The organism is Aquitalea pelogenes, from assembly GCF_001515305.1.
Lineage (GTDB): Bacteria > Pseudomonadota > Gammaproteobacteria > Burkholderiales > Chromobacteriaceae > Aquitalea > Aquitalea pelogenes.
This window is the reverse complement of sequence record NZ_LNQV01000001.1, coordinates 108,731-165,021: the sequence shown is the minus strand read 5'-3', so window position 1 is coordinate 165,021 and position 56,291 is coordinate 108,731. Positions and strand designations below refer to the sequence as shown.

Sequence of the window (56,291 nt, the reverse complement as noted above, 5' to 3'; positions counted from 1 at the left end):
GCCGAGCAAGGCATGATCTCCGTCCGCCAGGGGCATGATGCCGTGGAAACACAAACGTGCAGGCCCGCCAAAAACCAGTACATCGCCATGTTGTAGCAACAGTTTACGGTAGGGGTCTTGCCGTTGCAGGCCGCCCAGCATGAAGCGGGCGGGCAAGCCAAGTGACAAGGTAAGGATGGGATGCGCGAAGTCGCGTTCATCCCGGTCCTGATGCAAGGACATCTTGCTACCTGCCTGATAGCAGTTGATCAGACAGGCATTGCTGACAAAGTTGTCAAATCCGGCTGCGGCTGCCCAGATGCGGGCCAGTTCCTGCAATACCTCCGGCATGGCGGGCCATGGCTGGCCGCTTTGCGGGTCCAGCCTGCTGTAGCGATAACCATGGCGATCGCTGACCCAGCCCAACTCACCGCAATTACTCATCGCCACCGACATGGTGTGTCCACCCGGTGTTTGCATCTGCCGCAAGGGCGCTTGCCGTAAGACGTCTTCCACGGCCTGCCAGATGGCGGGCATCATGGAATTGGCCTGCCCGGAAAGCAGGCAGACGCCTTCTGCCAGCTGCTGTTGTGAGGGGAACAGGCTGGTATCGCCAAACAGATCAGTCTGCATTGTCCCTTCCTTCTGTGGCATCGCGTTCGCGCTGCAATAATGACTGCTTACGTTCCAGACCCCAACGATAGCCGGACAAGCTACCATCCTGGCGAATCACCCGGTGGCAGGGAATGGCCACAGCCAGCGTATTGGCCGCACAAGCCCGCGCCACGGCACGCACGGCGGATGGCTGGCCAATCCTGGCGGCCAGTTCGGCATAGCTCATGGTCTGGCCCGGGGGGATATCACGTAAGGCTTGCCACACGCGCTGCTGGAAAGCGGTACCGCGAATATCCAGCGGCAAGTCCAGGCCCAGCTGTGGTTGGTCGATCAGGCTGATCACGGCAGCCATCTGCTGTTCGAATGCCTGTTCGTCACCGCGCAAGTCGGCCTTGGGAAACTGATCCTGCAATTGCTTAAGCAAAAGCGCCGGATCATCCCCCAGCAAAATGGCACAAATACCCAGCTGGCTTTGCGCCAACAGAATGGCTCCCAGGCTGCACTGGGCAATGGCAAAGTGGATGATGCTACGCGGCGCACCCGCCCGGCGTTCGCTGGCGGTCATGCCCAGCCTTTGATTGGCCTGTGCATAAAAGCGGCTGCTGGACTGATAACCGGCATCAAGAATGGCATGAGTGATGGTGCGCGCATTTGGCAGCTGCTGTTGCAGGCGCTCATGTCGCAAGGCCATGGCGTAGGCATGGGGCGTCAGGCCGGTAATGCGCTTGAACAGGCGATGAAAGTGAAACGGACTGATGCCGGCTCTCTTTGCCAGCTGCTGCAGGGTGGGCGTTTCCTCTGCCTGTGCCAGGTAGTGGCAAGCGGAGGTAATGATGTCCGCCTGACGCTGGGACAGGCTGGTTTCATCCGGTGTGCAGCGCAGGCAGGCGCGGTAGCCTGCTGCTCTTGCATCCTCCCCGTTGGCAAAAAACAGCACGTTTTCCCGTTTGGGCAAGCGTGAAGGGCAAGTAGCCCGGCAGTAAATACCGGTTGTCCGCACGGCATAGACAAACTGCCCGTCAGCCTGCGGGTTGCGTGTCATCACATCTTGCCAACGCGCATCCGCCTGCTCATCCGGCAGCTCTGGTGAGGAAGAAGTGGAAGCCATGGTCTGTTACTCCGGGTGTGGAATGAGGGAACAATAAGCACAATCCATTGCGCTGACACCCGCTTACTTGCGCTCAAATTCTAGCAGACCAGGCCAACTGCAAAAAAATAAGCCTGCACGATGGCAGGCTTGAGAAGGATCAACTGACTTGCGAAGGGCTTAGAAACTCTTGGACAGACCGATCAGCTCGCCATTACGGGCGCTGCCACCGGCTTGCGGCTTGTCATGCGACAGCTCGATGTAAGCCATGGTGTGCTTGCTCAGGTTGTAATGCACCAGCAGGTTGACGTACTTCTCCGTGCCTTGCACCAGCGCCGGAGAATTGTCCTTGCGTACCCCGGTTTGCAGACCAGCTGGGTATTGCCGATGGTGTAATAGGCATACAGCGAGGTGGCGTTGATCACGCTGTCATCGGCCAGCTTGTTACGCTGATATTCCACTGCCAGTTCCAGCGCATCAATCGGCTTGTAGTTGGCGGTCAGGTGCAGCTGGCGATTGCTACCCAGCTGGCTGGTGTTGTTGGCGTTGCTGTTGGTGGTGTTGCTGGAGGCGCCATAGTTGGCAGAAACCGTCCAGTTGCTGCCGCTGAAACCGGCCAGCACGGAGTAGCGATTGGTGCCGCTATTGCTGGTGGTCTTGTTTTCATCGGTGGAGAACTGCACGCCACCATAGAAGCCGCCCAGATTGCCCGGCAGGTCGTAACGGACCATGTTGTTGCCGGTTACGCCGCCATACCAGCCCAGGTGGTTGTCCGGGCCAGCCCATACGCTGTAATCGAACTTGCCGTCTTCCACGTTGCCGGTACCCTTGCCGGCACGGATCATACCGAAGCTACCCTTCAGGCCAACAAAGCTGTCGTCGCTGGCAAAGGTGTTGGCTTGTTTGCCCATTTCATCGTAGCCGCTACCGGTCGGCGAGAAACGGTTGTTCACCTGGAAGATGGCGCTCAGGCCATTGCCGAGGTTTTCTTCACCATTGAAGTTGATCTGACCACGACCGGCCACATTGGTGGTGGAAACGGCAGCCGGGTTGGTGGTGTAACCCCAGGAACTGTTTGCTGCACCGTTGTATTGCAGAACGCCGGCACGGACAAAACCGGAAATGGTTACACCTTCATCAGCATGGGCATAACCGGCGCAGGCAGCCAGTACGGCCAGAGCAATGTATTTGTTTTGCATCTTGTCTATCTCCAATTGTCTCGCTTTGTTGTTTTGCTACTTAAGTTTGCGCTGGCAACCGGCGTTTCTTGCCCGACTTGTCCACCGCAAAAGCAGGGACATTGTTAATTTCTGTGATATTTACGGTCAAACGCATTTTATGTAGTGTTTTCACTACATATTGACACTGATGTATGTAGTAATTTAGCTACATTAAATTTGGGTTATTTCTGACGATTTGTACGTATTTATTACTAGGAAATTTCATAAATTTTATCAGTTAAGCACTTATTCACTGTCGTTGGTAATCTGCAACAAAGTGGCATGATGTGTCGCATTTATGGGCTTTATTGAATTTATGCTGCATCTGCACAAAATTGTTTGCAATTTAATATTATGCATTTGTGAATAATTTGTAGTCTTTGAAATGGGTTTTGCTTACTAATTGGCAGTTGTGGTGGACCCATTCACCGCAAGCGGGCTGATTTTTCACAGTTTTGATGCAGGAATATGGCAGTCATGCGGAACGGTTAGAAAATCTGCACGATATTAGTGCGATGCAGCAAAATTCAGACTGATGCTTCATTCTGGAAGGTCTGCGCAATAAAATTGCGCCTGAGGACAGGATTAGGTCATGGCTTGCAATGGCAGGAGAAAACCAATGCCGGGCACTTGCCAGCAGCGGACAGGGAGGGTTTGCCATCAGGAAGGCATCCACGGTACCGCAGGGGCAGGGTGATTTGGCTGTGAGCAGTCTGGCAGTCTTGGCAAGCTGAAGCGGGATGTGTCGCGAGGACGGCAGAAAACAAAAAAGCCCTTGATTGCTCAAGGGCTTAAATGTTGGTCTGGCGGAGAGGGAGGGATTCGAACCCTCGGTACGCTCGCACGTACGCCTGATTTCGAGTCAGGTACATTCGACCACTCTGCCACCTCTCCGACTCAGAGATGCGCAGTGTATTGGTGGAGGTGCTTCCTGTCAATAGCATCTGCATGAAAGCGCTGTTTTCGGGGCCGGAAGTGGGCCTGGCGAGAGTAGTCAGGCCTCTTGGTGGTGGGCTTGCAATGGGCTTGCTACACTCAGCGGCTTATCAGGCAGCTGCCGCATGCAGGCTGCAGCACAGGGGATTGCAGTGAAACTATCAAGCAGGATGGATGGCGTGGCACCGTTTCAGGTGATGGCCATTCTGGAGCGGGCGCGAGCCTTGCAGGCAGAGGGCCGTGATGTGATTCATCTGGAAGTGGGCGAGCCGGATTTTGCCACCCCACACGCCATTGTAGAGGCGGGACGGCAGGCGCTGGCGGATGGTCATACTTTCTATACTGCGGCGCAGGGCCTGCCGCAATTGCGCGAAGCCATCGCCGGTTTTTATCAGCAGCGTTATGGCGTGACGGTGGATGCGCGTCGCATCATCGTGACGCGGGTGCGTCGGGGGCCTTGCAGATTGCCTTGTCCTTGCTGGTCAATCAGGATGATCAGGTGCTGATGGCCGACCCTACCTATCCCTGCAACCGGCATTTTGTCAGCCTGCTGGGTGGTGAGCCGGTTTGCCTGCCGGTGGGGCCGGATACCCGTTATCAGTTGCTGGCTGATGGTGTGGATGCCGCCTGGGGCGAGAGAACGGTGGCGGCCATGGTGGCCAGCCCGGCCAACCCGACCGGGACATTGCTGACCGCAGACGAGCTGGCGGCACTGAGTGCCAGCTGTAAGCAGCATGGCGGCAGCCTGATTGTGGACGAAATCTATCATGGCCTGACTTATGGCTGTGATGCGGCAACTGCGCTGGCAGTGGATCCGGATGTATTTGTGATCAACAGCTTTTCCAAGTATTTCCAGATGACGGGCTGGCGGCTGGGCTGGCTGGTGGTGCCGGATGATTATGTCGAGCCGGCATTGCGCCTGGCACAGAACCTGTTCCTGTGCCCGCCGGCGATGGCGCAATATGCAGCGCTGGCGGCTTTCCAGCCGGGTGTGATTGCCGAACTGGAGCAACGTCGTGCCGAGTTTGGTCGGCGTCGGGATTTCCTGTTGCAGGCGCTGCCGCAACTGGGATGGCAGCTGCCTGTGCAGCCTGAAGGTGCGTTTTATCTGTACGCCGATGTCAGCGCGGTAACGGATGACAGCATTGCCTACTGCGCGCGTTTGCTGGAGGAGGTGAACGTGGCCATCACGCCCGGAGCGGACTTTGGCCAGTTTGGCGCGGCCCGCCATGTGCGCGTGGCTTACACCACTGGCATCGACCGGCTGGCTGAGGCGGTGGCGCGGATTGCCAGCCTGGGCTGATAGGGCCGGTGACGGGTGATCAACAAAAAGGCTGCCATCTGGCAGCCTTTTTTGCTGGAGTACGAGCGACAACGTTCAGTGGTGAATGTCCAGCGTCACATCGCCACGTTCTTCCGCCACCGATTGCAGGATTTCCAGCAGCGTGGCGTAGACATCTGCTCCCAGTTTGCTGCGGGATAGCTCGGTGTCGCGCCAGACAATTTCAAACGGGCCGCTGATATCGCCGCTCAGGCTGTCGTACAGGGCATCCAGATTGCGGCCGAAGTGGGATGGCAAGTGCAGCTGGCGGCTGATTTCATCGTAAAACTGTTCCAGTGATGTGATCTGTTGCAACTGGCAGATGGTTACTGACATGCAGGCACCTCGATAAAGCGCTGGTAGTGATCGACAGAAACAAAGCGCTGGCCGGCACGGGAAAATACCAGGCGATTGGCGCCACGCTTGCCACCTTTATAGTTCAAATCCGCTTCCTGCCATTGCCCCTTCGGCAGCTGCTTTTCGTAATTGCCGAACCGGTCGCCACCAATGGATTTGCCTTGCAGGGCGGGAACGCTCCACAGGCTGCGGCCCGGTTGCCAGCCCGCGGCTTGCGCCTGACGTTTGGGAATGAACTGATCCGGCAGACGGCCGGTTTGTTTCAGTGTCTGCAATACGTTGCCAAGTTCGGCTGTGTCCAGCCGGTTGCCGGTTTGCTGGTTCACCATGCCGGCAACATCGCTGCACCGGGGCAAGGCCCAGGCTGCGGGGGCGAGCAGGGTGGTGAGCAGCAGTGCTTGCAAGACGTGACGTAGCCGCATGTTTTACTCCAGATTCAGGGATTCGACAGCATGGCCGTGACCGATCAGCAATGGCAGCATGCTGGCCATGGGCTGGGTGTCCGGCGCGGTGGTGATGAAACGGTAGCAGCGATCGCCAATACTGTCGCTGCCATGTTGCTGCAGCAGCGAGTCCACGCGCCGGGCAATGGCCTCGGCCGGGTCGTACAGCGCAATCTGCTCGCCGGTCAGCTCGCGGATCAGCGGTGACAGGAAGGGGTAGTGCGTGCAACCCAGGGCGATGTGGTCGATGTTTTCCTGTAGCAGCGGCTGCACCACGGCGGCAACCCGGGCGCGGGTGAGGGCGCTGTCGAGCTCTCCCGCTTCCACCTGTTCCACCCAGCCCACACCGGGGCGACGCAGGACTTCCACCTCCCCGGCATGTTTGTCCAGCAGTGCCTGTACCCGTTCGCTGGCCAGCGTGGCCTGGGTGGCTAGCACGGCAATGCGGCCGGTCCGGCTGGCTGCCGCAGCCGGCTTGATGGCCGGCTCCACGCCGACGATGGGAATGGGCAGGTGCTGGCGCAGCGCGGCCACGGCGGCGGTGGTGGCGGTATTGCAGGCCACCACCAGCAAGCTGGCACCCTGGCTGTGCAGGTAGCGGCCGACTTTCAGGCTGCGCTCGATGATTTCGGCCTTGCTGCGTCCGCCATAGGGGCAGTAAGCCTGATCCGCCAGGTAGGTAATGGGCCAGTCAGGCAGGGTAGCCTGAACGGCACGCCAGATGGATAGCCCACCCAGCCCGGAATCGAACATCGCAATCATGCTGTGCGGCTTAGTTGTTCTGGATGACGATCTTGGGGAACTTGCCGGAGAAGTCCTGGGCCTTTTCGCCCACCTTCACCGCCAGTTTGCGGGCAATGTCCTTGTACAGGGCGGCCACGTTGCCATCTGGGTCGGCGGCGACGGTGGGTTTGCCCTGGTCTACCGCCAGGCGGATACCCATGTCCAGCGGCAGCGAGCCCAACACCTCCACGCCAAAGTCGGCAGCCATGCGCGCAGCACCGCCTTCGCCGAAAATGTGTTCGGCATGACCGCAGTTGCTGCAAATATGGATGGCCATGTTTTCCACCATGCCCAGAATGGGTACACCCACTTTCTGGAACATGGTGACACCCTTGCGGGCATCCAGCAGGGCAATGTCTTGCGGCGTGGTGACAATCAAGGCACCCGTCACCGGTACTTTCTGCGACAGGGTGAGCTGGATGTCACCGGTACCCGGCGGCATGTCGATGACCAGATAATCCAGATTGTCCCAGCGGGTGTCATTCAGCAGTTGTTGCAAGGCCTGGCTCACCATCGGGCCGCGCCACACCATGGCCTGGTCGGCATCTACCAGATAGCCGATGGACATGGTCTGGATGCCGTAATTGATGATGGGTTGCAGGCTCTTGCCATCCGGCGTTTCCGGGCGCTGGCCTTGCAGGCCCAGCATCAGCGGTTGCGAGGGGCCGTAGATGTCGGCATCCAGAATCCCTACGCGTGCCCCTTCGGCTTGCAAGGCAGCGCAAGGTTGACCGCCGTGGTGGATTTGCCCACACCGCCCTTGCCGGATGCCACGGCAATCACGTTTTTCACGCCAGGCAACAGGGGAACGCCGCGCTGGGCTGCGTGGCTGGTAATCTGGCTTCTCACGCTTACATTCAATGCACGGCCTGCCGCGACGGATTGCAAGGCAGTGCGGAATTCTTCGGCCACCCGTGCAAACTGGCTGGCGGCCGGATAGGCCAGTACCACGTCCAGCGACAGCTGATCAGCGCTGATCTTGATGTTCTTCACTGCCTTGGCGGCAACATAGGTTTTACCGGTATTGCTGTCGGTCAGGCCGGCAACGGCCTCCAGCACTTGGGCGTCGGTCAGGGTCATGGTATCGGCTGCGCTATCTGCGTCCGGCTTGTTGCCGAACAGCTTGGTCAGTTTGGAGAGCATGGGGGCGATGGAAGTGGGTGAATACCCGACAATTTTACTATGTTTTTGGGACAGCGGTGTTGTCCCTTCTGTAAGTGGGCATGTTACTCCCGCGCGCCTGTGCTGGCTATGGGTTTGGCCTTGGGCAAGTTGTGTCTGCAATTATTGCTTCATCTTGAATTAATTTGCCGCAAGCACTTGATCTGTGTAGAATTCCCGGCTTTTTTTCGTGCGCTGGCTGCTGTTTTCTGCCACGCCCGGGTTCGGCCCTGTCAGGCCGTGGCCATGATCTTTGTTGCCAAGAAAGGTTGTTGTCTTGCAGTCCAAACATGTTTCCCTCAGCGCGGCGAATCTGCTGTTTCCGCTGGCGCTGGTTTTGTTCGAATTTGCCGTTTATATCGCCAATGACATGGTGCAACCCGCCATGTTGCAGGTTACCCGCGAGTTTCTGGTGGGCAGCAGCTGGGTGCCCACTTCCATGACGGCTTTTCTGGTTGGCGGTGCCTTGTTGCCCTGGCTGACCGGCCCCCTGTCGGACCGTATCGGTCGTCGCCCGGTACTGTTGTTCGGCGTGGCCTTTTTCATGCTGTCCTGCCTTGCCACTTATCTGGTTCATTCCATCGAAGCTTTCATTGCGCTGCGCGTGGTGCAGGGCATGGGCTTGTGCTTTATCAATGCGGTGGGCTATGCCGCAGTACAAGAGGCATTTGAGGAAACCACGGCAGTCAAGGTAACCGCGCTGATGGCCAATGTGGCGCTGATTGCACCACTGGTCGGCCCGCTGGCTGGTGCCGCGCTGGTGGAAATCGCCCCCTGGCGCAGTTGCTTCCTGGTGATTGCCGCGCTGGCTGGTCTTGCCCTGCTGGGGCTGGTGTGGAAGATGCCGGAAACCGTGGTGCCGGGTCAGAACCGCCAGCCCTTGACGCAGATGGGGGCCGATTACCTGCGCTTGCTGAAACAGTCGCGCTTTGTGCTGTCTGCGCTGTGCATTCCACTGCTGGCCCTGCCGCTGATGGGCTGGATTGCCTTGTCGCCGGTACTGCTGGTGCGTGACCTTGGCATGAGTACTGTGGAATACGGCCTGATGCAGTTGCCGGTATTTGGCGGGCTGATTGCCGGCAACTTTGCGCTGGCCATGGTGGCGGATCGCTGGCCGCTCGGTCGTTCGGTCTTTGTCGGCATGGGCCCGATTGTTGGCGGCCTGCTCTTGATGCTGGCTGGTGTGCTGTTCACCGCCGAGCCGGTGTGGCTGATGGTGGCCGGCATGAGCCTGATGAGTTTTGGCGAAGGACTGAGCTTTGGTGTGTTGTACCGCTTTGCCCTGATGTCATCCCCGGTGGCCAAGGGCACGGTATCGGCCGCCATGAGCATGTTGTCGATGGCTGGCTATGCACTGGGTATCGAGCTGTTCCGTCTGGCTTATATGGCTGGTGGTATGGCCGGCTTTGCCGCTTGCTCGGTACTGACTGCCGTGTTGTTCGTTCTGCTGGCGCGCCGCACCGTGCCGCAGGCCATGGCCGAGCGCGCCGCACCGGCCGATTACCTGCCGCTGGAGCTGCAGGGCCAGAACAGCTGAACCACGATTTTCCCTGCACCAGGCACCCGGTATGATGGCTTTTATCGCCCATCCACCGGGTTTTTGCCGAACAGTGCCGTGACCGGTAAGGTGATACGGCTCTATAATCGACGGCTTGAGATCGCTTACCATCAGGAACACCCACAATGAGCAAACGCAAGATTCTGGTAACCAGTGCACTGCCTTACGCCAACGCGGGGCTGCATCTGGGCCACATGCTGGAACAGATCCAGACCGACGTCTGGGTGCGTTTCCAGAAAATGCGCGGGCACGAATGCTATTACGTGTGCGCGGACGACACCCACGGCGCCCCCATCATGCTGGCCGCCGAAAAGCAGGGCATCACCCCGACCCAGCTGGTGGATGCAGTACGCGAGCTGCATCTGGCTGATTCGCAGGGCTTCCTGATTGGCCACGACAACTACTACAGCACCAACAGTCCGGAAAACAAAGCATTCGCCGAGCAGGTGTACAAGGCCCTGCGTGCGGATGACAAGATTTCCAGCCGCACCATCGAGCAACTGTTCGACCCGGAAAAGCAGATGTTCCTGCCGGACCGCTTCGTCAAGGGCGAATGCCCCAAGTGCGCCGCCAAGGACCAGTACGGTGACAACTGTGAAGTGTGCGGTGCCACTTACAACCCGACCGAACTGAAGAACCCGTACTCGGCGGTGTCCGGTGCCAAGCCGGTACTGAAAACCTCCGAACACTACTTCTTCCGCCTGGGCGAGTGTGCCGACTTCCTCAAGGGCTGGACCAGCGGCAGCAGCACCCGTGCCGATGGCGTGAGCCAGCCGCACCTGCAGCCCGAGTCGCTCAACAAGATGAACGAGTGGATCGAAGGCGGCCTGCAGGACTGGGACATCAGCCGCGATGCACCGTATTTCGGTTTTGAGATTCCGGATGCACCGGGCAAGTACTTCTATGTGTGGCTGGATGCGCCGATCGGCTACATGGCCAGCTTCAAGAACCTGTGCGACAGCAAGGGCATCGATTTTGACGCCTGGTTCAAACCGGATTCGGACGCCGAGATGTATCACTTCATCGGCAAGGACATCCTGTACTTCCACGCACTGTTCTGGCCGGCCATGCTGCATTACTCCGGTCTGCGTGCGCCCACCGGCGTGTTTGCCCACGGCTTCCTCACCGTGGACGGGCAGAAGATGTCCAAGTCGCGCGGCACCTTCATCCAGGCCAAGAGCTATCTGGACTGCGGCCTGAACCCGGAGTGGATGCGCTACTACATGGCCGCCAAGCTCAACGGCCGTATCGAAGACATCGACCTCAACCTCAATGACTTCGTGGCCCGCGTGAATTCCGATCTGGTGGGCAAGTATGTCAACATCGCCAGCCGCTCCGCCGGTTTCATCAGCAAGCGCTTTGGTGGCAAGCTGGCCGACAGCGTGGCGGATACCGCCATCCTGCACAAGCTGCAAGCCGCTGCGCCGGAACTGGCAGCCGCGTTTGAAGCACGTGAGTACGCCAAGGCACTGCGCGACGTGATGGCACTGGCCGACGAGGTGAATGCCTACGTCGACGCCAACAAGCCGTGGGAACTGGCCAAGCAGGAAGGGCAGGACGCACGCCTGCAGGAAGTCTGCACCGTGCTGATCAACGCCTTCCGCCTGCTCACCATCTACCTGAAGCCGGTACTGCCCAAGCTGGCCGAAGGCGTGGAAGCCTTCCTTGGCGTGGCGCCGCTGGCCTGGTCCGATGCCGACAGCCTGCTGTTGGGCAATACCATCAATACTTATCAGCACCTGATGCAGCGCATCGACCCGGCGCTGATCGACAAACTGATCGAAGCAAACAAACAGAATATGCAAGCCACCAGCAATGCCCCGGCTGCCACTGCTTACGAGCCGCTGGCCGATACCATCAAGATCGACGACTTTGCCAAGGTAGACCTGCGCATCGGTAAAGTACTGGCCTGCAACTTTGTTGAAGGTTCGGACAAGCTGCTGCAGTTCACCGTGGACCTGGGCTTTGAACAGCGCAATATCTTCTCCGGCATCCGTTCTGCCTATCAGGAACCGGAAAAGCTGGTGGGCCGCAATGTGGTGGTGGTGGCCAATCTGGCCGAGCGCAAGATGCGCTTTGGCGTGTCGCAAGGCATGATCGTCTGCGCCTCCGGTGCTGACGACAATAGCGGCCTGTTCCTGCTGGACGTGGATCAGGGCGCGGCACCAGGCATGCGTATCGGTTAAGCGGACTGCGTTTCGCCCCCATACAGCCCTGCCCTTGATGCGGCAGGGCTTTTTCTTTGTTGTGCCAGAAAAACGTCATGAATGTGTCATTTGGGGCTGTTAGAGTCTTTCCTCATAAAGATGTGGAACTATATTGTTGGCTTATTTGTCAATAACGTGTTAAACCTTTAGATCAAACTAAAATTTTGTCGCAATGATAAAAAAAACAAGGAAATATAAAAATGCAAATCTCTCAATTGAAACCGGGTTACACCGTACTTGAGCATAAAGACAGTGGCGATATCGTCCACTACACCGTCGTCAGCATCCGCCAGGTAGGCAAGATGTTTGAAGTGACATTCCAGTCGGTACTTGGCCTCGCCAGTGCCTTTTACCCGGCCAACGGCTTCATCCACGCAGCCGCCTGAGCCCGCACACCGACCCGACGAACCCGGGTCGATATCAAGCAAAGCACCCCGCCGTTGGCGGGGTTTTTGTTTTCCGGTGCGCGTGACTTGGATTCTGCCGTATCATGACTGCCTGCGTGTTTCCCAGCCCTTTTCTCCATGACCCGCCTGTACCAACTGCTTCCCGAACTGCTTGCCAACTTTGTGTTGCCCTGGCTGTGTTATCGCTGGGCACAACCGCAATGGGGCGAAACTGCCGGGCTGATTACATCTTCCTTGCCGCCCATTGCCTGGAGCGTGGTCGAGTTGCTGCGCTTTCGCCGTATTGATGCGCTCAGCCTGCTGGTACTGGGCGGCATTGCCCTGTCCTTGCTGGCCATCTTGCTCGGTGGCAGTCCGCGGGTATTGCTGATGCGCGAATCCTTGCTGTCCGGTTTGATTGGCCTGGCATTCCTGCTCTCATTGTTGCTGCCCAAGCCGCTGCTGTTCTATCTGGCGCGTGCAACGGTGGCGCGGGAATCGGCTGAAGGGGAGTGGCGGTTTGATGTGCGCTGGCAGGAAGCAGCCTTTCGGCGCGGCATTCGCCAGCTCACCTTGCTGTGGGGCGGGGGATTGTGTGCTGAAACGCTGTTGCGTGCCTTGCTGATCTGGCAGTTGCCAGTGGAGCGTTTCCTGATTGTGTCGCCCTTTGTCAGCTACGGCATCATGGGCTTGCTGCTGGCCGGTACCTGGCTGGGCCGGCGCCGTTTGCGGGCCAGCAGCCACCTGTCGGTTTCCTGAGGGCAAAAAAAGAGGCCGCCCGGGGAGGCGGCCTTGAATTTCCGTGATGAACACTTAGGAGAATACGTGCTGCACACCTGAGGGGTGGCGCAGAACGATTCGAACTGCACTGGCTACCTGTCTGTCGCACGTTCACCGCAAGAACGGTGACGGGATGTGCGGCGGGCTGCCAAGCACTCTTGGGGCAGAAGTGATTGGCGGTAACGCAGGTATAACTTTAGGCCAGCAATGTTGAGAAGATGTGTCATGCAAAGCGGCAAATGTTAATAAGTTTTACAAATAAGCTGGCTGTCATATTAAAAAAATTTTAAGAAACTGTTGACAGACGAATGCCCTGCTTGTACTATGCACTCCTCTTCTGAAGAAACACAGCAGAAGACAGCGACAGAACACTGACGCGGGATGGAGCAGTCTGGTAGCTCGTCGGGCTCATAACCCGAAGGTCGTAGGTTCGAATCCTGCTCCCGCAACCAAAAATAGTCCCGGCGTGATGGTCGGCACTAGTCAGGAAACCCCGATAGAACATCGTTTCTACGGGGTTTTTGTTATTCCAGCAGCCCTGCCGTGCAGGCAGCAGTTGCTCGGGTGGACAGCTTATACTGAAAGCTCATCCATCGCCGTCAGAGAGCCAACATGCGCATTGCTGTTTTCGATACCAAAAACTACGACCGCCAAAGCCTGGATGGTGCCAATCAGCAGTTCGGTCATCAACTGAGCTACTTCGAACCACGACTCAACCGTGACACGCTGGAACTGGTGCACGATGTCGATGCGGTCTGTCCCTTTGTCAATGACCGGCTGGATGCCGAGGTGATTGCCAGTCTGGCGGCGCGTGGCGTGCGTCTGATTACCTTGCGCTGCGCCGGTTTCAATGGCGTGGATCTGGCAGCCTGTCGCCAGTACGGCATTGCCGTGACGCGCGTACCAGCCTATTCGCCCCATGCGGTGGCCGAACATGCATTTGCCTTGTTGCTGGCCGTGGTACGGCGTATTCACAAATCCTATGTCCGGGTGCGCGAAATGGATTTCTCGCTGGACGGGCTGGTAGGTTTCGATCTATATCGCAAGACCATCGGCGTGGTAGGTACCGGGCGCATTGGCCAGGCAACCATTTCCATTGCCAAGGGCTTTGGCATGCGGGTGTTGGCGTTTGATGTATTCCCGCAGGCCGGGCTGGATGAAAAGCTGGGTTTTGAATATGTCACGCTGCCGCAGTTACTGGCGGAATGTGATGTGGTCAGCCTGCATCTGCCACTGACGGCAGAGACGCAGCACATGATCAATGCCAGCTCACTGGCCGGCATGAAGCCTGGTGCAGTATTGATCAATACCAGTCGGGGTGGGCTGATTGAAACAGCGGCACTGATTGCCGCATTGAAGGATGGCCGGCTGGCTGGTGTGGGCCTTGATGTGTACGAGATGGAAGAGGGCGTGTTTTTTGAAAACCACTCGGAACTCGGCTTGCAGGATGACCAGCTGGCCCGCCTGCTGACCTTCCCCAATGTGCTGGTGACAGCACATCAGGGTTTCCTTACACGCGAGGCGCTGGACAATATTGCCGAAACCACGCTGGCCAATGCCACGGCATTCGAGCAGGGCCGGCTGCTGGACAACAAGGTGTGAGGCGGCCAGCCTCAGCCATGCTGACGGCGGAACACCCAGCGCCGGGTGTCTGACTCGCTGCTGTCAAAACGGTAACCGCCCAGATTGAAGTCCTGCAACGCTTCCGGGATGTCGACCTTGTGCAGTGCCGCCCAGCGCGCCATCAGGCCACGTGCCTGCTTGGCGTAGAAGCTGATGATTTTGTACTGGCCGTTCTTGTAGTCCTGGAATACCGGCGTAATCAGCCGGCCATGCAGTTTGGCCGGTTTTACCGATTTGAAGTATTCGTCGGATGCCAGATTCACCAGCACAGGGTTGTCCGACTCGTCCAGTAGTGTGTTCAGCGCATCGGTAATGCGCTCGCCCCAGAATGCATACAGGTTGGTCCCACGTGGATTGGCCAGTTTGGTTCCCATTTCCAGGCGGTAAGGCTGCATCAGGTCCAGCGGTCGCAACAGGCCGTACAGGCCGGACAGAATGCGTAGGTGATTTTGCAGGTAGTCCAGTTGATCTTCGTTCAGGCTGGCCGCGTCCAGTCCTTCATAGACATCCCCCAGGAAGGCCAGTACTGCCTGTTTGGCGTTGGCCGGAGTGAAGTCGGGGTGCCAGTCGTGATAGCGGCCAACATTCAGCGTGGCCAGGGCGTCGCTGATGTCCATCAGCTTGGCAATGTCTGCCGGGCTTTTCTCGCGCAGCACCTGAATCAGCTGCTGGCTGTCGGACAGGAAGTCGGGCTGAGTATGGCGCGTGGTGTGGGGCGGTGTGGTGTAGTCCAGCGTCTTGGCCGGGGAAAGTACCATCAACATGGGGCGTGTCCTTGCAGCAGGGAATGGAGATTGTACCGAAGCTGTGTTGACAGCGGGTCAGGACAAAAGCGCATTGTCTGCATTCTTGCCGCTACCGGAATGTTCAGCCGGATGTCCGGGCGGTTAAAATGCAGGATCGATTACTGGAGATGCGGGCATGCGGGTGGTTGTTCAACGGGTGAGTGAAGCGAAGGTAACAGTGGCAGAGGAAACCTGCGGGCAGATTGCTGCCGGTTTGCTGTTGCTGGTGGGTGTGGAGGAGGTGGATACACAGCAGGATATTGACTGGCTGGTACGCAAGATCAGCCAGCTACGCATTTTCAGTGATGCTGACGGGGTGATGAACCTTTCCCTGCTGGACTGTGGTGCAGAGGCGCTGGCGGTCAGCCAGTTCACCTTGTTTGCCTCCACCCGCAAGGGCAATCGTCCGTCCTACAGCCGAGCTGCGCGGGGGGATATCTCGCGTCCGCTGTTCGAACAGTTTGTAGCCAGCCTGGCGCAGGTTCTGGGTAAAGCAGTCCCGACAGGGGTGTTCGGTGCTGACATGCAGGTGAGTCTGGTGAATGACGGCCCGGTCACCATCTTGCTGGACAGCCGGAATCCGGAATGAGTGCCTGAGCGCAGTACTGGCTGAACGGAAATAAAAAAACCCGCCTTGGCGGGTTTTTTCATGGATGGTCTGCAATGGATTACAGGCCCTGGGTCTCGATGCGGACGCGCTGTCCCGGCTGGAGGCGGATGAGCTGGTTGGCATCGTTCCAGCGCTGGATGTCGGCATGGTTCACGCCAAAGCGACGGGCAATGCTGTACACGGTGTCACCACGTTGCACCACATATTCAGCCGGAACCGCACCGGTGGCCGGTGTTGTACCACTGCTGACCTTGACCAGTGCCTCATCCTGCGCGGAGGGGGCGGGTACGGCTTCAGCCAGCATGGTGTTGCTGGCCAGCGGGTTCGGTTTCACCCGGATGACCTGGCCCAGCTTGACGGTGTTGTCACTGAGGTTGTTATAGACCTTGAGGTCGGCCACGCTCACGTTATAGCGACGCGAGATGTTGAACAGGGTATCGCCACCCACCACGGTGTGCTGGCTGGCTGCCGGGTTGACGCTGGCGAGCCGGGCTTCCAGCGGCTTGGGCGGCGGCGTATTGCCGGAAGGCAGGCTGGGGGCTTCGGCCTTGGCCAGTACCACCGGCTTGCTGGCAGGTTTTACTGCCGGGGCCTCAGCCACATCAGCCACGTTGGCCGATGCCGTGGCGACGGTATTGACTGCCGGAGTGGCGCTTGTAGTGGCAGCGGCTGCAATTGAGGTGCTCGGCGTCACGTTCTTGTCAGCTGCTGCCACAGTAATGGCCGGGCTCGTGGTTTCTGCTGCCGGACGAATGCTGGCTACCAGCGGCTGCGGTTTTGTTATTGCCGGGGTACTGAGGGCAACCGTAACAGGCTTGGCTTGCACGGCCACCGTCGTCACCGTCTGCGGTTTGGCGCTGGCAATCAGGCTGTCGCTGGCGGCAATGCTGTTGTCTGTGCCATCAAGCGGGGTGGCGCCATCGCTCTTGCCGCGCAGTGCAACCAGCAGCGGCCGGCCTGCGGTGAGATTGCGTGAACCGAGCTTGTTGACGTTTTGCAGTTCACCCAGGCTCATGCCATAGCGCTCGGCCACGCTGGCCACGTTTTCATCCGCCGTCGGGGTATAAACCTGCCAGCTGAGCAAGGGTTTGTCCCAGTGCGACAGGTTGTAATCGAACTTGTCGGCCTTGGCCAGCGGAATCAGCATCTGGCGACCGGGTTTGTGCGCATATACCGGCAGATTGAACGCCGGGTTCAGTTCCCTGAATTCGGCGACCGACATGCCTGCCATTTTGGCTGCTACTTCGATATCCATGTGACGGCCGGTGGATACCGCAATGAAGTAGGGCTTGTTGGGGAATTTGTCCAGGCGGATGCCGTATTTCTCAGGCTGGCTGAGGATGTTGCGCACCGCAATCAGCTTGGGAGCGTAATTGCGGGTTTCATTCGGCATCTTGATGTTTTCGTAGGTGGGCTCCAGGCCTGCGGCCTGGGCGCGGGCAATGGCGCGTGCCAGATTGCCTTCACCCCAGTTGTAGGCGGCTAGTGCCAGGTTCCAGTCGCCAAACTGTGCATACAGGTTTTGCAGATAGTCCAGCGCGGCGCGGGTAGCTTCCATGATGTCGCGACGGCCGTCATACCACCAGGTTTGTTCCAGGCCGTAATGGCGACCGGTTGCGGGCATGAACTGCCACAGGCCAGCCGCGCCCACCGGAGAGTTGGCGGTGGGGACAAAAGCACTTTCCACCACGGGCAGGAAAGCAATTTCGGTGGGCATGCCACGACGTTCCACTTCATTCATGATGTGGAACAGGTATTTGTGGCCGCGATCGAGAATGCGTTTGAAGTATTCGGGCTTGCTGCTGTACAGGCGTTCCTGCTTGCGGACGATGTCGGCGTTGACTTCAGGCAGCTGGAAACCTTCGCGTGCGCGCTCCCAGACATTGTCGCCGTTACGCAGCAGGCTGGAGTTCAGCAACATCATGTCCAGGCCGGCTGCCTGTGCTTCATCGACACCTACCGACTGACGGAATGCGCCTGAATCGGCATGCGCCAGCGAGGGGAGGGAAAATGCAAATGACAGCGAAAGTGCCAATGGGGTGATTCTTTTCATTGGGCCAGCCCGGAATTCTGATCTCGGCCGATGCTAAACACCGCCCATGGGTGTGTCAATCGAAAAAGGCAAATCATTTCATGAGCTTTGCGCAAAATGGTCATGGAAAAGCAATCAATTCCGGCAAGCAGCCTTTTAACAAGAATGATCTACCCGGAATGAATTTCAACTGAAGGTGTTTTTCCATTCACGCAACACCGTAAACACTTCCAGTCGGGTTTCCAATGCTTTTCCGGCATGACGGCTGGCTTGCTGTCTTACCGCCGCCACCTGGCTGCGCATGAAGGGGTTGGTGGTTTTTTCCAGACCCAGTTCGGTGGGCAGGGTGGGCAGCCCCATGGCAATCTGTTTTTGATCCAGCAATTGTCGCAGCTGGATTTCGTCATTGTCCGGCTCTACAGCCAGGGCAAACTTGAGGTTGGACAAGGTGTATTCATGTGCCGGATAAAACCGGGTGGTGTCCGGCAGGGCGGCCAGCTTGTCCAGTGAGGCCAGCATCTGTGCCGGGCTGCCTTCGAACAGGCGGCCACAACCGGCACCAAACAGGGTGTCGCCACAAAACAGCTGCCCATGACCGTAATAGGCCAGGTGGTCCAGTGTATGGCCAGGCAGGGCCAGCACATCAAAGGCATATTCATGCCAGTGCACGCTGGCACCTTCCATGACCGGCTGATTGACGCCGGCGATGCTGGCCGGGCCATATACCTGCGCCTGTGGCCAGCGTTGCAACAGTTCGGTCAGTCCGCCGCAATGATCGGCGTGATGATGGGTGATCAGGACGGCCTGCAAGGCCAGTCCGCGCTGCTCCAGATGGGTAATCAGCGGAGCGGCTTCACCGGGGTCCACTGCAAGAGCACCGGTGCCCTGTTGCAAAACCCAGATATAATTGTCGGCAAATGCCCGAACGGGGGTAACGGTAAACATGGTCGGATCGGACTCCTTCAATGATGCAAGCGTTTTCCACGTGGCTGACCACGACCGAACTGGGCCTTTACCTGCTGCAGTGTGAGCAGGCGTTTTTCGATCGGGCGGTCGCCGATATTTTCGGTTTTCATGCTGTGCAGATAGGTCTGCCTCAGGTGGACTTCCTGAGTGCCAACCGCATTCCCTGGCAATGCCGGGCAGCAGAGGGCGGGGAGGCGGCGCAAATCATCTGCCATCCCGAACAACTACCGTTTGAAACCCGCAGCCTCGACTTGCTGGTGATGCCGCATTTGCTGGATTTTACCACCGAGCCGCATCAGGTTCTGCGCGAGGTGGAACGGGTGCTGGTGCCAGAGGGCAGATTGCTGATGACCGGCTTCAATCCGGTTTCCTTATGGGGAGTACGCCGGCTGATTCAGGGACGGGCGGCCATTCCGTGGCGTGGCAATTTTTTCCCGCTGATCCGCATCCGGGACTGGCTCAAGCTGCTCGACCTCGAACCGGTGGCCGGCTGTTTCATGGCCTATGCCCCGCCGTTGTCGCAGCAGGGCTGGCTGGAGCGCTTTGGCTTCATGGAGCGCGCGGGCGACAAGTGGTGGCCGCTGGCAGCTGGTGTTTACGGCATCGAAGCAGTCAAGCGCCAGCGGGGCATGCGTCTGATCACCCCGGCGTGGAAGGCCGCCAAACCGGCCAAGGGCCTGGTGGTGGCCGGCGGCAACGAACGTCACCCCTCACACCGCGAGATGCCGCCAACGGTAAGTCAGTTGCGCGATCCGCAAGAATAAACCTGCTTCGTTGTCATCAACGAAGCCAACCGAACCGAGAACATGACAAGCGAAGATTGTGTCGAGATTTACACCGATGGTGCCTGCAAGGGTAATCCTGGCCCGGGTGGCTGGGGGGCTTTGTTGCGCTTCAAGGGCAAGGAGAAGGAGCTGTTTGGCGGCGAGCATGGCACCACCAACAACCGTATGGAGCTGCTGGCCGTCATCCGTGGCCTTGCCGCACTGAACCGGCCCTGTCATGTAGTGGTCTACACCGACTCGCAATATGTGCAAAAGGGCATTTCCGAGTGGATTCACGGCTGGAAGGCGCGTGGCTGGAAGACCGCCGCCAAGGAGCCGGTCAAGAACGCCGACCTGTGGCAAATGCTGGATGCCGAGCGCAATCGCCATCTGCATGTCGACTGGCGCTGGGTGAAAGGCCATGCCGGTCACGAGTTCAACGAACGGGCCGACCAGCTGGCCAACCGGGGCGTTGAGTCCCTGTAAACACATTGTCCTCTTATTGAATATGGCCGGATCCACGTGTCCGGCCTGAAAGCAGCAGCATGAGACAGATAATTCTCGACACCGAAACCACCGGCCTCGACCCGGATCAAGGCCACCGCATCATTGAGTTTGCCGGTCTGGAAATGATCAACCGCAAGCTCACCGGTCAGCATCTGCACCTGTACATTCATCCCGAGCGCGATATCGACCCGGATGCCGAGCGGGTGCATGGCATCTCGCTGGCCTCGCTGGAAGGCAAACCGCGCTTTGCCCAAGTGGCCGAGCAACTGGCCGACTTCATGCGCGGTGCCGAGCTGATCATCCACAACGCGCCGTTTGATGTGAAGTTCCTCAATGCCGAATTCGACCGCCTTGGTCTGCCGCGCATCAACAAGCTGGCCGCCCAGGTTACCGACACCCTGGCCATGGCGCGCGACCAGTTCCCCGGCAAGCGTAATAGCCTGGATGCACTGTGCGACCGCTTTGACATCGACCGTTCCAACCGTACCCTGCACGGCGCGCTGATTGACTGTGAACTGCTGTCCGAGGTGTACCTGTGGATGACCCGTGGCCAGGAAAGCCTGGTGATGGACATCGACGTGGATGCAGGCAACAGCCAGGGTGGTGACATCCAGTTCGAACGCAAACCCTTGCTGGTAAAGCGGGCCAGTGAGGAAGAGCTGGCCGCGCACGCCAGTTATCTGGGCGAGCTGGACAAGGCGGTAAAAGGCAGCTGTCTGTGGCGCACACTGGAAGCACCGCCCGCCGGAGATGCCACATGAGCCGCTATCTTGCACTGGTTCCGGCCGCCGGTTCCGGCAGTCGCTTTGGTGGCCCCAGTCCCAAGCAGTATTTGCAGCTGAATAATCGCCCGCTGATGTGGCATACCTTGCAGGTATTGAGCCAGGTGCAGCCATCAGCGAAGTGGCGGTGGTGATTTCTCCGGCAGATGAATGGTTTGATGATTTTGACTGGGATCTGCCCAAACTGCGGGTATACCGCGTTGGCGGCGCCAGCCGGGCCGAAAGCGTGCGCAATGGCCTGCAAGCCATGTCGGCAGATGCGCAAGACTGGGTGCTGGTGCACGATGCCGCCCGCTGTTGCCTGTCGGTGACGGCGGTGGAACGGCTGATTGCCACCCTGGCCGACGACCCGGTGGGCGGCATTCTGGCGCTCCCGGTGGCCGATACCGTCAAACGGGCAGATGCCGAAGAACGCATCAGCGCCACGGTGCCGCGTCAGGGCCTGTGGCTGGCGCAAACGCCACAGATGTTCCGCGCCGGCCTGCTTGGGACTGCCTTGCAGGCTGCCGAAGCCGCTGATGTCACTGACGAAGCCTCGGCTATCGAGCACTATGGCCACAAGCCCCGCCTGGTGGATGGCGATGCCCAGAACTTCAAGGTGACTTACCCGCGCGACCTGGCACTGGCCCGGGCGATTCTGGCTTCACGAAAGGACTGAACTCCATGTTCCGAGTCGGACAAGGTTACGATGTACACCAACTGGTGGAAGGCCGCCCGCTGATTCTGGGTGGCGTCACCATTCCGCATACACACGGCCTGCTGGGCCATTCCGATGCCGACGCGCTGTTGCACGCCATCACCGATGCGCTGCTGGGCGCTGCCGCCCTGGGCGATATCGGCCGCCACTTCCCGGATACCGACGAGCGCTTCAAAGGGGCTGACAGCCGCGTGCTGCTGCGCGAGTCCGTTGCCCGCGTGCGTGCCGCGGGCTGGCAGGTGGTGAATGTGGATGCCACCCTGATTGCCCAGCGTCCGAAGCTTGCGCCCCATATCGACGCCATGTGCGCGACGATTGCCGCCGACCTGGGCATTGCCGTGAACGCGGTCAATGTGAAGGGCAAGACCAACGAAAAACTGGGCTATCTGGGCCGTGCCGAAGCGATCGAAGCCCAGGCCATCTGCCTGCTGATGCCGCAGTAATGAGCCTGCTCGCACCGACAGATGGCTGTCGTTGTGGGATAATCGGCACCGGACATGCAATCGAACTCACCTGATGGAGCAAATACTATGCTGACCCAAGACCAACTCAAGCTGGCCGTTGCCCGTAAAGCGCTGGAATTCGTGCCGGAAGACTGCATTATCGGCGTGGGCACCGGTAGTACCGTCAATCTGTTTATCCAGGAACTGGCCACCATCAAGGGCCGACTCAAAGGCGCTGTTTCCAGTTCTGAGGCATCCACCGCCCGTCTGAAGGCCCTGCACATTCCGGTGTTCGAACTGAACGATGTGGAAAAGCTCGAGGTGTATATCGACGGTGCCGATGAAATCAACCATCACCTGCACATGATCAAGGGTGGCGGCGCCGCCCTGACCCGTGAAAAGATCGTGGCCAGCGTCGCCGAACAGTTTGTCTGCATTGCAGATGAAACCAAGTATGTCACCAAGCTGGGTACCTTCCCGCTGCCGATCGAAGTCATCCCGATGGCACGCAGCTCGGTTGCCCGTCAGCTGGTGGCGTTGGGTGGCCACCCGGAACTGCGCCAGGGCGTGGTGACCGATAACGGCAACCTGATCCTTGATGTGCATGGCCTCACCATCAACACCCCGGTGGAGCTGGAAGAAACCATCAATCACATTGCTGGTGTGGTGACCTGCGGCCTGTTTGCCCGTCGTCGTGCCGACGTGCTGGTGCTGGGCCGTCAGGATGGCGTGGAAGTCATCCGCTAAGCCTTTATCCCTGTCAACGGGCCTGGTTGCACGGGCCCGTTCCGATTAAATGTCATCAGCCTGTCATCTGGCTGGCTTACTATTACCCTTTACCCGAATTCCGGATTCGTTCAAGAGGCAGACATGGCAGAACACATCTCCAAGCAGTTCGACATGGAACTGGAAACCATCCGTACCCGCGTGCTGCAAATGGGTGGCCTGGTGGAACAGCAGATTCTCTCTGCCATCGATGCGCTCATGTCCGGAGATATCGCCAAGTTCGACAAGGTGATTACCGAAGATGCACTGGTCAACTCCATGGAAGTCACCATTGATGACGACTGCCAGCACATCATTGCCCGTCGCCAGCCGGCGGCCAGTGACCTGCGCATCATCATCACCGTGATCAAGACCATCACCGACCTGGAACGCATCGGCGACGAAGCCCAGAAAATTGCCCGCATGGGCAAGACCATCTATCAGTCCGAGCGCTACCAGATGCCGCGCTTCCGCGAAATCCGCAAGATGGCGGAAGTGGCATTGGGCATGCTGCGCCGCGCGCTGGATGCCTTTGCCCGGCTGGATGCCACGGCTGCGCTGGAGCTGGCCGAAGAAGACATGCGGCTGGATGACGACTTTGCTGCCGAACTGCGCCAGCTGATTACTTTCATGATGGAAGACCCGCGCACCATCAGCATGTCCATCGACACCCTGTTCATTTCCAAGGCCATCGAACGCATTGGCGACCATGCCAAGAACATCTCCGAATACGTGGTTTATCTGGTGAAGGGCAAGGACATCCGCCATACCTCGCTGGAAACCATCAAGCGGGAAACACTGGGCGGCTGATCAAGCGCAATGACGTAACGGTATAAATGGCGGTAACATCCTCGGTGTTACTGCCATTTTTTATTGAATAATCGATGACGGAGTCAGGTGCCATCCTTGCCATTGGCCCGGACTTCGCAGCAAACCCTCATGCAAAAGGCTTGCCTTTGACCTCCACCCTGCCTACTCCGGATGTGCTGGCGACTGTTGACCTGGGGTCCAACACCTTCCGCCTGCAAGTCTCCCGTGTCGTTGAAGATCAGCTTTATCCGCTGGATGCGATGAAAGAAACCGTTCGTCTGGGTGCCGGCCTGACTGCGGACAAATACCTGGACGAAGTCACGCAAGAGAAAGCGCTGGCCTGCATGGCACGCTTTGGTGAACGTCTGCGGGGTTTCAATCCCCGCCAGGTGCGCATTGTGGGCACCAATACACTGCGCGTGGCGAAGAACTCAGCCGAATTCATCCAGCGTGCCGAAGCATTGCTGGGCTTTCCGATTGAAATCATTGCCGGGCGGGAAGAAGCGCGGCTGGTGTATATCGGTGCTGCACATTCGCTGCCTGCCACCAAGGAGAAGCGCCTGGTGGTGGATATTGGCGGCGGCTCCACCGAATTTGTCATCGGCAGCCAGTTCAAGGCCCATGTGACCGAAAGCCTGCCGCTGGGTTGTGTCAGTTACAGCCTGCGCTATTTTGCCGATGGCAAGCTCAGCCGCAGCAACTTTGCCGATGCCACGCTGGCAGCGCGTAACGAGATCCAGCGAATCACTGCCGAATATCGTCCCGAGGAATGGCAGCTGGCCGTCGGCACTTCCGGCACCGCCCGCTCCTTGCGCGATATCCTGGAAATCAATGATTGGTCTGCGTCCGACATCACGCTGGATGGCATGCTCAAGCTGCGTGCCGAGCTGATCCGGCGGGAAAACCTGAAAAATGTCAGCCTCAACGGCCTGAAGGCAGACCGGCTGCCGGTATTGCCTGGTGGCCTTGCCATCATGATTGCCATTTTCGAAGAACTTGGCGTCAACAAGATGATCGTGGCGGAAGGCGCGCTGCGCGACGGGGTGTTGTACGACCTGCTGGGGCGCCAGCGCGAAAAGGACATGCGCGAGAGCACGGTGCAGCTGTTCAAGCGGCGCTATCACGTGGATGTGGCGCAAAGCGAGCGCGTGCAGGCACTGGCCGAGCGCCTGTACCGCATGGTGGCCGGCGAGGACCTGGACCAGGACATGCTCAAGCGGCTGATCTGGGCGGCGCGGCTGCATGAAATCGGCCTCACCATCGCTCATACGGCCTATCACAAGCACTCGGCCTATATTCTGCAAAACGCCGACATGCCGGGTTTCTCCAAGCGTGAGCAGGCCATGCTGGCCACCATCGTGCTGGGGCATCGTGGCGATATGGGCAAGATGCTGCAAGTGGTTAACGATCCGGCCTTGTGGCAAGCGGTGGTAGCCCTGCGTCTGGCTGTCCTGTTCTATCGCAGCCGCAATACCATTGTTTTACCTGCCGAGCTGGACCTGAAACCGGATGCCAAAGGGTTTGTTCTGACCGTCAGCCAGAACTGGCTGAAAGACAATCCACTGACCACCAGTGCCTTCCGTCAGGAAGTGTCGCAGTGGAAAAATGTCGGTTTTGAACTCGACATCAGTCAACGCTGAACCATGCGCCATGCTCAGGTAAAACAACGGGTGCCCACCTTGGGGGAAGCACCCGGCACGCTGCTGCCGGTGGGCGAGCAGAAAGTGGCCAGCAGCAGCATCACCTTGCTGGAATACGGCCCGCAGCAACTGCACGAAACCCGCTTCGAGACCGTGGCCGACGGTCTGTCCTATCAGCCCAGCCAGCCCGTGCTGTGGCTGAATGTGTACGGCCTGCACGACCCGGCCGTCATGCAGGCCATCGGCGATCGCTTCGGACTGCACCCGCTGGTGCAGGAAGACATTCTCAATAATCGTCAGCGTCCTAAGCTGGAGGACTACGGCGATTATCTGTTCATCGCCACCCGTGTTTTTGATTTCCCGCCACATGGTGGTCGCCTGGGCTACAACCAGATGTATCTGGTGATTGGCAAAGACTTTGTCCTGTCGTTTCAGGAAAAGCCCACCGGGGTGTTCGAGCCGGTGCGCGAACGCTTGCGTGGCGGGCGCGCGGCCTTGCGCAACAAGGGGGCGGACTACCTGGCTTACGGCCTGATTGACGCCATCATCGATGACTATTTCGGCGTGCTCAGCCAGTTTACCGAGCATGTCGAGCGCACCGACCAGATGCTGCTGCACGGGCGCGAGCAAGGCGTACTGCACAAGGTGCAGCGCCTGAAGCACGATTGCCTGAAGCTGCGCCGTTCCATCCTGCCCTTGCGCGAAATCCTGCTGAACCTGATGCGCGGGGAGCACCAGTTGATCCAGCCGGATACCCAGGTGTATCTGCGCGATGCCTACGACCACACCATGCATGTGGTGGAGTCGCTGGAAATGTCGCGCGAAATGGTGGCGGACATGCTGGACTTGTACCTTTCCACCCAGTCGCACCGGCTGAACCTGCAAATGCGGGTGCTGACCGTATTCAGCATGATCTTCATGCCGCTCACCCTGATTGCCGGTATTTACGGCATGAACTTTGAAAACATGCCGGAGTTGCACTGGCACTATGGCTATTTTGGAGTGTTGGGTTTGATGGCGGCGATTGCCATCGGGCTGATCTGGCTGTTTTCACGGCGCAACTGGATCTGAATCCGGACTTCCCGACACACACCGCAGCGGCCCAGGCCCTGCGGTTTTTTATTACTTCACTTGCAGAAACGCATGGTGCAAATATACCCCTTGGGGGTATATACTGCTGGCAAGGAGTCCATCATGAGCGAGATTACCGTTACCCTGCCCATCGCCGGCATGCATTGCGCCGCCTGCGCGGCACGGCTGGAAAAAGTACTGGGCAAGCTGGAAGGCGTCAGCGCCAGCGTCAACTTTGCCAGCGAGCAGGCGCAAGTGCGCTATCAGGGCGGGCAAGGCCAGCTGCAGCAAATCGAGGCGGCCATCAGCAAGGCCGGTTTCTCGGTGCCGCAGCAGCAATTGCAGCTGGATATCCAGGGCATGACCTGCGCTGCCTGTGCGGTACGGCTGGAAAAGGTGCTGAACAAGCTGCCCGGCATGACGGCACAGGTCAACTTTGCCAGCAACACCGCCAGCATGCAGTTTCCCAGCGGCGTGCTGTCTCTGGCCGATGCACAGGAAGCCGTGCGCAAGGCCGGTTTCACCGCCACGCCACAGGCAAATGCCGCGGGCAGTCCCAGCCCGGTACAAACGTCCGCTCAGGATGGCAAGGAACTGGCCTGGTTTGCCGCATCCTTGCTGCTCACCCTGCCGTTCTTGCTCGACATGCTGGCCATGTTGTTCGGCTGGCATGGCTTGATGCTGTCGCGTGGCTGGCAACTGGCGCTGGCCACCCCGGTACAACTTGTCGTCGGCTGGCGTTTTTATCGTGGCGCATGGCATGCCTTGCGCAGCGGCGGCGCCAATATGGATGTGCTGGTGGCGCTGGGTACCAGCATGGCCTGGTTATTCTCCACCGTGGTGACCCTGTCTGCGGCAACACGGCAGCATGTGTATTTTGAAGCCAGCGCCGCCGTCATCACCCTGGTATTGCTGGGCAAGCTGCTGGAAGCCCGTGCGCGTGGCAAGACTTCTGCCGCCATCGCCAGCCTGGTGCGGCTGGCACCGCGACAGGCGCGTATCGAGCGGGATGGCCAGCTACAGGACATCGCGGTTGAACAGTTGCAAGTGGGCGACGTGGTGGTGGTACGCCACGGCGAAAGCCTGCCGGTGGATGGCGTGGTGCTGGAAGGCGAGGCCGCTGTGGATGAAAGCATGCTGACCGGCGAGAGCATGCCTGTCAGCAAAAAGAGTGGTGACAAGGTGTTTGCCGCCACGCGCAACCAGCAAGGCATGCTCAAGGTGCGGGCCAGCAGCGTGGGCAGTCATACCCAGTTGGCGGAAATCATCCGCCTGGTGGGGCTGGCACAGGGTTCCAAGGCACCCATCCAGCGTCTGGCCGACCAGATTGCCGGCATCTTCGTGCCGGTGGTGGTGGGCATTGCCCTGCTCACCTTGCTGGGCAATGGCTGGTGGCTGGGTGACTGGAGCCAGGCCATGATCCGCGCGGTGGCCGTACTGGTGATTGCCTGCCCCTGCGCGCTGGGGCTGGCGACCCCGACGGCCATCATGATGGGGGTGGGCAAGGGTGCCGCCCGCGGCGTGTTGTTTCGTAATGCAACGGCTCTGGAAACCGCAGGCCGCATCGATACCTTGCTGGTGGACAAGACTGGCACCCTGACCCGCGGCAAACCCGAACTCACCACCATCTGGGCTGCTGATGGTGATGAAAACCGCGTCTTGCAAATGGCGGCCAGTGTGGAGAGTGGGTCGGAACATCCACTGGCGCACGCCATCCTGCAACAGGCTGCACAACGCGACCTGGCCTTGCTGCCCTTGGCGGCTTTTCAGGTCGAGGTTGGCCAGGGCGTGATGGCCAGCATCGAAGGACATGGCCATCTGCGGGTAGGGCGGCCGGACTGGGCCTGCAATACGGCCTTGCCTGCAGGCTGGCCGCAGGCCGGCCAAAGCATGATTGCCGTGGCAAACGATGACGGCTTGCTGGGCTTGCTGGCCATTGCCGATACCCTGCGCCCGGAAGCCGCACCAGCGGTGAAAGCCTTGCAGCAAAAAGGGGTGCAGGTCATCATGCTGACCGGTGACAACCCGTCAACGGCAGCAGCCATTGCTGCGCAGGCTGGTATTGCCGATTACCGCGCGGGTTTGCGGCCGCAAGACAAGGCCACGGTAGTGCGCGAGCTGCAGCAGCAAGGCCGCAAGGTGGCCATGCTGGGCGATGGTGTCAACGATGCCCCGGCGCTGGCGGCGGCTGATGTCAGCTTTGCCATGGGTGCGGGTTCGGATGTGGCCATCGAAACCGCCGACATCACCCTGATGCAGGGCGATGTCACCCAGGTGGCGGCTGCCATCCGCTTGTCGCGCAGTACGCTGGCCAAAATCCGGCAGAACCTGTTTTTTGCCTTTTTCTACAATGTTCTGGGCATTCCGCTGGCGGCGCTGGGTTTGTTGAACCCGGTAGTGGCTGGTGCGGCCATGGCCCTGAGTTCGGTATCGGTGGTCAGCAATTCGCTATTGCTGCGCCGCTGGAAATAAACGGAAAGGAAGCAGCATGAGTGAACTGAAACTGAAAATCGAAGGCATGACCTGCGGCGGCTGCGCCAACAGCATCAGCAAGGTGCTGTCCACCATGGCCGGAGTCAGCAGCGCGGAAGTCAGCCTGCAGGACAAGCAGGCCAGCATTGTTTACGACGCCGCGACGGTGTCGCCGGAAGAATTGGCCGCCGCGGTGGAAGATGCCGGTTTTGATGTGGTGGCCGCCGAGTAAGGGAATAAATACCCCAAGTCCGTAGAAACACTTATACTCCTGTCATTACAGATGCCGGTCCTGGGGCCGGCATCATTCATAGACACTGCAACGGCGCAAAGCCGTGACATGAAACGATGATGGGTATCTGGATCCGCAAGCTGACGGCCTTCTGCCTGCTGGCGCTGGCTGGGCATGCAGCACAATGTGCGCCTCTGTCAGTGCTGGCAGAGGAAAACCTGCCGTTTTCCTATCGGCAAGGGAGCACGATACAGGGCTACTGCACGGCAGTGGTGCGCAATGCGCTGGAGGCTGCGCATCTGCCCTACCAGATGGATATCCAGCCTTGGGCTCGCATCTATACCACCACACTGGCCAAGCCCGGCACGCTGATGTATCCGGTGGCCAGAACGGCAGAGCGGGAAGACAAGTTCCACTGGATCGGCCCGCTGGTTGCCAACCGCATTGCCCTGTTCCGCAAGAAAGGCCGTCGCGATGTGGTGGTGCACAGTCTGGATGATGCCCGGCGTTACCGTATCGGTGTGGTGAACATGGATTTCCGCGAGGAATACCTGCGGCGCAAGGGCTTTGGGGAGGCTGGCAGCCAGCCCTTGGTGGTGGTGAACTCCAGTGAGCTGCTGCTACCCATGCTGCAAGCCGGCCGCATCGACCTGATTCCCCTTGGCCTGGCCAAATGCGCGCCGCACGGGCTGGATTGCAATGCCATGGAGCCGGTTTATGTGCTGAGCGAGCTGGAGTCCGCGCTCTACATGGTATTCAGCCGCGATACCAGCGACGCGCTGGTGCAGCAGGTGCGCGAAGGCTTTGAACAAGCCCGGCGCAATGGCAGCGTGGCGCGCATCATGGCACCACTGAACCGCATTTATGGCCGTGGCGAATGACACGGCATGGCGCCTACAGTTCGATGCTGATGCTCTGATCCAGCGGATGCAGGTGCAGTAGCGAAGGCAGCTCCTTGCGCACCTGTTCCAGCAGCTGCGCACGCTGTGCATGGTCGGTATGGGTCAGCCAGACATGGACATTGGGCGGCAGGATTTCCAGCATCGGAACCAGCAGGGCCGGGGACATATGGCCTGCCGCCAGGGCATTGGCGGATTTCTCGTTCAGAAAACTCAGTTCGCAAATCACGTCGGTCAGCGACGGCACATGGCTGATCCAGTGCCAGAAGGCAAGACATGGCCCGGAGTCACCGGTGAAGGCCAGCGCACGCCATGGGCCTTCCAGCAGCCAGCCCAGCGCCGGTACGCTGTGCTCGGCGGGCAGGGCGGTGGCAATGCCGTCGGGCAAGGTGACGGCATCGCCCACTTCCACCGGGTGCAGTCGCAGCCAGGGCACATTGCCCGGTGCCGCCCGGGTGTAGTCCGGCCAGTCTGTGCTGTTGAACATCTGCTGCTTCAGCGCGCTGATGGTTTCCTGCTGGGTATAGACATCCACTCCGCGGCCACCGTGGGTGATATGTGCGTCGGCCAGCAAGGGCAGACCGCAGCAATGATCCAGATGACTGTGCGTCAGCAGCACGGTATCAATCTGCAACATGGCGGCGGTATCCAGCTCGCTGATGCCGCTGCCGCAATCGAGCAGGCAGTTATCGTCCACCTTGAAACAGGTGGTACGCGCTGCCTGATCGTTGCCGGATGATGAACCCAGAACCTTGACGTGCATGTGCATCCCCTTGCATGAAGCGCTGCATGAAGCCCTTAGCAGTGTAGCTGATGCCATGACATTGCGCCGCTGTCATGCTCCGGGTTGCGCTTGCCGTGCTATCCGCTACCTGCATTGTCGCGGGCGGATGTTGATGCAGGATTGTAGGTGGATCACTGTCGGGCGGGTGCAGGCTGAGGGTAAATCCGTGCAAATCAGCGGCTATTGCCCGCCAGTCGTCTCCCACTCCATTCCAGGCCGGAACACAGCAGCAGATAGGCAATGGCTACAATGCCGAATACCTGCAAGGGGTAAACCTGCTCGCGATTGTTGATCTGGGTGGCGACAAAAGTGAACTCCGCCACACCCACCACATAAGCCAGCGAGCTGTCCTTGAGCAGGGTGATCCACTGATTGATGAAGGACGGCAGCATGTGGCGCAGGGCCGGAGGCAGGATGACGTAGCGCAGCGTTTGCCAGCGCGTCATGCCCAGGGCCGCGCCAGCCATCCACTGGCCCGTGCCGATGGCTGCGATGCCTGCCTGAACCGACTGGCTCAGATAAGCTGCGTTGATCAGCGCCAGCGCGGCAATCACCGTCAGCACACCGGGAATGTCGATGCCGAACAGAATGGGCAGCAGGAAGTAACACCAGAAAATCAGCATCAGCACCGGGATGGCACGCAGTACCTGCACCAGCAGGGTCAGGCTGCGCTTGAGGCGCGGACTGCCCATGGTGAGGGCAATGCCGCCAGCCAGCCCGCCCAGGGTGGCCAGCACGCCAGCGGCCAGGCTGATGCCGACGGTAAGCAGCAGCCCGCCCGGCTGCCTGGGCCAGATTGCCCCACAGCAGATAGTCCAGATTGTCTTGCAACAGGGTCAGCATCATGCGTCAGGTGCTCCGTTGGCTTGGCGGCTGCCTGCCAACTGGGTGCCGATCACCAGCAGCAGGTATAGCAGGGTGGCGACGGCAAAGGCCTGAAAGGCCAGCAGGGTTTCGCTTTCCACCTGGCGCGAGGTATAGGACAGTTCGGCCACGCCAATGGCCATGGTCAGCGAAGTATTCTTGATCACCGCCGTGTACTGCCCCAGCAGCGGCTGGCGGATGACCCGCAAGGCTTGCGGCAGCACGATGAAACGGAAAATCTGCCATTCATTCATGCCCAGCGCCCGTGCCGCCAGCTTTTGCCCGCGTGCCACGGTATTCAGCCCGGCGGCCAGTTCGGCACTGATGAAGCTGGCCGAATACAACGTTAGCGCCAGCCAGGCGGCCAGCCATTCAAAGGATGGCCAGCCCAGGCTGAAGCCCAGCGGCAATGTCCATTGATGCGGGGTGTTCAGCCATTGCATGGCAGTATCCGGCAGCAAGCCACCGGCACCGAAATACCATAGCAACACCTGCACCAGCAGCGGCGTATTGCGATGCAGGCTGCAAAACAGTCGGGCCGGCCAGTGCAGTGCCCGCAGCGGGCTATCCTGTGCTGCGCACAGCAAGATGCCCAGCAAGGTGGCCGCCAGGCTGACACACAGTGCCAGTACGGCAGTCATGGCTGCGCCATGTAGCAGCCAGCCCAGATAATGCGGTGCCAGCCAGCCCTGTCCCAGCCAGGAAGGCGGTGTCATCGGCTTCTTCTTTCAACAAGTGGAGTTTGACAATGCAGAAAACCGGCCTGTGCGGATGAGGCGCAGGCGGTTGAGGTAGCCATCAAGAATCAGACGGCGTCGCCGATCTTGAAATCACGCGGCAGCGGGGCCTTGGTGCTGGGGCCGAACCAGCGGTCGTAAATCTTGCTGGCCTGGCCGGATTTCTCCAGTTCCAGCAGCGTTTCGTTTACCACCTTGGTCAGGCGCGCCTCGCCCTTGGGCAGGCCGATGGCCTGGTATTCGCGGGTGAGGGTGAACGGAGCCAGCTCGTACTTGGCTTTGTCCGGGGCATTGGCCAGCAGGGCAGCCAGCTTGGAGCCATCTTGCGAAATGGCCTGTACATTGCCATTGCGCAGTGCGGTGAAGGCCAGCGGGGTGTCATCGTAGGCCTCCACGGTGGTCTTGCTGTATTTCTCACGCAGGTAGATTTCCTGGGTGGTGCCTTTGTCCACGCCCACACGCAGGCCTGCCAGCTGTTCCGGTTTGCTCAGGCTGCCTTTGCGGGCAATGAACTGCTGACCGGAAGCAAAGTAGGGCAGGCTGAAGTCCACCTGCTTCTTGCGTTCTTCGGTCACGGTGAAGTTGGCGGCAACCAGGTCGGCCTTGCCAGCCACCAACAACGGAATGCGGTTGGCCGGATTGGTGGGCACCAGTTCCAGTTTTACTTTCAGTTTGCTGGCAATGGCTTGGGCCACTTCAACATCCAGCCCGCTGATCTGGTGGGTTTTGGCATCCAGAAAACCAAACGGCGGGTTGCTGTCGAAGGCGGCCACACGCAGTACGCCAGCTTTCTTGATATCGTCCAGACGGTCGGCCAGGGCATGGCCGGCAGTGCCCAGCAGGGTGAGCGCCAGTAGCAGGGAAGGGGTTTTCATGGCTAAGCCTCTTGTGGAGTGAGATGACAATGACAGTCAGTACCGGTAGGTGCTGCTGTGAATGGCCTCCATGCTAGGCTGGACTGTTAAGAAGGTAAAACGATTAAAAATGCATTTTTTATCAAAATTAAGAATAAAAAGGGCGGGGCAGGATGTGACAGGCCATTCACGCCATATGCTGTCGCCAGGCCCGGCTTAGCTGCTCCACCAGCCAGGACAGCAGCAGCATGGCAATGATCAGGCTGGCCGCCTTGTGCTGTTGAAACAGCGACAAGGCCAGATAAAGCTGCTGCCCCAGTCCGCCGGCACCGACGATGCCCAGCACCGTGGCGATGCGGATATTGTTTTCCCAGCGGTACAGGGTATAGGCCACCCATTGGCTGAATACTGTCGGTAGCAGGCCGTAGGCAAAGGCCAGCAGTTGGCTGACACCAGACTGGCGCAGCGCGAGTTCTGGCGTGTGATCGGCATTTTCCAGCGTCTCGGCAAACAGCCGCCCCAGCACGCCAGCGGTGTGCAAGGCCAGTGCCAGCACCCCGGCGGCCGGGCCCAGCCCGACGGCCAGTACGGCTATCGACGCCCATAGCAGGTCCGGCACTCCGCGCAGCAGGTTAAGCAACAGGCGGCTGGCCAGTTTGAGCAGACTGCCAAAGCGCCCGGCGGCCGGCATCGCCAGCACCGCTGCGGCGACAAAAGCCAGCACCGTGCCCAGCGCCGACATGGCCAGTGTTTCCAGCGTGCCGTGCGCCAGCTCGGCCAGCATGCTGCCATCCGGCGGGAAAAAGTCATGGATGAATCGCGGGATGGCGGACAGATCGAAGCCACTGTCGCGCCAGCCCGGCAGCAGCCACAGCACGCTGGCCACTACGGCCAGCAGGCCGCCGCCCAGCAGGTAGAGCCCACCACGTGCACGTTCCAGCGCATGACGTGAGCACAGGCTGATGCCTTCGCTCAGGCCCACCAGCAGCAGGAACACCAGTAACAGGGTGCTGACCTCGCCGCCATTGAGCATTTTCAGGCTGGTGTCCAGCAACTGGCCCACCCCGCCGGCACCGACAAAACCCATTACCGCCGAGGCGCGTATCGCGCATTCCCAGCGGTAGACGCTATAGCTCACCAGCTCGGGCAGGGCTTGCGGCCACAAGCCGTACAGCAGGCATTGCCAGCGGCTTGCGCCTTGCAAGTACAGGGCGGTGGCCAGCTCGCGCGGCTGGGATTCCAGAATCTCGGCATACACCTTGCCCAGCATGCCGCCGTAGGCCAGGCCGATGGCCAGCACCGCCGGCAGGCTGCCCAGGCCCGCAGCCCGGACAAACAGCAGCGCCCAGACGATTTCCGGAATACCGCGCAGGATGACCATGACACCGCGCACTGCGGATTTGAACAGCAGCATGCTGGCAGAAGCTGCTTCAGCCGCCAGCACATGGCGCTCCAGTGCCCGTGTGGTGACAAACGCCAGTGGCGCGCCCAGCAGCATTGCCAAGGCAATACCGGCCGTGGCACTGGCCAGCGTGGTGATGGTTTCGCGTGCCACATCCAGCAGAAAACTGCCCTGGGTGGATAGCGGAAAGAAACCGGCAACAAAACCGGCCATGGTGTGCCAGCTATCCGGGTTGGCCAGCGTGGCCGGATTGAACTGGGTCAGGCTGAAGCTGGGTGCCAGTAACAGCAGGCCCAGCAGCAGGGTGAACAGCCGCGGCCAGCGTGCCGGGTCGCGCGGGTAGGGTTTCAGCATCGTAGTCCGGGGGTGAGGGTTTCCGCCGGGCTGTCAGCCACCTGCTCACGCATTCTTTCTCCGGCATACAGTGCGCTGACCACGCCGGGATGTACCTGCTCGCGTGGCAGGTCGAACATGATCTGGCCATCACGCACACCGATGATGCGCGGGAAATAGGCCAGTGCCAGCTCTACCGAATGCAGGCTCACCAGCAGGCTTGCCCCACTGGCGGAGGCGGAGCTTTGCAGCAGGCGGATGGTGTCTTCCGCCAGCCTGGGGTCCAGTGCCGAAACCGGCTCGTCAGCCAGCAGCAGCCGGGGTTGTTGATACAACACGCGGGCAATGCCGACCCGCTGGCGCTGGCCGCCGGAAAGCTGGTCGCAACGTTGCCACAGTTTGTCGGCCAGATCCACCTGTTGCAGGCAATCCTGAATGGCGGCGCCATCATCAGGCCATAACAGGCGGCGCAGCCCGGTCAGTGCGCCGGATTGCCCCAGCCGTCCGGCTGCCACCGCGTGGATCACCCTTTGCCGGGCGGGGAGCGGCGGCGACTGGTAAACCATGCCGATACGGCTGCGCAAACGGCGCAGCCAGCGTGCCGACAAATGCCAGGGGTTGTCGCCCAGCACAGTCATGCTGCCGCTGCTTGGGCGATAGCGGGTGGCTGCCAGCAGCAGCAGCGAGGTTTTGCCCGCCCCGGAAGGGCCGATCAAGGCTGCCTGTTCGCCGCTGGCGAGCTCCAGCCGGATGTCACGCAGAATGCTGCTGCCAGCCAGTTGCAAGCTGGCGTTGTCAATCAGCAGGCTCACTTGAGCAGGCCTGCCGCTTCAGCTGCGGACTCGATGCCCTTGTAGTTATCCGCCTTGGTGGGAATGAAACGGCTGGCGCGTTGCAAGTCCAGAATGGCCTTGTCCTGCGGATTTTTCGGGTCCAGCTTGAGGAAGGCGGCGCTGATGCGTTCTTGCAGTTTCTTGTCCAGATTGCCGCGTACTGTCCAGTTGTAGTCGTAGAAGGCCGGGCTGGTTGCCAGCAGTTTCACCTTGCTGCTGTCCACCTTGCCGCTTTCCACCAGCTTGTCCCATACCGAGGCATTGAGCGCACCGGCGTCCACCTTGCCGGAAGCCACCCAGGCCACGGTGGCGTCATGCGCGCCGGAATAAGCCACATTCTTGAAGAAGGTTTCCGGTTTGATGCCTTCCTTTTGCAGGAAGTAGCGCGGCATCAGGTGGCCGGAGGTGGAAGAGGCCGAGCCGAAGGCAAAGCTCTTGCCTTTCAGGTCTTTCAGCGACTTGGCGCCCACGGCGGCATTGACGATGAATTTGGAGGTAAACCTGCTGTCCTCCTCACGCTGTACCAGCGGCACCACCTTGCCATGCAGGCTGGCCTGCACAAAGGTAAAGCCGCCCAGCCAGGCCATGTCGATCTTGTCGCTATTGAGCGCGGTCACCACGGCGGCATAGTCGGTCACCGGCACAAACTGCACCTTCATTCCCAGCTGCTTTTCCAGATACTGGCCTAGCGGGGCAAACTTGCGCTGCAACTCGGTCGGGGCTTCATCCGGAATGGCGGAGACTTTCAGTACCGCCTCTTCGGCCGAGGCCAGTGCAGAGATGGCCAGCAAGGCGGTGGCCAGCGAGAGCTTGAGGGTTTTCATGCCTGGTATTCCTTATCTGTGCGGGCAAAAGGCCGCAGGACAAATAAAAGCCAGTCGATGATTGGCTTCATGACTGGCTTTATTGATAAACCGCAGTGGCAGGCAAAAGGCTGCCAGAGCCAAGTATAGCCTAGCGCTGCTGGCGTTTGCCGAACAAGACCAGCAACACCACGCCAATGACAATCATCGGCAGGCTCAGCCACTGACCCATGCTGATGATGTAGGAGTGGCCGAAGATGCCGGCATCCGGATTGCGGAAAAACTCGCTGATGAAGCGCGCCAGACCATAACCGATCAGGAATACCGCCGACACCTGTCCGCGCGCGCGTGGCTTGCTGCTGTAAATCCACAGCACGGCAAACAGGGCGATGCCTTCCAGCAGGAATTCATACAGCTGGGAAGGGTGACGCGGCAGTGCCCCGTACTGCATCAGCATGTTCAGCAGGTCGGACGAGGTCTGACCCTCGACCAGATCATTGGCCCGCGCCTGGGGGAACAGCATGGCCCATGGCAGATCGGGACTGGCTACCCGGCCCCACAGCTCGCCATTGATGAAGTTGCCGATACGCCCGGCGGCCAGGCCCAGTGGTACCAGCGGGGCGATGAAGTCGGTCAGCTCCCAGAAGCTGCGCTGCTGCTTGCGGGCAAACAAGGCCATGCCTACCAGCACACCCAGGAAACCGCCATGGAAGGACATGCCACCCTTCCATACCATGAAAATTTCCGCGGGATGGCTGAAGTAGTAGCCTGGCTCGTAAAACAGCACTTCACCCAGGCGTCCGCCAATCACCACGCCAAGCACGCCATACATCAGCAGGTCGTCCAGCAGCTTGGAGGTGAGAAAAGCGTGGCCCTGGCGGATGCGGTAATTACCCAGAAGCAGGAACAGGCCAAAGCCCAACAGGTACATCAAGCCATACCAGTGAATGGCCAGCGGGCCCAGGTGAATGGCAACGGGGTCGAACTGCGGATGAACGATCATTTGTCAGGTGGGTGCGTTTGCGGTAAAAGAATATGGACGAAATTATACGGAATGCGTTCCGCCGCGTCCTGTCATTACCATGACAGATTGCGGCCAGCCCGATCCCGCGGCACCCCGGAGAGGGCAGACCTGCCTGCAACACAGCGCGGTCAGTGGCAATGCGCTCTGCAAGCATCTGATCATCAAGGAAACAAGACATGCCCCAATACCGTTCCAAAACCTCCACCGCCGGTCGCAACATGGCGGGTGCCCGTGCCCTGTGGCGTGCTACCGGCATGAAAGACGAGGATTTTGGCAAGCCCATCATCGCCATTGCCAACAGCTTCACCCAGTTCGTGCCCGGCCATGTCCATCTGCACAATATGGGGCAGCTGGTTGCACGTGAAATCGAACGCGCCGGCGGTGTGGCCAAGGAATTCAACACCATCGCCATCGACGACGGCATCGCCATGGGCCACGGCGGCATGCTGTACAGCCTGCCCAGCCGCGACCTCATTGCCGACAGCGTGGAATACATGGTGAATGCCCACTGTGCCGACGCGCTGGTGTGCATCTCCAACTGCGACAAGATCACCCCCGGCATGCTGATGGCCGCGATGCGCCTGAACATTCCGGTGATTTTTGTTTCCGGTGGCCCGATGGAAGCGGGCAAAGTGCAATGGGGCAACGACATCCGCAAGCTCGACCTGGTGGACGCCATGGTGGAAGCCGCCAACAGCGCCATTTCCAATGAAGACGTGGAGCGCGTTGAGCGTTCGGCCTGTCCGACTTGCGGCTCCTGCTCCGGCATGTTCACCGCCAACTCGATGAACTGTCTGACCGAAGCCCTGGGCCTGTCACTACCGGGCAACGGTAGCCTGGTGGCTACCCATGCCGACCGCAAGGAACTGTTCCTGCGTGCCGGTCGCCTGATCGTTGACATCACCAAGCGTTATTACGAACAGGACGACGCCAGCGTGCTGCCGCGTGCCATCGGCACCAAGCAGGCTTTTGAAAACGCCATGAGCCTGGATGTGGCCATGGGCGGCTCCACCAATACCGTGCTGCACCTGCTGGCTGCTGCCAGCGAAGCCGGTGTCGACTTCAAGATGGCCGACATCGACCGCATCTCACGTTCGGTTCCCTGCCTGTCCAAGGTGGCCCCGGCCACGCAGAAATACCATATGGAAGACGTACACCGCGCCGGTGGCGTGGTAGCCATCCTGTCCGAACTGGACCGTGCCGGCCTGATCCACCGCGATGTGCCCACCATCCACAGCAAGACGCTGGCTGAGGGTCTGGAAGCCTGGGACATCATGCGCCATGGTGAAGACAGCGAAGCGCGCCGCTTCTATCGCGCTGCACCGGGCGGCGTGCCCACCACCATCGCTTTCTCGCAATCCATGCGCTATCCGAATGTGGATGACGACCGTGCCGGTGGCTGCATCCGCGACAAGGCCAATGCCTACTCGCAGGATGGTGGCCTGGCCGTGCTGTACGGCAATATCGCCGAGCGTGGCTGCATCGTGAAAACTGCTGGTGTGGATGATTCCATCCTCAAGTTCACCGGCCGTGCCCGCATCTTCGAAAGTCAGGACGACGCCGTTGCTGCCATCCTGGACGACAAGATTGTGGCTGGCGACGTGGTGGTCATCCGCTACGAAGGCCCCAAGGGCGGCCCAGGCATGCAGGAAATGCTTTACCCCACCAGCTATCTCAAGTCCAAGGGCTTGGGCAAGGCCTGCGCGCTGCTGACCGATGGCCGTTTCTCTGGTGGTACTTCCGGCCTGTCCATCGGCCATGTATCGCCAGAAGCAGCCGAAGGCGGTGCAATTGGTCTGGTGGAAGAGGGTGACACCATCGAGATTGACATCCCCAACCGCGGCATCCGTCTGGCCATCAGCGACGAGGCACTGGCTGCCCGACGCGCCGCCATGGAAGCACGTGGCCGTGACGCCTGGAAACCGGTGGATCGCCAGCGCCCGGTCAGCGCCGCCCTGCGTGCCTACGCGGCCATGACCACCAGCGCCGATACCGGTGCGGTACGTGATGTGACCCAGGTGGAAAAATAAGCGGGCTGCCCGCTGAATCGGTAACAACGGCAGCTGCGGCTGCCGTTTTTTTTGCTTGTTCCTGCCTGCGTAATCAATGGCAAGCCCGACTGATTGAACCGTAGAAAGTGAGTCACTGATGACCTCCACGACCAAGCTGCACCTGACCGTCGATGCCCAGTATTGCAGTCCCTATGCCATGTCGGTGTATGTGGCGTTGCAGGAGAAGCAGTTGCCCTTCACCCTGTCGACACTGGATCTGGACAGCGGGGCCAATCATGCACCGGCTTATGCGCTCAGTTCGCTGACTGCACGTGTACCTGCCTTGCAGCATGGCGATTTCGTGCTGAGCGAGTCCTCTGCCATTACCGAATATCTGGAAGAGTTGTTTCCCGACCCTGCGCTTTATCCTAAGTCTGCACAGGCCAGGGCGCGGGCGCGGCAAATCCAGGCCTGGCTGCGCAGCGATCTGCTGCCTCTGCGTGAGGAGCGTGACACGCTGGTGGTGTTCTACCGGCCAGTCGCACACCCCTTGTCTGACGCTGCGCAGCGCGCGGCGCACAAATTGCTACGCGTGGCCGAGCAGATCCTGCCGCCGGGTTCGGACACCCTGTTTGGAGAGTGGAGCATTGTCGATGTCGATCTGGCACTGATGCTCAACCGTTTGCGCCTGAATGGCGACCCCATGCCGCAGCGACTGGCAGATTACGCTGCCTTGCAATGGCAACGGCCATCCGTGCAGGCCTGGCTGGGTCTGTCACGGCCTGCCTTGTCATGAGTGGTGAAGACCAAGTAAAACTGTCGGGTATTTGCCACAACCCTGTTTGATCCAGGATAAGATTTTTCTTGGGCGGTGAACTTAAAATTCGGCGCCAAGTCACATCATTTCCGGTCACGCAAGCGCACCGGATTCCCTGATTGGTAGCGTGTTCTGGCGCTACGTCTTCTTGCTCTTCCTGCAAGACCGAACATTTCCGCATGTTCGGTTTTTCTTTTTTGTCACAATTTGAACTTGTATACAATATATAAGTGCTAATTGCGCTGCAATTAATCACATTCGAACATTTCCCATTGGCATGAATCGGGCTGTCCAGCGATAGCGTGCTGACGGCGTTCCGGAGGGCTGTTGTGGGGGATGTTGTAGCTTGGGCTGTGCTTGTGGCAAGGCGGATTTATTATGCTGTTTTGTAAAAAATCTTTAATAACATTGTGTTACAGCATTGTTTGAAGGGGGTTTGGTGCGCGTAGGCAAAAAAATGCGCGGTGCCGTGAGGCCCGCGCCAAGTCTACAAAGGAGAAATAGAGGAGAAACTATCAAGAAGCAATTGCTGCATCTCAACGAGTACGGATTATCCAGATGCCGTGTGCGAGTGTCAACATCTGAATTTTCGGAAAACGAAAAAACATCCATTTTTGTCGCAAATTAGCACATTCTTATGTTTTAAATTGAAAGTCAAGCGCTTGCTTGATGAGCCGTCAGCGGCTGACTGTGCGACAATATCGCCTTTCCCGATTTCAGCAGGATGACAAGATGTCGCAGCCGCTTCTCACTCTCCCGGACCCGCGCCAATACCACCCGCAGGTATCGCTGACCAATATGCTGATCCACAACGCGCTGTCGGTGCAGAACGCAACGACAGAAGCGGATCGTGAGATGTGGTTTGTCGCCATTCGCGATGCCATGGCGCAAATGCTGCAACGTGGCGAATTGCTCTCCATTTCGGTCGCTTTGGCGATGGTGCCGTCACAGGACACTTATAAGATTGTCTGGGATGCATTGCGGGCCGCAGTCGAGCAGCCGGACGGGCGCTGTGCACATGTGTTTGCCTTGCCGCTGGTGCTGGTGGCCGGTAGCAAGAACCAGGCAACGCTGCCTGCCGCCATTGCGGATGAAGACGGCTTGAACGCGCTGCTGCGCCAGCATGGCGTCATCAGCTCGGATGGCGATGTCCGCGTGTTTGGTCAGTTGCTGCATCCGGACACGGTAGTGGCGATGGATGCGGCCCGGCTGTACCGTCTGACCCGTGATTTGACCAGCGCGGCTGATGGTGTTGGCGAAGCCCTGAACGGTGCCGCCATCACCCTGAAAGAAGAGGGCGTGTTCCTGCGCTACCTGCTGGGTGTCGCCATCCAGCCGGAGGGCGATGCGGTCCCGGTAAAGCTGGGTGGTGCCGTCGGTGCCTGGGGCATGCCGCTGATGAAATTCCTGGGCGAACAATTGCACACCGATGGTGTGACGCTGTTCCCGATTGCCCGTCCGCCCTTGCCGGTGATGCAGGCCCTGGTGGCTGGCAACTTCGCCCGCTTCGAGGTGGCCTTGCAGGTGTTTGCCAGCAGTCAGATCCGCCGCCTGCGCGAGCTGTCGAAAGACCCGGTGGCCATTCTGTCCGCCCATGACAACGGTGAGTTGCACATCACCCTGTCGGCTGAAGGTGACGAACGCAACTGGGAGGCTTTTGTCTGGCCACTGGCTGCCATGGACAATGTGGCACTGATTGAATCGAATTTCCGCGAACTGATGGCTGAATGCCGGGTTCGCGATGTGCATGTGCTGGCCGGGGTTTACCCGGAAAGCCGTGACGGAATACCGCTGTTCTTTACCGCTGACGACCTGCCGCAGCTGAGCGGGCAATAAAGGACAACCATGGCGTAGCGCGTTTGCGGATACTGCCAAAATAGCTTTACGTGAAAATTTTCCACCGGGCGATTCGTGTAGAATGGCCTCATCGTTAACCCTTTGATGGAAGAGTCAAAGATGTTTGCAGCTGACCAGACGATTGCCAAGTTCGACCCGGAACTGGCCGCCGCTATCAAGGCCGAGTGCCAACGCCAGGAAGATCATATTGAACTGATCGCTTCCGAAAACTATACCAGCCCCGCAGTGATGGAAGCCCAAGGCTCCCAGCTGACCAACAAGTACGCTGAAGGCTACCCGGCCAAGCGTTTCTACGGTGGCTGTGAACACGTGGACGTGATCGAGCAACTGGCGATCGACCGCGTGAAGCAACTGTTCGGTGCCGAGTATGCCAACGTGCAGCCGCACTCCGGTAGCCAGGCCAACCAGGCCGTGTACTTCTCCATCCTGAAGCCGGGCGACACCGTAATGGGCATGAACCTGGGCCACGGTGGTCACCTGACCCACGGTTCCCCGGCCAACCTGTCCGGCAAGATGTTCAACATCGTGGCCTACGGTCTGAACGAAAAGGAAGAAATCGACTACGACGACATGGAACGCGTAGCGATGGAAACCAAGCCCAAGCTGATCATCGGTGGTGCATCCGCTTACGCGCTGCGCTTCGACTTCGAACGCATGGGCCAGATCGCCAAGAAGTGCGGTGCTTACTTCATGGTCGACATGGCGCACTACGCCGGTCTGATCGCCGCTGGTGTATACCCGAACCCGGTGCCGCATGCCGACTTCGTGACCTCCACCACTCACAAGACCCTGCGTGGTCCGCGTGGCGGCATCATCCTGGCCAAGGCCGAGTTCGAAAAGAGCATCAACAGCAATGTATTCCCGACCCTGCAGGGCGGCCCGCTGATGCACGTGATTGCCGGCAAGGCCATTGCTTTCAAGGAAGCGCTGCAACCGGAATTCAAGATTTATCAGGAACAAGTGCTGAAGAACGCCGACGCCATGGCCCGCACCCTGGCCGAGCGTGGTCTGCGCATCATCTCCGGCCGTACCGAAAGCCACGTCTTCCTGGTGGACCTGCGTCCCAAGGGCCTGACCGGCAAGGCTGCCGACGCGCTGCTGGGCCGTGGTCACATCACCGTCAACAAGAACGCCATTCCGAATGACCCGGAAAGCCCGTTCGTGACTTCCGGCATCCGTATCGGCTCCCCGGCCATCACTACCCGCGGTTTCAAGGAAGCCGAAGCCGTGATGGTGGCCAACCTGGTAGCCGACGTACTGGACAACCCGAACGACGATGCAGCCATTGCACGTGTGGCCGAACAGGCTACCGCGCTGTGCCATCGCTTCCCGGTTTACGCCAAGTAAGCGCCAGCATGCATCAACAAGGCAGCCCACGGGCTGCCTTTTTTCTTGTCTGCAGCAAATAGGCGCTGCTTTACGATTGCAGGCATTAACCTGTGTGGCCTTTGCTGATACCATCAGACCATATCAAACACACTGGATTGACACGTCATGAAATGTCCTTTCTGTGGCAATGCCGATACGCAGGTCATCGACTCCCGCGTCAGTGAAGACGGAGCCAGCATCCGTCGTCGTCGTCGTTGCCTGGCTTGCGAAAAGCGCTTCACGACATTCGAGACCGCTGATGTGCGCATGCCGCAGGTGGTCAAGTCTGGTGGCCATCGCTCCGAATTCGATATCGAGAAAGTGCGCACCAGCTTCTTGCGTGCGCTGCACAAGCGCCCGGTTCCCACCGCCTTGGTGGACGATGCCATCGACCGTATCTGCCACCGCCTGCTGCAACTGGGCGAGCGTGAAGTGTCCAGCCGGCAGATCGGTGAAATGGTGATGAACGAGCTGGCCAAGCTGGACAAGGTGGCCTATGTGCGTTTTGCCTCGGTCTATCGCAGTTTTCAGGATATTTCCGAATTCTCCGACGCCATCAAGGAAATCCAGAAGTCCAATCACTGACTATCAGCCTGACCGCTACATTGCCGGTCAGCTTGCTTGCTTACGCCATCGGCCGCTGCCTGCCAGTCAGACGTGGCCATTCTCATTCCGCTGGAAGGCTTGTTGATGTCGTTGTTTTCCCCGCAAGACCATGTATTCATGCAACAGGCGCTACGCCTGGCCGAGTCCGCCACCCGCCGGGCGGCACCTAATCCCGGAGTAGGTTGTGTACTGGTGCGCGATGGCCAGGTAATTGGTGAAGGTGCCACCTTGCAAGTAGGTGGCGATCATGCCGAAATCCAGGCCATCAAGGACTGTCTGGCGCGTGGTGATTCACCGCGGGGTGCAACTGCCTATGTCACGCTGGAGCCATGCAGTCATCACGGCCGGACGCCACCATGTGCCGAACGGCTGATCCGGGAAGGGCTGGTACGCGTGGTGGCTGCCATGGTGGATCCTTACCATGAGGTTGCCGGTCGCGGACTGGCCATGCTGCGTGCTGCCGGCATTGATGCCACCGCAGGGCTGCTGGAAGCCGAGGCTCGCCGCGTTCATCGTGGTTTTCTGTCGCGGGTGGAGCGGCAACGTCCGTGGGTGACGCTCAAGGCTGCTGCCACACTGGATGGCAAAACGGCATTGCTCAATGGAAAAAGCCAATGGATTACCGGCCCTGCCGCCCGTCACGATGTGCAAAAGCTGCGTGCGCGCAGCTGCGCCATCCTGACCGGCAGCGGTACGGTGCTGGTGGATAATCCGCAATTGACCGTGCGCGATTTCATTCTGCCGCAGCAGCCGCTGCGGGTAGTGCTGGACAGCCGTCTGGTCACCCCGCCGGACCGGCGCATTTTCCACGGTGGCAATACCTTGCTGGTGACCAGCATTGCCGACCCGCTGCGGCATCAGCCGTATTTGCAGCGCGGTGCCGAACTGATGGTACTGCCCGAAGATGCCGGTCATGCCAATCTGCCCATGCTGATGCAACGACTGGCCGAGCGTGGTGTCAATGAACTCATGATTGAAGCAGGTGCCGGGCTGAATGGTGCACTGGTGCGTGCCGGGCTGGTGGACGAAGCCATCCTGTTCCTGGCCCCGGCGCTGGTTGGCAGTACGGCACAGGGTTTGTTTGCCTGGCCTGCGCTGGAAGATCTGGCCGACAAACAGCAGGTGAAGATTCAGGATGTGCGCATGGTTGGCGCCGACATCCGTATCAACATGACGTTTGCCCAGCCTTGAAGGACCGGGCTGCGGCCGGCGGAGAAATCGTCTGGCCGAAGCCCTTATCCTGTTCCACAATGAAACAGGTCTTTACTGCGCACATGCGTGACGAAAGACTGCAGCGGCACAGGCCGACCTTGCGAGTACATGCCAATGACCGAGAACGCCTCAGCACTTCCAGCCATGGACAGGGAAGCCCTGCAACAGGCACTGGATGCCTATTTGCGCCTGATCCTGCGCCAGGGTGCCAGCGAGCAGGTATTGCAAGAGCGCCGCCAGTTGCTGGACCGCTTGCTGCCGCTGCTGGTTGGCGTGTCGCGGGATGCCCAATCTTTTCGCCGGGTGGTGGAGCGTTTCGTCAACGACTCCGAAGTGGCAGACCGGGTTACCGCCCTGACTTGTGCCCGCGAGTATTATTATTTCTGGCTTGGTGATGTCAAAAAGCTGGTGGAAATCACCTCCCGCTCCGGCTTCACCACGCGCAATGTACGGCTGGAGATGGCCGATTCGCTGGCATCCCTGCTCGAACGCATGCAGCAACAAGGCTTCAATACCTTCCCGCCCTCGTTGGAAATCTATCTGGGCAAGCTGTTTGAAGACGGTATGCCCGAAGCGGACATCCAGGAGCGGGAATACCTGCTCAAAGCCATGTTGTTCCTGCTGTCGGGCCAACCCTATCGTCCGGACAGCTTCCGCATGGTGGTGGATGCCATGCTGCTGCACCTGAGCGATGCGCAAAACCAGAAAGCCTTTGTCCAGCTGGCGCGGGAGTACTTCTATTACTGGCTGTCATTCCCGCCGGCGCATGAGCGGATTCACCTTGCCGAAGAGGCTGCCCAACCGCTAGGCCTGATGCAACCGGGTAATACCACCCGCCAGCACTGAAGGGCACCATACCATCAACCTTGCCGGAGCAGCAGACCACGCCTGACAAACGGCTGCGCTGCACGGCCCACCCATTGGAGTTTGCATGTCGCAATCCTCGGCTTATGCATCCTTGCTGACCCGGTTTACCCGTTTGCACCGTTATGCCCATCTGGCTGCCATCGCCGGTTGGGACCAAGCCACCATGATGCCCGCCAAGGGCAATGAAGCGCGGGCAGCGGCACAGGCCGAGCTGGAGGTGCTGATGCATGCCACCCTCACCGACCCCGCGCTGGCACAAGAACTGCAACAGGCCGAGCAGGAAGCCAAAACCGAATTCGAACAAGCCAGCCTGCGCGAGATGCGCCGGGAGTGGCAGCAGGCCAATCTGTTGCCGGCCGAACTGGTGGAAGCCCAGGCACTGGCTGGTGCGCGTTGTGAACATGCCTGGCGTGAACAGCGTGCCAACAATGACTGGACCGGCTTTTTGCAGAACTTCCGCGAAGTGGTGAAGCTGTCGCGTCAGGAAGCGCAATTGCTGGCATCCGCCCAGGGCTGCACGCCTTACGATGCCCTGATGAACAAGTACGAGCCGGGCATGCAAAGCGCCGATATCGACCGCATCTTTGCTGCGGTCAAAAGCTGGCTGCCGGGGCTGATTGCCCAGGTCATGGACAAGCAGGCGCAGGAGAAGCTGCTGCTGCCGCAAGGAAGCTTCCCGGTGGAGCAGCAGCGTCAACTGGGCCTGGCTGTGATGGGTCTGCTGGGTTTCGACTTTGATGCCGGCCGGCTGGATGTCAGCGTGCATCCCTTCTGCGGTGGCGTGCCGGAAGACGTGCGTATCACCACGCGTTACCGGGAAGATGACTTCATGCAAAGCCTGATGGGCATCATCCACGAAACCGGGCATGCCCGTTACGAGCAGGGCTTGCCGCGCGACTTGCTGCATCTGCCGGTAGGGCGTGCACGCTCCATGGGCATCCATGAAAGCCAGAGCCTGTCTTTCGAGATGCAACTGGGCCGTAACCCGGCCTTCTTGTCGCTGATTTCACCGTTGATCGGCGAGCATCTGGGCACGCAGCCGGCCTTTGCCCCGGAAAACCTGGCCTTGCTCTACAGCCGGGTGCATCCGGGTTACATCCGGGTGGATGCCGACGAGCTGTGCTATCCCGCCCATGTCATCTTGCGCTATGAAATCGAGAAGGCGCTGATTGAAGGCGATATCGAGCCTGAAGACATTCCGGCATTGTGGGATGAAAAAATGCAAAGTTATCTGGGCGTGGACACCCGTGGCAATTACCGTCAAGGCTGCCTGCAGGATATTCACTGGACGGACGGCAGTTTCGGTTATTTCCCCAGCTACACACTGGGTGCGATGTACGCCGCGCAGTACTTCGCCGTGATGCGCCGCAGTATGCCGGACCTGGATCAACGCATTGCAGCTGGAGAGCTGAGTACCGTATTTGACTGGCTGGAGCAGAACATCTGGAGCCAGGCCAGTCGCTATTCCACTGCAGAACTGGTAAGCCGTGCATGCGGGGAAACGCTGAATCCGGACTATTTCCGTGTGCATTTGCAAGCCCGCTACCTGGGCTGATTGTTCGTCATCAGCAATAAAAAAACCGCGTGTCTGACACGCGGTTTTTTGTTGGGGCGGCACTGTATTCATGCCGTGACTGCCAGCTCCTGATGCATGGCATCTACCCAGTCTTCAAATTCCACATCCGACATGCCCAGGTAATTGAGCACCTCGTCTTTGCGGGCCTCCCAGCCGGCATCTTCCTTGCCAGGGGTCAGGGTGCGCCATACATGGCGTGCTGCGCGGGTCACCGCCACCATCATGCGGCCATCGTGGTCCAGTGGTGCATCCGGGCTGGTATCCATCACCGTATCGTCATTCTGCATCAGGATGGCTTTGGCAAAGTTTTCCGGCATGTTCCAGCTGCGGGCCACCAGATAACCCACCACATCGTGACGGGTACCGTGCAGTTCCTGTTCCACCAGTCCGACACGATCATCACTGGCCATTTCCACCAGGCGCAGCGTGCGCCTGTAGCTGGGGAAACGCATCAGCATGATGGCCATGCCGCAGTTGTGAAACAGGGCAAAGCTGCGGCAGTCGTCGGTGACGTGGACAATGCGGTCACACAGGGCCGAGCTGATCATGGCAATCTGCAAGGTGCCATCCCAGAACTGTTCCAGTGCCGGCGGGGTTTCCGCCGTCAGCCGGGTACGCAATACCAGGCCGCTTACCAGACTGATGACATTCTTGATACCCAGCAGGCTGATTGCCTGATGCACCGAAGTGATGTGCCGGCCGCGACCCAGAATCGGCGTATTGGCAGCCTTGAGCATGGCCACGCACAACGCCGGGTCTTCATTGATGATGTCATCCAGCTTTTGCAGGGTGATATCAGGGTCCTGACGCAAGCCCATCAGCTTGTCCAGCACATCTGGCCGAGGAGGGATAACCAGGTTTTTCAGGAGCTCGTCGCGTTCGTCGGTGCTGATCAAGGGCGTCATGCTGGGCAACTAGAGTGTAGGGTTATCGTTCATTTTATCAGCCTTCTTACGCAATGTAGGCCCATCTTGTGCACTTGTTTGCCAATTTTGACACTGGTCAAGCGTGTTCGATGCCGGTCTGAAAACGTTGCTGGATACAGCTTAAAGCAGGAAGGACTGAATGACCTGCGCCAGGCGCTTAGGCTGTTCCCACTGGATCATGTGACCGGCATCGGCAATGACATCTTCCTGCAAGCGGGCAAAGCAGGCGCGACGTTCCGGCAGGGTATCTCTCACCCCTTTGGCCATGGGGTGGTCCCAGTGAGCCCCGCCAATCACCCATTGCACTGGTGCGGTAATGCGCTGCCAGCAACTCTTGGCTTCTTCCAGCCGGTACAGCACCGGGTTGACCATTTTATGGCGCGGGTCTGCGCGATAAACCAGCTCGCCCTGTTCATTGCAACGGGTCAGTGAGGCTGCCAGCCACAGGGCTGCGGGCTGTTCCAGCCTCGGGCTGCGTTCAATCAGTTTGGCCGCAACATTTTCCAGACTGTCCAGGGGATTGAAGACGGGCGGCTCCTGCTGTTCGCGCAGCCAGCGGGCATAGCGGCCCGGGGCTTCAGCCGGACGCGTGGCATTCAGGCCAAAGCCTTCCACCAGTGACAGCCGTGCGATGCGCGCTGGCCTAACGCCAGCATAAATGCCGGCAATCATCGCCCCCATGCTGTGACCCAGCAGGTGTACGGGCTGATTGGGCGAGAGATGGTCCAGCAAGGCATCCAGATCGGCCAGGTAATCCGGGAAATAATAGCTACCGGTATTCCAGGCGCTGTCGCCAAAGCCGCGCCAGTCGGGTGCCACCACATGCCAGTTGCCGGGCAGGGCATCGACCAGAAACTGGAAAGTGGCCGAACTATCCATCCAGCCATGCAGCATGACCAGCAAAGGGGCTGCAGGATCGCCCCAGTGGCGCAGATGGTAGTAGTGCCGGTTCAATGTGATGAATTCGCTACGGCTGGGCTTAACAGGTTGCATGGCAGGCTAGTCGACAGGAATGGGCAGGGCATCAGTGTACGGAAAAATCAGCTTGCCCTCACCATCAACTGCCTGCCAAGCACACGGCTGCCAGCATGTAGCGCAAGAGCGGAAGGGTGCATGCGGGGAGAGGCGCTGCGCCTTGACTAGGCAGGCTAGAATCGCAAAATCGATCAACGCCTCTCACCTAGACTGTCCGTCATGAGCAAACCCTATCGCCAGCACGGCCCCGGTACCTTGTATTCGCAGCGCCTGATGCGCGCACTGGATTACCTGTGGCGGCATCTGGATCAATCCGTCTCGTTGGAGCGGCTGGCCGAGGAGGCCTGCTTCTCGCCCTACCACTTTCATCGCCTGTTTCATGCGCTGATGGGCGAGACGCTGAGCCAAACTCGCCAGCGCATGCTGTTGCACCGGGCGGCTGGCGAGTTGGCGGCAGGCCGGCGTACGCTTCCCGTGATTGCCAGCCGCGCCGGTTTCGGCAGCAGTGCTGCTTTCGTGCGCGCTTTTGGCAAGCACTATGGCGAGACGCCTGGACGCTATCGTCAGCGACGTTTGCTCATGTCCACCACTTTACAGGAGCGTGTCATGCACAGCGTCAGCATCATTGTGTTACCCGCCATGCCGGTATTGCAGCGGCATCATCGTGGGCCGTATATGGGGATAGGTCAGGCTTTTGATGCCTTGCATGCCTTGGTGGGGCCCATGCCAGCCGGTGGCGAGCCCTTGCAGGTATTCGGCCAGTATCTGGATGACCCGGATGAGGTGACTGCGGCTGATTTACGTTCTATTGCCAGTGTCAGCCGGCCAGCCGGATTCCGTTTGAGTGATGATCTGCTGACTGCTCAAGGCTTTGTCCATGGCGAGATCCCGGCGGGACGATATGCCTGCCTTGAGCATGTGGGGCCGTATGCCGAACTGAAAACCGCATGGGATCAGCTGTATCGTTACTGGTTGCCACAAAGCGGTGAGGAGCCCGCCGACCTGCCTTGCCTCGAGCAGTATCTGAACGCCCCTTACAATACGTCGCCCACCCAGCTGCGCAGCCGTTTGCTGCTGGCCTTGCAAGATTAAACCGGAGCCCATCATGTATCAGGTAGAAATCATCCATTACCAACAGCCGCTGCCGGTGCTGATGAAGCCGCACCAGGGGCCATATTCCGGCATTGCTGCTGCTTTTGCCGCCTTGCGCGCGCTGTTGCAGCAGCATGCGGCTGGTCCACAAACCGTGCGCGCATTCGGGCAGTACCTGGATGACCCTGCCACGGTGGCGCCACAGGCATTGCGTGCTGCGGCTTGCCTGACTCCTCCCCCGGCTTTGTCACTGACTACTGCCGAAGTGGAAGAACTGGGCTTTGTCTATGGCGAGCTGGCGGCAGGGCGCTATGCCAGCATTGTGCATGCGGGGCCGTATCAGGGGCTGGCAGCGGCATGGAACTGGCTGCTGCAAGAGTGGTTGCCGGGTAGTGGCGAGCAATTTGGCCAACGCCCCTTGCTGGATGAGGCCTTGATCGGTCCGCATGATGTGGCACCGGAGGCGTGGCGTACCCGCTTGTTGCTGCCCTTGGCCTGAGTAACAGCCACAAAAAAGCCCGCATCGTTAAATGCGGGCTTTTGTTCGTCAGCCGGTCGGGGATCGGCTGTGACCGAGGATTAACGCGAAACGTGGTAGTTCGGCGCTTCCTTGGTGATTTGTACGTCGTGCACATGCGATTCCTGCATACCGGCGGAGGTGATTTCCACAAAGCCGGCTTTTTCATGCATTTCATCGATGTTGGCGCAGCCCAGGTAACCCATGGAGGAACGCAGGCCGCCCATCAACTGATGGATCACGGCAGCGATCGGGCCCTTGTACGGTACGCGACCTTCAATACCTTCCGGTACGAATTTGTCGGCAGCGTTGGAGCTGTCCTGGAAGTAACGGTCAGCCGAACCCTGGCTCATCGCACCCAGCGAGCCCATACCACGGTAGGACTTGTAGGAACGGCCCTGATACAGCTCGACTTCACCCGGTGCCTCTTCGGTACCTGCAAACATGCCGCCCAGCATCACGCAGTTGCCACCGGCAGCCAGTGCCTTGGAGATGTCGCCGGAGAAGCGGATGCCGCCGTCGGCGATCATCGGCACGCCAGTGCCTTTCAGTTCTTCGGAAACATTGTGGATGGCGGTCAGTTGCGGTACGCCCACACCGGCCACGATACGGGTGGTGCAGATGGAACCCGGGCCAATGCCCACTTTCACGCCATCGGCACCGGCTTCCACCAGTGCGCGAGCCGCAGCAGCGGTAGCAATATTGCCGCCAATCACATCGACTTGCGGGTAGGTTTGCTTTACCCAGCGCACGCGTTCGATCACGCCCTGGCTGTGGCCGTGGGCGGTATCCACCACGATCACATCCACGCCAGCGGCAACCAGTGCGGCCACGCGCTGTTCGGTATCACCACCAGTACCCACGGCAGCACCTACACGCAGACGGCCTTGGCTATCCTTGTTGGCGTTCGGGTGTTCGCTGGTCTTGACGATATCCTTGACGGTAATCAGACCCTTCAGCTCCCACTGATCATTGATCACCAGCACGCGCTCCAGGCGGTGGGTGTGCATCAGTTCGCGGGCTTCGTCGATGCTGGCGCCTTCCTTCACGGTGATCAGGCGATCACGCGGCGTCATGATGGAACCGACGGTTTGCTCCAGACGGGTTTCGAAACGCAGGTCACGGTTGGTGACAATGCCAACAACCTTGCCGTTTTCGATCACCGGCAGGCCGGAAATCTTGTGTTGGCGGGTCAGCAGGACCAGATCGCGCACCAGCATGTCCGGGGCAATGGTGATCGGGTCTTTGACCACGCCGCTTTCGTGGCGTTTTACCTTGGACACTTCCGCAGCTTGCTTGTCGGCCGACATATTCTTGTGAATGATGCCAATGCCGCCTTCCTGTGCCATGGCAATGGCCAGCGAGGATTCGGTAACCGTATCCATTGCGGCAGAAACCAAGGGCAGGTTCAGCGTGATATTGCGGGTGAGTTTGGTAGAGAGGACTACGTCGCGCGGCAGAACTTCAGAATGGGCCGGGACGAGGAGAACGTCGTCGAAAGTATAGGCTTTCTCGATGATACGCATCTGGCGTTTCCTTTGCGGCAAAGCGGCATTATACCGAGACTGTTGATGTGTTGCAAAAAATGCTGATGCTTGCTTTTGCGATCAGCCTGTCTACACCGTACAATCAGCATGTTTCAGCTTAGGACACCAAACAATGAAATCCCCTGCGATTCTGAGTGTGCTTGTTGCATGTGTGCTGTCCGCCCCGGTCATGGCGGAGGTGTATCAGTATGTCGATGCCAACGGCAAGACTGTTTTTTCTGATCAGCCGCCGCCAGGCTCCAAGGCCAAGCAGGTGAATGTACGCGCTTACGGTCCTGCTTCATCCCCGGCCAAGGCGGTCAAATCGGCCCCGCAAAGCGAAGCTGACAAGAAAAACGCAGAAATCGCGGCCGACAATGCCAAGGTGAAAGAACAAAACAAGAAGGTCGCACAGGAAAACTGCAAGCGAGCGCGGGAAAACCAGGCGGCGATTCAGCAAAATGGCCGGATCAAGATGCCGGGCAGCAATGCGCTGGCCACCGACAGCCAGCGCAGTGCGCTGTTGCAGCAAGCCCAGCAGGATGTGCAAAACTGGTGCAATCAGTGAACTCATGACAACAAACAGTTTCGATCCCCAATCGGTACTGGCCAACCTTCCCAATTTGCCCGGCGTTTATCGCATGTTCGATACGTCGGGCAATGTGCTTTATGTGGGCAAGGCCATCGACCTCAAAAAGCGGGTCAGCTCTTATTTCCAGAAGACCGACCACTCCCCGCGCATCCAGCTGATGGTTCGGCAGATTGCCAATATCGAAACCACGGTGACCCGCTCGGAAGCCGAAGCACTGATTCTGGAAAACAACCTGATCAAGGCGCTGGCGCCCAAGTACAACATCCTGTTCCGGGATGACAAGTCCTACCCCTATCTGATGCTGTCCGGTCATGCCTTCCCGCAACTGGCGTATTACCGGGGCGAACCCAAGAAGCCGCATCAGTTCTTTGGCCCTTATCCCAATAGCTACGCTGTACGCGAAAGCATCCAGATCCTGCAAAAGGTATTCCGCCTGCGTACCTGTGAAGACGCGGTGTTTGCCAACCGCTCGCGTCCCTGCCTGCTATACCAGATCAAACGCTGCTCCGGCCCTTGTGTCGAACATATCTCGGCAGAGGAATACCGCAGCGATGTGCAAAGCGCTGTAGCCTTTTTGCAAGGCAGGCAGAATGAGCTGATTGACACGCTGACCCAGCGCATGGAACAAGCTGCGCTGGCGCTGGAGTTCGAGCAGGCGGCCGAACTGCGCGATCAGATTCAGGCCCTGAGCCGGGTACAGGAAAAGCAGTTTGTTTCCAGTAATGCCAGCCAGCAGGATTGTGATGTGGTGGCCGCCGTGGCCGATGGCGGGCTGGTGTGCATCAATCTGGTGATGATACGTGGCGGTCGCCATCTGGGAGACAAGAGCTTCTTTCCCCAGGGGACGGTTGACGACGATGCCGCTAGCCATCTCGACGCATTTCTCGCCCAGCATTATCTGGGTGCGCCCATGCCGCCGGTCATCATTGTCAATCAGGATGTATCAGCTGCATTACGTGAACTGCTGGAGCAACAGTTGGAGCGACGGGTTCATCTGGTCAGCAACCCCATCAGCGAACGGCGCGTCTGGCTGGAAATGGCGGAAAAGAACGCTGCGCTGGCCATTAGCCAGCGTCTGAGCAGCAAGGCAACACAGCAGCATCGCCTGGCACAGCTCAACGAAGCCCTGGGCCTGGAAGGTGTGCAGCGGCTGGAATGTTTCGATATCAGCCATACCATGGGTGAAGCCACGGTGGCCTCTTGTGTGGTGTATGACAAGGAAGCCATGCAGCCGGGCCAGTACCGCCGCTTCAATATCGAAACGGCCAAACCAGGTGACGACTATGCAGCCATGCGCGAGGCGCTTACCCGCCGCTATAGCCGTTTGGCGGCAGGGGAGGGGACTTTGCCTGATGCCGTACTGATTGATGGTGGCAAGGGCCAGGTGGGTGTGGCAATGGAAGTTTTTGCCGAACTGGGCCTTACCTTGCCCATCATCGGTGTGGCCAAGGGCGAAGAACGCAAGCCCGGGCTGGAAACGCTCATCCTCCCTTATCAACAAAAGACGCTACAATTGCGCAGTGACCACCCGGCATTGCATCTGATCCAGACCATCCGGGACGAAGCACACCGCTTTGCCATCACCGGACACCGCGCACGACGCGCCAAGCGCGCACGGCATCCACGCTGGAAGAGATTCCGGGCGTTGGCGCCAAGCGACGTCAGCAATTGTTGCTGCGCTTTGGTGGTTTGCGTGGTGTAGTGGCAGCCAGTATTGACGATTTGTCGCAGGTAGATGGCATCAGTCAAACCCTCGCGGAAAAGATCTACCAGGCTTTGCATTAAACGAAAACCATAAGCAGATTAACTACATGCCCTTCAATTTGCCGATCTTCCTAACCTGGCTGCGCGTTGCGCTGATACCACTGTGTGTAGCCGTCTTTTTCCTGCCAGATTCCATGCTGATGGCGACCGACCGTAACAACGTCGGCGCGCTCATCTTCTTTCTCGCTGCCTGGACCGACTGGCTGGATGGCTTTCTGGCACGCAAGCTGGGGCAGACATCGGCATTTGGTGCTTTTCTGGACCCGGTGGCCGACAAGCTGATTGTGGCCGCTGCGCTCATCCTGCTGGTTGAAATGGGCCGCACGCCAGGCTGGATGGCTATGATCATCATCGGCCGGGAAATCACCATCTCAGCCCTGCGCGAGTGGATGGCCGGCATGGGAAGTCGTGGCAGCGTAGCCGTGGCCTATATCGGCAAGCTGAAAACGGCGGCACAAATGCTGGCCATCTTGCTTTTGCTGTACGCTGGCCCGCTTTTGCCGGGTGTCAGCACCTTGCTGCTGGGAAATATTTTCATGGTAATCGCCGTGATTTTGACTTTGTGGTCAATGGTTTACTATCTGCGCATGGCTGCACGCGAGTTTTCCGGTAAAAAAATTGATGTGTGAAGTGTTGACAGGGTCTGAGAAACCCTTATAATTCGCACTCTCTCAACGCCACTTCGGTGGCAGACAAGAGAAGCAAACCAAGTTGTATGCGGGAATAGCTCAGTTGGTAGAGCGCAACCTTGCCAAGGTTGAGGTCGCGAGTTCGAGCCTCGTTTCCCGCTCCACATTTTATCAAGCAGACAATGTGCTGTTTGAATTCCAGCTACGGCGCGGTAGCAAAGCGGTTATGCACCGGATTGCAAATCCGTGTAGGTCGGTTCGACTCCGGCCCGCGCCTCCACAAAAAAGCCCTTGCAGATTACTGCAAGGGCTTTTCCTATTTCATAATCGATATTTAGTCGATTCCAGTAAAACGTTTATTGATAGCTTAAAGTGAATGTTGCGGTTGCCTTATAGTCTCCACTAGAGACT

General features: G+C 59.2%; 52 protein-coding genes, 4 tRNA genes and 3 pseudogenes (2 of these 59 running past the window's edge). 36 read left to right on the top strand and 23 right to left on the bottom strand.

Going from position 1 to position 56,291, the window contains the following annotated elements:
- From alkB to AWT75_RS00835, 4 genes are all read right to left on the bottom strand, one after another.
- Positions 1-612, bottom strand: the 5' portion of a protein-coding gene (alkB, locus tag AWT75_RS00850; protein ID WP_062786197.1) for a DNA oxidative demethylase AlkB. The gene continues 36 nt to the left of window position 1, outside the view; only the first 612 of its 648 coding nucleotides appear in the window; its start codon is at positions 610-612; its stop codon lies off the left edge, out of view.
- A complete protein-coding gene (gene ada, locus AWT75_RS00845; protein ID WP_062786194.1) occupies positions 602-1,702 on the bottom strand; it encodes a bifunctional DNA-binding transcriptional regulator/O6-methylguanine-DNA methyltransferase Ada in 1,101 nt (366 codons plus the stop codon). The genes alkB and ada overlap by 11 nt, the downstream gene beginning before the upstream one ends.
- Positions 1,703-1,962: 260 nt before the next feature.
- Positions 1,963-2,880 (bottom strand): porin, encoded by a 918-nt coding sequence (locus AWT75_RS00840; protein WP_062786191.1) that lies wholly within the window; start codon positions 2,878-2,880, stop codon positions 1,963-1,965.
- A gap of 825 nt (positions 2,881-3,705) precedes the next feature.
- Positions 3,706-3,795 (bottom strand) — tRNA-Ser (locus tag AWT75_RS00835).
- Between the two features lie 194 nt (positions 3,796-3,989).
- Here AWT75_RS00835 and AWT75_RS23330 point away from each other — a divergent pair.
- Together AWT75_RS23330 and AWT75_RS00830 are read left to right on the top strand one after the other, a co-directional pair.
- The gene (locus tag AWT75_RS23330; RefSeq protein ID WP_275575668.1) at positions 3,990-4,343 is read left to right on the top strand and encodes an aminotransferase class I/II-fold pyridoxal phosphate-dependent enzyme; all 354 of its coding nucleotides are present in this window, start codon (positions 3,990-3,992) and stop codon (positions 4,341-4,343) included.
- Positions 4,307-5,140 (top strand): aminotransferase class I/II-fold pyridoxal phosphate-dependent enzyme, encoded by an 834-nt coding sequence (locus AWT75_RS00830; protein WP_275575667.1) that lies wholly within the window; start codon positions 4,307-4,309, stop codon positions 5,138-5,140. Before AWT75_RS23330 ends, AWT75_RS00830 begins: the two co-directional genes overlap by 37 nt.
- Before the next feature lie 75 nt (positions 5,141-5,215).
- Here the strand turns inward: AWT75_RS00830 and AWT75_RS00825 are convergent, their stop codons facing one another.
- The 4 genes and pseudogenes from AWT75_RS00825 to apbC form a co-directional block, all read right to left on the bottom strand.
- Positions 5,216-5,494, bottom strand: coding sequence for a barstar family protein (locus AWT75_RS00825; RefSeq protein WP_082695890.1), 279 nt, complete (start codon positions 5,492-5,494; stop codon positions 5,216-5,218).
- Positions 5,485-5,937 (bottom strand): ribonuclease domain-containing protein, encoded by a 453-nt coding sequence (locus tag AWT75_RS00820; protein ID WP_062786188.1) that lies wholly within the window; start codon positions 5,935-5,937, stop codon positions 5,485-5,487. Before AWT75_RS00820 ends, AWT75_RS00825 begins: the two co-directional genes overlap by 10 nt.
- A 3-nt stretch (positions 5,938-5,940) precedes the next feature.
- Positions 5,941-6,720: a glutamate racemase gene (murI, locus tag AWT75_RS00815; protein WP_082695889.1), complete on the bottom strand. Its 780-nt coding sequence runs from the start codon at positions 6,718-6,720 to the stop codon at positions 5,941-5,943.
- A 10-nt stretch (positions 6,721-6,730) separates the two neighbouring features.
- Positions 6,731-7,821, bottom strand: a pseudogene (gene apbC, locus AWT75_RS00810) (iron-sulfur cluster carrier protein ApbC).
- 358 nt (positions 7,822-8,179) lie between these two features.
- Here apbC and AWT75_RS00805 point away from each other — a divergent pair.
- The 6 genes from AWT75_RS00805 to AWT75_RS00780 all read left to right on the top strand — a co-directional run bounded on the left by AWT75_RS00805 (position 8,180) and on the right by AWT75_RS00780 (position 14,435).
- Entirely contained in the window at positions 8,180-9,439 is a 1,260-nt protein-coding gene (locus AWT75_RS00805; protein ID WP_082695888.1) for an MFS transporter, read from the top strand.
- Between the two features lie 146 nt (positions 9,440-9,585).
- Positions 9,586-11,646, top strand: coding sequence for a methionine--tRNA ligase (metG, locus tag AWT75_RS00800; RefSeq protein ID WP_062786182.1), 2,061 nt, complete (start codon positions 9,586-9,588; stop codon positions 11,644-11,646).
- A gap of 221 nt (positions 11,647-11,867) precedes the next feature.
- A complete protein-coding gene (locus AWT75_RS00795) occupies positions 11,868-12,053 on the top strand; it encodes a hypothetical protein (protein WP_045845657.1) in 186 nt (61 codons plus the stop codon).
- Positions 12,054-12,191: 138 nt separating this feature from the next.
- Positions 12,192-12,812 (top strand): VC0807 family protein, encoded by a 621-nt coding sequence (locus AWT75_RS00790; RefSeq protein WP_062786179.1) that lies wholly within the window; start codon positions 12,192-12,194, stop codon positions 12,810-12,812.
- A 396-nt stretch (positions 12,813-13,208) separates the two neighbouring features.
- Positions 13,209-13,285: transfer RNA gene (locus AWT75_RS00785), tRNA-Met, on the top strand.
- Positions 13,286-13,445: 160 nt separating this feature from the next.
- On the top strand, positions 13,446-14,435 hold the full coding sequence (locus AWT75_RS00780; protein WP_062786175.1) for a 2-hydroxyacid dehydrogenase: 990 nt from the start codon (positions 13,446-13,448) through the stop codon (positions 14,433-14,435).
- Between the two features lie 11 nt (positions 14,436-14,446).
- On the opposite strand, the gene yaaA is transcribed toward AWT75_RS00780, so the two are convergent.
- Complete coding sequence (gene yaaA / locus AWT75_RS00775; RefSeq protein ID WP_062786172.1) at positions 14,447-15,220, bottom strand: peroxide stress protein YaaA; 774 nt, start codon at positions 15,218-15,220, stop codon at positions 14,447-14,449.
- Between the two features lie 157 nt (positions 15,221-15,377).
- Between yaaA and dtd the strand changes: the two genes are divergently transcribed.
- On the top strand, positions 15,378-15,830 hold the full coding sequence (dtd, locus tag AWT75_RS00770; protein WP_062786169.1) for a D-aminoacyl-tRNA deacylase: 453 nt from the start codon (positions 15,378-15,380) through the stop codon (positions 15,828-15,830).
- 79 nt (positions 15,831-15,909) lie between these two features.
- Here the strand turns inward: dtd and AWT75_RS00765 are convergent, their stop codons facing one another.
- The gene (locus tag AWT75_RS00765; protein ID WP_062786166.1) at positions 15,910-17,904 is read right to left on the bottom strand and encodes a lytic transglycosylase; all 1,995 of its coding nucleotides are present in this window, start codon (positions 17,902-17,904) and stop codon (positions 15,910-15,912) included.
- A 165-nt stretch (positions 17,905-18,069) separates the two neighbouring features.
- Positions 18,070-18,828, bottom strand: a complete 759-nt coding sequence (gene gloB / locus AWT75_RS00760) for a hydroxyacylglutathione hydrolase (RefSeq protein ID WP_045845663.1) — start codon at positions 18,826-18,828, stop codon at positions 18,070-18,072.
- A gap of 20 nt (positions 18,829-18,848) precedes the next feature.
- Between gloB and AWT75_RS00755 the strand changes: the two genes are divergently transcribed.
- The 12 genes and pseudogenes from AWT75_RS00755 to AWT75_RS00700 all read left to right on the top strand — a co-directional run bounded on the left by AWT75_RS00755 (position 18,849) and on the right by AWT75_RS00700 (position 29,913).
- Positions 18,849-19,613, top strand: coding sequence for a class I SAM-dependent methyltransferase (locus AWT75_RS00755; protein ID WP_045845664.1), 765 nt, complete (start codon positions 18,849-18,851; stop codon positions 19,611-19,613).
- A gap of 42 nt (positions 19,614-19,655) precedes the next feature.
- Positions 19,656-20,099 carry a ribonuclease HI gene (rnhA, locus tag AWT75_RS00750; protein ID WP_045845665.1) on the top strand — a complete coding sequence of 148 codons (444 nt, stop codon included), beginning with the start codon at positions 19,656-19,658 and terminating at the stop codon, positions 20,097-20,099.
- 59 nt (positions 20,100-20,158) lie between these two features.
- Positions 20,159-20,881, top strand: a complete 723-nt coding sequence (dnaQ, locus tag AWT75_RS00745; protein WP_045845666.1) for a DNA polymerase III subunit epsilon — start codon at positions 20,159-20,161, stop codon at positions 20,879-20,881.
- Positions 20,878-21,560: pseudogene (ispD, locus tag AWT75_RS00740) on the top strand (2-C-methyl-D-erythritol 4-phosphate cytidylyltransferase). The gene dnaQ and the pseudogene ispD overlap by 4 nt, the downstream one beginning before the upstream one ends.
- 5 nt (positions 21,561-21,565) lie before the next feature.
- Entirely contained in the window at positions 21,566-22,042 is a 477-nt protein-coding gene (gene ispF / locus AWT75_RS00735) for a 2-C-methyl-D-erythritol 2,4-cyclodiphosphate synthase (RefSeq protein ID WP_062786163.1), read from the top strand.
- Positions 22,043-22,129: 87 nt separating this feature from the next.
- The gene (gene rpiA / locus AWT75_RS00730) at positions 22,130-22,789 is read left to right on the top strand and encodes a ribose-5-phosphate isomerase RpiA (protein WP_045845669.1); all 660 of its coding nucleotides are present in this window, start codon (positions 22,130-22,132) and stop codon (positions 22,787-22,789) included.
- Between the two features lie 123 nt (positions 22,790-22,912).
- Entirely contained in the window at positions 22,913-23,617 is a 705-nt protein-coding gene (gene phoU / locus AWT75_RS00725; protein ID WP_062786160.1) for a phosphate signaling complex protein PhoU, read from the top strand.
- Between the two features lie 140 nt (positions 23,618-23,757).
- A complete protein-coding gene (gene ppx / locus AWT75_RS00720; protein WP_233160530.1) occupies positions 23,758-25,257 on the top strand; it encodes an exopolyphosphatase in 1,500 nt (499 codons plus the stop codon).
- A 3-nt stretch (positions 25,258-25,260) separates the two neighbouring features.
- A complete protein-coding gene (corA, locus tag AWT75_RS00715) occupies positions 25,261-26,328 on the top strand; it encodes a magnesium/cobalt transporter CorA (RefSeq protein WP_062786157.1) in 1,068 nt (355 codons plus the stop codon).
- A gap of 123 nt (positions 26,329-26,451) precedes the next feature.
- On the top strand, positions 26,452-28,800 hold the full coding sequence (locus tag AWT75_RS00710) for a heavy metal translocating P-type ATPase (RefSeq protein ID WP_062786280.1): 2,349 nt from the start codon (positions 26,452-26,454) through the stop codon (positions 28,798-28,800).
- Between the two features lie 16 nt (positions 28,801-28,816).
- Positions 28,817-29,032: a heavy-metal-associated domain-containing protein gene (locus tag AWT75_RS00705; RefSeq protein WP_045845673.1), complete on the top strand. Its 216-nt coding sequence runs from the start codon at positions 28,817-28,819 to the stop codon at positions 29,030-29,032.
- A 116-nt stretch (positions 29,033-29,148) separates the two neighbouring features.
- Positions 29,149-29,913, top strand: a complete 765-nt coding sequence (locus AWT75_RS00700) for a substrate-binding periplasmic protein (RefSeq protein ID WP_082695887.1) — start codon at positions 29,149-29,151, stop codon at positions 29,911-29,913.
- A 13-nt stretch (positions 29,914-29,926) separates the two neighbouring features.
- Here AWT75_RS00700 and AWT75_RS00695 read toward each other — a convergent pair whose 3' ends face one another.
- From AWT75_RS00695 to lgt, 8 genes are all read right to left on the bottom strand, one after another.
- A complete protein-coding gene (locus tag AWT75_RS00695) occupies positions 29,927-30,694 on the bottom strand; it encodes a 3',5'-cyclic-nucleotide phosphodiesterase (protein ID WP_062786277.1) in 768 nt (255 codons plus the stop codon).
- Positions 30,695-30,888: 194 nt separating this feature from the next.
- Positions 30,889-31,452, bottom strand: a complete 564-nt coding sequence (locus AWT75_RS00690; protein ID WP_204376846.1) for an amino acid ABC transporter permease — start codon at positions 31,450-31,452, stop codon at positions 30,889-30,891.
- Between the two features lie 105 nt (positions 31,453-31,557).
- On the bottom strand, positions 31,558-32,295 hold the full coding sequence (locus tag AWT75_RS00685) for an amino acid ABC transporter permease (RefSeq protein ID WP_062786151.1): 738 nt from the start codon (positions 32,293-32,295) through the stop codon (positions 31,558-31,560).
- Positions 32,296-32,384: 89 nt separating this feature from the next.
- Complete coding sequence (locus tag AWT75_RS00680) at positions 32,385-33,191, bottom strand: ABC transporter substrate-binding protein (protein WP_062786148.1); 807 nt, start codon at positions 33,189-33,191, stop codon at positions 32,385-32,387.
- A 166-nt stretch (positions 33,192-33,357) separates the two neighbouring features.
- Positions 33,358-34,926 (bottom strand): phosphonate ABC transporter, permease protein PhnE, encoded by a 1,569-nt coding sequence (gene phnE, locus AWT75_RS00675; RefSeq protein WP_062786145.1) that lies wholly within the window; start codon positions 34,924-34,926, stop codon positions 33,358-33,360.
- A complete protein-coding gene (locus AWT75_RS00670) occupies positions 34,920-35,717 on the bottom strand; it encodes a phosphonate ABC transporter ATP-binding protein (protein ID WP_062786142.1) in 798 nt (265 codons plus the stop codon). The genes phnE and AWT75_RS00670 overlap by 7 nt, the downstream gene beginning before the upstream one ends.
- Positions 35,714-36,562 (bottom strand): putative selenate ABC transporter substrate-binding protein, encoded by an 849-nt coding sequence (locus AWT75_RS00665; RefSeq protein WP_062786139.1) that lies wholly within the window; start codon positions 36,560-36,562, stop codon positions 35,714-35,716. Before AWT75_RS00665 ends, AWT75_RS00670 begins: the two co-directional genes overlap by 4 nt.
- Before the next feature lie 130 nt (positions 36,563-36,692).
- Positions 36,693-37,544 carry a prolipoprotein diacylglyceryl transferase gene (gene lgt, locus AWT75_RS00660; RefSeq protein ID WP_062786136.1) on the bottom strand — a complete coding sequence of 284 codons (852 nt, stop codon included), beginning with the start codon at positions 37,542-37,544 and terminating at the stop codon, positions 36,693-36,695.
- A 197-nt stretch (positions 37,545-37,741) separates the two neighbouring features.
- Here lgt and ilvD point away from each other — a divergent pair, with 197 nt between their 5' ends.
- The 8 genes from ilvD to AWT75_RS00620 all read left to right on the top strand — a co-directional run bounded on the left by ilvD (position 37,742) and on the right by AWT75_RS00620 (position 47,838).
- Positions 37,742-39,595 (top strand): dihydroxy-acid dehydratase, encoded by a 1,854-nt coding sequence (gene ilvD, locus AWT75_RS00655; RefSeq protein ID WP_062786133.1) that lies wholly within the window; start codon positions 37,742-37,744, stop codon positions 39,593-39,595.
- Positions 39,596-39,713: 118 nt separating this feature from the next.
- Positions 39,714-40,352: a glutathione transferase gene (yfcF, locus tag AWT75_RS00650; protein WP_153013198.1), complete on the top strand. Its 639-nt coding sequence runs from the start codon at positions 39,714-39,716 to the stop codon at positions 40,350-40,352.
- Between the two features lie 753 nt (positions 40,353-41,105).
- Positions 41,106-42,209 carry a hypothetical protein gene (locus AWT75_RS00645; protein WP_062786274.1) on the top strand — a complete coding sequence of 368 codons (1,104 nt, stop codon included), beginning with the start codon at positions 41,106-41,108 and terminating at the stop codon, positions 42,207-42,209.
- Between the two features lie 120 nt (positions 42,210-42,329).
- Positions 42,330-43,577: a serine hydroxymethyltransferase gene (gene glyA / locus AWT75_RS00640; RefSeq protein ID WP_045845685.1), complete on the top strand. Its 1,248-nt coding sequence runs from the start codon at positions 42,330-42,332 to the stop codon at positions 43,575-43,577.
- 147 nt (positions 43,578-43,724) lie between these two features.
- Positions 43,725-44,183: a transcriptional regulator NrdR gene (gene nrdR / locus AWT75_RS00635; RefSeq protein WP_045845686.1), complete on the top strand. Its 459-nt coding sequence runs from the start codon at positions 43,725-43,727 to the stop codon at positions 44,181-44,183.
- Between the two features lie 105 nt (positions 44,184-44,288).
- Entirely contained in the window at positions 44,289-45,395 is a 1,107-nt protein-coding gene (gene ribD, locus AWT75_RS00630) for a bifunctional diaminohydroxyphosphoribosylaminopyrimidine deaminase/5-amino-6-(5-phosphoribosylamino)uracil reductase RibD (RefSeq protein ID WP_045845748.1), read from the top strand.
- Between the two features lie 165 nt (positions 45,396-45,560).
- Positions 45,561-46,262 carry a hypothetical protein gene (locus AWT75_RS00625; RefSeq protein ID WP_193394059.1) on the top strand — a complete coding sequence of 234 codons (702 nt, stop codon included), beginning with the start codon at positions 45,561-45,563 and terminating at the stop codon, positions 46,260-46,262.
- Between the two features lie 85 nt (positions 46,263-46,347).
- The gene (locus AWT75_RS00620; RefSeq protein WP_062786126.1) at positions 46,348-47,838 is read left to right on the top strand and encodes a carboxypeptidase M32; all 1,491 of its coding nucleotides are present in this window, start codon (positions 46,348-46,350) and stop codon (positions 47,836-47,838) included.
- 68 nt (positions 47,839-47,906) lie between these two features.
- Here AWT75_RS00620 and AWT75_RS00615 read toward each other — a convergent pair whose 3' ends face one another.
- Entirely contained in the window at positions 47,907-48,764 is an 858-nt protein-coding gene (locus AWT75_RS00615) for an HDOD domain-containing protein (protein ID WP_082695885.1), read from the bottom strand.
- 141 nt (positions 48,765-48,905) lie between these two features.
- On the bottom strand, positions 48,906-49,778 hold the full coding sequence (locus AWT75_RS00610) for an alpha/beta fold hydrolase (protein WP_062786120.1): 873 nt from the start codon (positions 49,776-49,778) through the stop codon (positions 48,906-48,908).
- Between the two features lie 201 nt (positions 49,779-49,979).
- Here AWT75_RS00610 and AWT75_RS00605 point away from each other — a divergent pair, with 201 nt between their 5' ends.
- Complete coding sequence (locus AWT75_RS00605) at positions 49,980-50,852, top strand: AraC family transcriptional regulator (RefSeq protein ID WP_062786116.1); 873 nt, start codon at positions 49,980-49,982, stop codon at positions 50,850-50,852.
- Between the two features lie 13 nt (positions 50,853-50,865).
- The gene (locus AWT75_RS00600; protein ID WP_062786113.1) at positions 50,866-51,351 is read left to right on the top strand and encodes an AraC family transcriptional regulator; all 486 of its coding nucleotides are present in this window, start codon (positions 50,866-50,868) and stop codon (positions 51,349-51,351) included.
- A gap of 80 nt (positions 51,352-51,431) precedes the next feature.
- Here the strand turns inward: AWT75_RS00600 and guaB are convergent, their stop codons facing one another.
- Complete coding sequence (guaB, locus tag AWT75_RS00595; protein ID WP_045845691.1) at positions 51,432-52,895, bottom strand: IMP dehydrogenase; 1,464 nt, start codon at positions 52,893-52,895, stop codon at positions 51,432-51,434.
- A gap of 133 nt (positions 52,896-53,028) precedes the next feature.
- Here guaB and AWT75_RS00590 point away from each other — a divergent pair, with 133 nt between their 5' ends.
- The 5 genes and pseudogenes from AWT75_RS00590 (at position 53,029) to AWT75_RS00570 (ending at position 56,160) form a co-directional block, all read left to right on the top strand.
- On the top strand, positions 53,029-53,463 hold the full coding sequence (locus tag AWT75_RS00590; RefSeq protein WP_045845692.1) for a DUF4124 domain-containing protein: 435 nt from the start codon (positions 53,029-53,031) through the stop codon (positions 53,461-53,463).
- Between the two features lie 4 nt (positions 53,464-53,467).
- Positions 53,468-55,272 (top strand): annotated as a pseudogene (gene uvrC, locus AWT75_RS00585) (excinuclease ABC subunit UvrC).
- Positions 55,273-55,298: 26 nt separating this feature from the next.
- Positions 55,299-55,880, top strand: a complete 582-nt coding sequence (gene pgsA, locus AWT75_RS00580; RefSeq protein ID WP_045845694.1) for a CDP-diacylglycerol--glycerol-3-phosphate 3-phosphatidyltransferase — start codon at positions 55,299-55,301, stop codon at positions 55,878-55,880.
- 88 nt (positions 55,881-55,968) lie between these two features.
- Positions 55,969-56,044 (top strand) — tRNA-Gly (locus tag AWT75_RS00575).
- A gap of 42 nt (positions 56,045-56,086) precedes the next feature.
- Positions 56,087-56,160 (top strand) — tRNA-Cys (locus AWT75_RS00570).
- A gap of 76 nt (positions 56,161-56,236) precedes the next feature.
- On the opposite strand, the gene AWT75_RS20670 is transcribed toward AWT75_RS00570, so the two are convergent.
- Positions 56,237-56,291 carry the 3' end of a fimbrial protein gene (locus tag AWT75_RS20670; RefSeq protein WP_161937712.1) on the bottom strand. Its footprint extends 686 nt past the window's final position, so only the last 55 of its 741 coding nucleotides appear in the window; its start codon lies beyond the right edge, outside the window — the gene reads right to left on this strand; its stop codon occupies positions 56,237-56,239.

Excerpts from the sequence above, each read along its gene's own strand:
- ada (WP_062786194.1), bottom strand. The coding sequence starts at position 1,702 with ATGGCTTCCACTTCTTCCTCACCAGAGCTGCCGGATGAGCAGGCGGAT.
- AWT75_RS00840 (WP_062786191.1), bottom strand. The coding sequence starts at position 2,880 with ATGCAAAACAAATACATTGCTCTGGCCGTACTGGCTGCCTGCGCCGGT.
- AWT75_RS00825 (WP_082695890.1), bottom strand. The coding sequence starts at position 5,494 with ATGTCAGTAACCATCTGCCAGTTGCAACAGATCACATCACTGGAACAG.
- AWT75_RS00820 (WP_062786188.1), bottom strand. The coding sequence starts at position 5,937 with ATGCGGCTACGTCACGTCTTGCAAGCACTGCTGCTCACCACCCTGCTC.
- murI (WP_082695889.1), bottom strand. The coding sequence starts at position 6,720 with ATGATTGCGATGTTCGATTCCGGGCTGGGTGGGCTATCCATCTGGCGT.
- metG (WP_062786182.1), top strand. The coding sequence starts at position 9,586 with ATGAGCAAACGCAAGATTCTGGTAACCAGTGCACTGCCTTACGCCAAC.
- AWT75_RS00795 (WP_045845657.1), top strand. The coding sequence starts at position 11,868 with ATGCAAATCTCTCAATTGAAACCGGGTTACACCGTACTTGAGCATAAA.
- AWT75_RS00790 (WP_062786179.1), top strand. The coding sequence starts at position 12,192 with ATGACCCGCCTGTACCAACTGCTTCCCGAACTGCTTGCCAACTTTGTG.
- AWT75_RS00780 (WP_062786175.1), top strand. The coding sequence starts at position 13,446 with ATGCGCATTGCTGTTTTCGATACCAAAAACTACGACCGCCAAAGCCTG.
- yaaA (WP_062786172.1), bottom strand. The coding sequence starts at position 15,220 with ATGTTGATGGTACTTTCCCCGGCCAAGACGCTGGACTACACCACACCG.
- dtd (WP_062786169.1), top strand. The coding sequence starts at position 15,378 with ATGCGGGTGGTTGTTCAACGGGTGAGTGAAGCGAAGGTAACAGTGGCA.
- AWT75_RS00765 (WP_062786166.1), bottom strand. The coding sequence starts at position 17,904 with ATGAAAAGAATCACCCCATTGGCACTTTCGCTGTCATTTGCATTTTCC.
- gloB (WP_045845663.1), bottom strand. The coding sequence starts at position 18,828 with ATGTTTACCGTTACCCCCGTTCGGGCATTTGCCGACAATTATATCTGG.
- AWT75_RS00755 (WP_045845664.1), top strand. The coding sequence starts at position 18,849 with ATGATGCAAGCGTTTTCCACGTGGCTGACCACGACCGAACTGGGCCTT.
- rnhA (WP_045845665.1), top strand. The coding sequence starts at position 19,656 with ATGACAAGCGAAGATTGTGTCGAGATTTACACCGATGGTGCCTGCAAG.
- dnaQ (WP_045845666.1), top strand. The coding sequence starts at position 20,159 with ATGAGACAGATAATTCTCGACACCGAAACCACCGGCCTCGACCCGGAT.
- ispF (WP_062786163.1), top strand. The coding sequence starts at position 21,566 with ATGTTCCGAGTCGGACAAGGTTACGATGTACACCAACTGGTGGAAGGC.
- rpiA (WP_045845669.1), top strand. The coding sequence starts at position 22,130 with ATGCTGACCCAAGACCAACTCAAGCTGGCCGTTGCCCGTAAAGCGCTG.
- phoU (WP_062786160.1), top strand. The coding sequence starts at position 22,913 with ATGGCAGAACACATCTCCAAGCAGTTCGACATGGAACTGGAAACCATC.
- corA (WP_062786157.1), top strand. The coding sequence starts at position 25,261 with ATGCGCCATGCTCAGGTAAAACAACGGGTGCCCACCTTGGGGGAAGCA.
- AWT75_RS00710 (WP_062786280.1), top strand. The coding sequence starts at position 26,452 with ATGAGCGAGATTACCGTTACCCTGCCCATCGCCGGCATGCATTGCGCC.
- AWT75_RS00705 (WP_045845673.1), top strand. The coding sequence starts at position 28,817 with ATGAGTGAACTGAAACTGAAAATCGAAGGCATGACCTGCGGCGGCTGC.
- AWT75_RS00700 (WP_082695887.1), top strand. The coding sequence starts at position 29,149 with ATGATGGGTATCTGGATCCGCAAGCTGACGGCCTTCTGCCTGCTGGCG.
- AWT75_RS00695 (WP_062786277.1), bottom strand. The coding sequence starts at position 30,694 with ATGCACGTCAAGGTTCTGGGTTCATCATCCGGCAACGATCAGGCAGCG.
- AWT75_RS00685 (WP_062786151.1), bottom strand. The coding sequence starts at position 32,295 with ATGACACCGCCTTCCTGGCTGGGACAGGGCTGGCTGGCACCGCATTAT.
- AWT75_RS00680 (WP_062786148.1), bottom strand. The coding sequence starts at position 33,191 with ATGAAAACCCCTTCCCTGCTACTGGCGCTCACCCTGCTGGGCACTGCC.
- phnE (WP_062786145.1), bottom strand. The coding sequence starts at position 34,926 with ATGCTGAAACCCTACCCGCGCGACCCGGCACGCTGGCCGCGGCTGTTC.
- AWT75_RS00665 (WP_062786139.1), bottom strand. The coding sequence starts at position 36,562 with ATGAAAACCCTCAAGCTCTCGCTGGCCACCGCCTTGCTGGCCATCTCT.
- lgt (WP_062786136.1), bottom strand. The coding sequence starts at position 37,544 with ATGATCGTTCATCCGCAGTTCGACCCCGTTGCCATTCACCTGGGCCCG.
- ilvD (WP_062786133.1), top strand. The coding sequence starts at position 37,742 with ATGCCCCAATACCGTTCCAAAACCTCCACCGCCGGTCGCAACATGGCG.
- yfcF (WP_153013198.1), top strand. The coding sequence starts at position 39,714 with ATGACCTCCACGACCAAGCTGCACCTGACCGTCGATGCCCAGTATTGC.
- AWT75_RS00645 (WP_062786274.1), top strand. The coding sequence starts at position 41,106 with ATGTCGCAGCCGCTTCTCACTCTCCCGGACCCGCGCCAATACCACCCG.
- glyA (WP_045845685.1), top strand. The coding sequence starts at position 42,330 with ATGTTTGCAGCTGACCAGACGATTGCCAAGTTCGACCCGGAACTGGCC.
- nrdR (WP_045845686.1), top strand. The coding sequence starts at position 43,725 with ATGAAATGTCCTTTCTGTGGCAATGCCGATACGCAGGTCATCGACTCC.
- ribD (WP_045845748.1), top strand. The coding sequence starts at position 44,289 with ATGTCGTTGTTTTCCCCGCAAGACCATGTATTCATGCAACAGGCGCTA.
- AWT75_RS00625 (WP_193394059.1), top strand. The coding sequence starts at position 45,561 with ATGGACAGGGAAGCCCTGCAACAGGCACTGGATGCCTATTTGCGCCTG.
- AWT75_RS00620 (WP_062786126.1), top strand. The coding sequence starts at position 46,348 with ATGTCGCAATCCTCGGCTTATGCATCCTTGCTGACCCGGTTTACCCGT.
- AWT75_RS00615 (WP_082695885.1), bottom strand. The coding sequence starts at position 48,764 with ATGACGCCCTTGATCAGCACCGACGAACGCGACGAGCTCCTGAAAAAC.
- AWT75_RS00610 (WP_062786120.1), bottom strand. The coding sequence starts at position 49,778 with ATGCAACCTGTTAAGCCCAGCCGTAGCGAATTCATCACATTGAACCGG.
- AWT75_RS00605 (WP_062786116.1), top strand. The coding sequence starts at position 49,980 with ATGAGCAAACCCTATCGCCAGCACGGCCCCGGTACCTTGTATTCGCAG.
- AWT75_RS00600 (WP_062786113.1), top strand. The coding sequence starts at position 50,866 with ATGTATCAGGTAGAAATCATCCATTACCAACAGCCGCTGCCGGTGCTG.
- guaB (WP_045845691.1), bottom strand. The coding sequence starts at position 52,895 with ATGCGTATCATCGAGAAAGCCTATACTTTCGACGACGTTCTCCTCGTC.
- AWT75_RS00590 (WP_045845692.1), top strand. The coding sequence starts at position 53,029 with ATGAAATCCCCTGCGATTCTGAGTGTGCTTGTTGCATGTGTGCTGTCC.
- pgsA (WP_045845694.1), top strand. The coding sequence starts at position 55,299 with ATGCCCTTCAATTTGCCGATCTTCCTAACCTGGCTGCGCGTTGCGCTG.